Here is a 50,640-nt window from a genome sequence, read left to right as displayed (position 1 = left end):
CGATGTCGGCTCATCGCATCCTGGGGCTGAAGTAGGTCCCAAGGGTTGGGCTGTTCGCCCATTAAAGCGGTACGCGAGCTGGGTTCAGAACGTCGTGAGACAGTTCGGTCCCTATCTGTCGCGGGCGCAGGAAGTTTGAGGAGAGCTGTCCTTAGTACGAGAGGACCGGGATGGACGCACCTCTGGTGCACCAGTTGTCACGCCAGTGGCATAGCTGGGTAGCTATGTGCGGACGGGATAAGCGCTGAAAGCATCTAAGCGTGAAGCCCCCTCCAAGATGAGACTTCCCACAGCGTTAAGCTGGTAAGACCCCTCATAGACGATGAGGTTGATAGGTTCGGTGTGGAAGCGCGGCAACGCGTGGAGCTGACGAATACTAATCGGTCGAGGACTTATCCACACATTTCTTAGCAAACATGCGTATTCAGTTTTGAAGGAATAAGACCTTCAACGTTCCTCGGTAGCTCAGTTGGTAGAGCAATCGGCTGTTAACCGATCGGTCGGCGGTTCGAGTCCGTCCCGAGGAGCCATATGGATGGATGTCCGAGCGGCCGAAGGAGCACGATTGGAAATCGTGTAGGCGGGGTTGACCCGTCTCGTGGGTTCAAATCCCACTCCATCCGCCATCTTGGCCCGTTGGTGAAGCGGTTTAACACAGCAGCCTTTCACGCTGTCATACAGGGGTTCGAATCCCCTACGGGTCACCTAAAAAACGTCCACAAAGCAAAAAGAGTGCCACTCTGGTAGCACCCTATCCTTTGTGGGGCCCCAACAAGAGTTGGGGAACAGTGGAGGCTTAGCTCAGCTGGGAGAGCATCTGCCTTACAAGCAGAGGGTCGGCGGTTCGATCCCGTCAGCCTCCACCACTTATCATAATGGATGGTCAGCGAAAAGCACGTGGCAACGCTGATAATTGATCGTCCGAATCGTCGCGGGATGGAGCAGCTCGGTAGCTCGTCGGGCTCATAACCCGAAGGTCGCAGGTTCAAATCCTGCTCCCGCAACCAAATTTTCTTTCTTGCAAAGGGAGTACCTGTAGGTGCAACCAAACATGGAGCTGTGGTGAAGTTGGAGTTCACGCCGGTCTGTCACACCGGAGGTCGCGGGTTCGAGTCCCGTCAGCTCCGCCATTTTTCACAAACAACAAATGGCACGCTAAGCAAAAGATACATACGGCTCGGTAGCTCAGTCGGTAGAGCAGAGGACTGAAAATCCTCGTGTCGGCGGTTCGATTCCGTCCCGAGCCACCATGTGTAGGGGCATAGTTTAACGGTAGAACGAAGGTCTCCAAAACCTTTGGTGTGGGTTCGATTCCTACTGCCCCTGCCATTTTCCAAAAGGCATAGTTAGTTAATATGGCGGTCGTGGCGAAGGGGTTAACGCACCGGATTGTGGCTCCGGCACTCGTGGGTTCAAGTCCCATCGATCGCCCCATAATTTCAAAGTTGGGGATTACTTATTGGGGTATAGCCAAGCGGTAAGGCAACGGACTTTGACTCCGTCATTCCTAGGTTCGAATCCTAGTACCCCAGCCATTTATACGCGGACGTAGCTCAATTGGTAGAGCGTCGCCTTGCCAAGGCGAAGGTCGCGGGTTCGAGACCCGTCGTCCGCTCCATTCAAACCTTTTTTATACATGGAGGCATAGCCAAGGGGTAAGGCACGGGTCTGCAAAACCCTTATCCCCGGTTCAAATCCGGGTGCCTCCTCCAATTTAATTGCCGGTGTGGCGGAATGGCAGACGCGCGCGACTCAAAATCGTGAGGGAAACCGTGGGGGTTCAAGTCCCTTCACCGGCACCATTTCTGAAATCAAGCTCTAAGGATGTTCATCCTTAGGGTTATTTTATTTGTTACGATCAACATGAAAAGCAGTATGTATCGCTCCATCTCCTGAAACCGATCAGCAAGCAAGCGAACCGGATGCAACAGGTGACTGATTCGTTACACGCAAGAAATGAAGAAATCAGTCCTGCAAGCAGCCAGAAGAGCAAGCTGTAGAGTTCGACAGTTTGGCCAAGTTGATTGGTTGAAAATGAGAATCATTATCTATTATGATAAACGAGAACCGAAATTTTCACAAGAGGTAAATTGCAGATTTTGTGAGTAAAAATGTGTTCCAATGCCAGGTGCTACGCCGAGCGGAGTAACAGCGCGAGCCGCTGGCAACAACACCTGAACAGAAGAACCAGCGAGAGAAGAACCAAGCGAGGCTGGCGCTTGCCTGCCGATAGGAGAAGCGTGTGCGTGACCAAAGCTAGCCAAGCGTGAAGCATAGCCAAGCGTGAAGCATAGCCAAGCGTGAAGCATATCCATGCATGAAGCATATCCATGTGCTGGGTGGTTGCAGAGCTTTTCCTGGATGCGGTAGCGACCATGCCGCGCTTACATCCAACGGTTCTTTTGAGTAAAAAGCAAGGCGGGGTGCAAATGGAGAGAGCAAAGGTTGGTCTGTTGATCGACTATTACGCCAGGGGAGCCATTACACTCACCAGTGTATCCCTCGAAGAACGACAGCCGGGAATGAAATATTTTGGGGGACGAACCGGGCTGCATTCGGCATTTATTTTCCCTCTATCCGGGAGAGCCAAAATGTGGTTTGACGGCACGGGATACGATATGGAGCCGGGGATGGTCGTACACGCTGGCCCTGACATGGCGTTTGATCGCAAGGTGATCGGCGAGGAAAAGTGGGTCTACATTCTCGTGCTCTATCAGGTGAAGCACTGGGAGCTGGCTGATGCATGCGATTACGCCGGGCAGCATTACGGCTTGCACCTTGTCGAGCAGAGCGCCCGGCTGCAGGAGAAGCTGAGGCAGCTTGAGCGGTACTGGAACAGCCCCGGCGACTTGTACAAGCTGCGCGTAAAAGAGCTGTGGTACGGCATCTTGAACGAGCTGTTTTCGCTCGTGCTGTATCGCGCGCAAGACGAGGGGCGGCTATTGCTGGAGCGGCTGCTCGATTATATTCATAATCATTACATGGAAAACTTGAGCATGAATCGGCTTGCGGAAATGCACCAGATCAATGTCAACCGGCTCGCTTACCTGTTTCAGAAGCATTTGAAAATTAGTCCGGGTGAATATTTGAACAGATACAGACTTAACCAGGCGAAAAACTTGTTGAATATCGTGCACAGCCAATTGAGCATCAAGGAGGTGGCGCAAAGGACAGGCTTTTCCGATCCGTTGTATTTCAGCAAGCGCTTCAAAAAATACACCGGCCTGTCCCCGAGCGAGTTTCAACGGGATTCATGAATAATCCATATCGATTCATGAATGTGCCATTCTCTTTCACAAGGCACATTGCTATACTTATTGATGAAATTGATAATCATTATTGCAGTTGCGTTGACAAAAGCTTGCCGGGTAAGTACTGACAGGGAGCGAACCCAACGCCAAAAGGGGGCCATTGATTGATTCGACGCTTTTTCTCCTATTACCGCCCGTATAAATGGTTGTTTGTGCTTGATTTTGGCTGCGCAATCATTGCCGGTTTGCTGGAGCTGGCGTTTCCGGTAGCGGTAAATGCTTTTATCGACGATTTGCTGCCGGGCGGGAAGTGGGGCATGATTTTGTGGGCTTCGCTTGGACTGCTCGCTTTGTATGCCTTGAACACATTGCTTATGTACATCGTCAACTACTGGGGGCATATGCTGGGCATCAACATCGAGACGGATATGCGGCGCAAGCTGTTTTCGCATATTCAGAAGCTGTCGTTCCGATTTTTTGACAATACGAAGACCGGGCATTTGATTGGTCGCTTGACAAACGACATGAACATGATTGGCGAAATGGCGCATCACGGACCGGAGGATTTGTTTATCGCGATCATGACGCTTGTAGGCTCGTTTGCGCTCATGCTGTCCATCAACTGGCAGCTTGCGGTTATCACCTTCATCGTTGTGCCGGCCATCATCTGGGTCGTCGTGTACTTCAACAAAAAAATGACCCAGGCGATCCACCAACTGTTTCGCGATGTGGGCGACTTCAACGCTCGCATTGAAGACAGCGTGGGTGGCATCCGTGTCGTCAAGGCGTTTGCCAACGAGAAGCACGAGGAAGCACAATTTGCTGTCAACAACGGGCGCTTTCGCCTGACCAAGCTCAGCTCCTACAAGCTGATTGCCAAAAACGGTTCGATCAGCTACATGATGATGCGGTTTGTCACTTTGTTTGTCATGGTGTGCGGAACCTGGTTTGTCATTCGCGAGCAGCTTACGTACGGAGAGTTTGTCGGCTTTTTGCTGCTGACGAACGTGTTTTTCCGTCCGATTGAGAAGATCAACGCCATTGTGGAAAGTTATCCGCAAGGCTTCGCAGGCTTCAAGCGCTATACCGAATTGCTGGACACAGAGCCGGATGTGGCGGATGCTCCGGACGCGGTGGAAATGAAGCCGTTTCAGCGAGAGATTCGCTTCGACCAGGTCTCCTTCAGCTATGACGGAGAGAAAAAAGTGCTCGATCAGGTCGATCTGGTCATCCGCAAAGGAGAAACGATCGCGTTCGTCGGTCCGTCCGGTGCGGGCAAAACGACGCTCTGCAGCTTGCTGCCGCGGTTTTACGAGGTCGAGAGCGGTTCGATCAGCATTGACGGGGTGGACATCCGCCAGGTGACACAAGATTCGTTGCGCCGACAGATCGGGATTGTGCAGCAGGATGTGTTCCTGTTCGCGGGCACGATTCGCGAAAATATTTTGTATGGAAAACTGGAGGCGAGCGAGGAGGAAATCTGGGAAGCGGCACGGCGAGCGCGACTCGATGACTTTATTCGCGCGCAGGAGCTAGGCATGGAGACGGTGATCGGGGAGCGCGGCGTGAAGCTGTCCGGCGGTCAAAAGCAGCGGCTGGCGATTGCCCGCATGTTCCTGAAAAATCCGCCGATCCTGATTCTCGATGAAGCGACCTCGGCGCTGGATACGGAGACAGAGCTGGCGATTCAGCAATCGTTGGCAGAGCTGTCCAAAGGCCGGACGACGCTGGTGATCGCGCACAGGCTGGCGACGATCAAGGATGCAGACCGAATCGTCGTGGTGACGGGGGAGGGCATCGTCGAGCAGGGGCATCATCGCGAGCTGGTCGACGCAGGCGGTGTGTACAGCCGCTTGTATCAGGCGCAGTTTGGCGTCTCGCAAGGCTTGGAGGGTGTCAGCAAGCTGTAAACCAACGAAAGACCCTGCTGATTCAGCAAGGGTCTTTTGTTGGTTATGATGTAGTATTCGGCTTTAATGATCGCCTGACCATCAAGCCAATGTAAAAAGACAAACACGATAAAAGGGTGCCGTATAGTATGTAATCTATCCCAAAAATGTAATAAGGAAATTCTTCGCTTAGAAGTAAAAATGGGTCTGTTGGAGATAATATATTCGCAAAACAGACAGGTAAAAGTTTTTCCAAAAGGAAGGAAGTAACTACAGTGGCAATAGCAACAGTATGAATGTTTCGCTTATGAAAAAAATGTGCTCTCCAACTAATCAGCAAAAAAGGAACGCAATTGACAAGGGTACCTAGAAATAGTCCAGATCCGTTTTTATTTCGATCCGGCGGTAAATCAGTGGCGAATGTAAAACTGTATACGCCGATTAGAAATACAATAGCGTATAAAGAAACGTATACCATCCCTATTTCCACTATGGTTCTTAACCATCCAGATTTTGTTTTCGTCACGAAAGTTTCCCCTCTCTCAAAGGAAAAATAAAGGCCTACAATATGATTTTGCAGACCTTTATTTTTAAATGTAATCATTTGTTGAGAGTTTCCTTCTTCCAGTACAAACCAAATGCTGGTTGATCTTCAGTTTGCACTTCTACAGCAAAAACTTTATCATTTTTCACTATCTTTTTTTAGTCTTTTCCTTACTACTCTGTTTTGCCCGTACTATATCCGACAACCAGACGTCAGAAAAGTGAGGACAAAGAATTAAGAAGAGAAGAAAACAATAAGATTGATTCTCAATATCAATACAAGTATGATTAAGGTATGTGACTTTATCACAATTCGCCCCGACGGACTAGAGCAGATGAGCACATGAAGTAACGGCGCTTGATGGCAGGAGGTGTGTGAAATGAAGATGGACATCAACAAACTTGCCGAACATTTTGCGCGTACCTCTTTTCGAGTGGAGCAAGTCTGTCGCTATGTGCGCGATCCGGGCATGAGTTGCGATGACTATACGGAAGCATTCCCAGGCTTTGTTTTTCCCTTGAGAGGAAAGGCCGAGTTTGATTTCAGCGGAACGTCCTATGCGCTGTCGCCGGGACATGTCGTGCATGGCGGTGCCCGTATGCCATTGAATCGGCGGGTTACGGGCAACAGTAAGTGGGAGTATTTGCTTGTTTTATACCGGGTTTGCGCGCCCGAGCCGTCCGGATTTTCTCTGAGCAAAGCGCATTTTCAGCTCACTCCGGGACAAAGCCCGCGCCTGATGGAGCTGCTTGAGCTTCTCTGGCGCTCCTCAAGGGAACCAGGCGGGATTTCTGCCTTTCAGACAGAAACGTTGTTTCGCTGCGTTCTGGAGGAACTGTTCGTTTGTGTACGCAACCAGAGCAGCGATGGGGAGCAGGCACTGTTCGAGCAAGTATCCAGCTACATACATGAGCATTACATGGATGGGCTTAGTGTACGCGCGTTGGCGGAGCAAAACGACATCAACGAAAATCGCTTGTTCTACGTCTTCAAAAAATACGCGGGCATGGGCCCGGGCAAGTATTTGATGGCTTATCGGCTGAATCGGGCGAAGGAATGCCTGTTGGCGAACGACGCGCCGATCGGCGAGGTGGCGAAAAGCGTCGGCTATGCAGACGCCTTGTATTTCAGCCGCATTTTTAAAAAGCAGGTAGGGTTGTCTCCGGCCGAATTTCGCGGACGATTCAGGAAAAATCCATATGGAATTCAGGATGGCTCCATTCCTCTCTAAAATGCGTTTTGCTAAACTGACCGTAGCTTAGTTGGTCAAGCAAAACTCAAGTTACATCGGAGGAGTCAGAATGAAAACACTCATGAGACTATTCGTCACCCTTGCGCTTTTGGCGGGGATTTTAGCGGGTTGTGCCGGAACGCCGGAGACTAACCATAGTTCCGCAGCAAACAGTGCAGCGCCAGCCAAAGAGGAAAGCGCCGCTCCCGAAAAAGCCGATCAGGAAACGGGAAAATGGCCGAGAACGTATGTAGATGCTCTTGGACGCGAGATTGTACTGGAAAAGAAACCGGAGAAAGTAGCGCTCTTATTTTTCCGCAATTTTGAGCATTTGTTTTTGTTGGACGAAGCCCCGGTAGCGGCGACAGACCTGGATGTTTTGCAGGAGTGGGAATCGCTCGCTCCGTACAAGGACAAACAGATCGTCGACATCGGCTCCATGACGAGCCCGAACCTGGAAAAGCTGCTGGAAGTCGGCCCTGACCTCATCATCATGGTTTCGGGGCGGTATGGAAGCTACGGCGACAAGCTGGAGAAAATCGCTCCGGTCGTAACGGTGGACAGCAATGAAAACAACTGGCAAGGCGCGCTGCGCGAGTACGGAAAAATTTTCGGCAAAGAGCAAAAGGCCGAGGATGAAATCAAGCGGATCGAAACGCTGATTGCCGATTCCAAAGAACAGTTGAAAGCGTTCAGCGACAAAACGTTTGGCGTGATTATGCTGGGTGACAAGCAGTTCTGGGGCTTTACCACGCAGTTTATTTTCAGCAAGGAAAGCGGCCTTGGGTTGAACCCGCCGAGCATATACGTAGATATGTCGACCAAAGGGGAGCAGATTTCCCTGGAAGGACTGGCGGCGATGAACCCGGACTACATATTTGTCGCTGATATCGGCGGCTCGTTCAAAAAGCTGCAAGGCTACCTGAAAAACCTGGAGAGCGATTCTGCCTGGAACTCGCTTCAAGCGATCAAGAACGGGCATATGTACGCACTGGACAGCTCGATTGCCGCGGGCGGACCGTTGGGAATTGAGCTTGGGGTGAAAACGATCGTGAAAAATATTTTGGCCAAATAAAATGCGTCGCTGATCGAGCAGCCGCCTCTGTGCAAGCATTGTGCAGGGGCCCTGTTGCTGCGTGCGCCCATTATGGATGGGAGTAAAGGGGAGATACACGGATGACGAACGAAGAATTGTATGACGTCACGATTATAGGCGGAGGGCCTGCTGGGCTGTTCGCATCATTTTACAGCGGTTTGCGAGAAATGAAGACGAAGCTGATCGAATATCAGCCAAGGCTGGGCGGGAAAGTCCACGTCTATCCCGAAAAAATGATTTGGGACGTCGGCGGCCTGACGCCAACACTGGGCGAAAAGCTGATTGAGCAGCTCGTTCAGCAAGGATTGACCTTCGATCCAACCGTCGTTTTGGGCCAAAAAGTGGAGCGGATCGAGCGGGACGAAACAGGCGTGTTCGTTTTGCACACTTCGACAGGCGAGAAGCATTATAGCAAAACCGTCATTTTGGCCATTGGCGGAGGGATTTTGGAGCCGCAACGAATTGACTTGGAAGGCGCGGAAAAGTTCGAAGTATCCAATCTCAGTTATACCGTCAAGTCGCTGCGGCGCTTCAAGGACAAAACCGTCATCATCTCGGGCGGTGGAAACTCGGCGGTCGATTGGGCCAATGAGCTGGAGCCGATTGCCAAAAAAGTGTATTTGACGTATCGGAAAGAAGCGCTGTCCGGGCACGAAGCACAAGTAACGCAACTGTTGAAAAGCTCCGCCACATGCTTTTTCAACACGACGATCACGAAGCTGATTGCCGCTTCCAACCAGGAGAAGATTGAGCGGGTCGAGCTGACCAACCATGTGACGGGCGAGGTGCAGGAGCTGGCGATTGACGAAGTGATTATCAATCACGGCTACGAACGCGACAGATCGCTTCTGGAGAACAGCCAGGTGAAGCTGGAAATGGCGAACGAATACTTCCTGGCCGGCAAGACAAACGGCGCTACATCCGAGCCGGGGATTTTTGCGGCGGGAGATATTATCTCGTATGAAGGAAAAGTGCATCTGATTGCTGGAGCTTTTCACGACGCAGCAAATGCCGTCAACCAAGCCAAGCTGTACATTCAGCCGGAAGCGCATGCCAGCGGAATGGTTTCGTCCCACAATGAAATTTTCCAAAGCCGAAACCGCGAGCTGATTAAGCAAATGATAAAATAGTATTTGCAGGAAACGGAAGCCGCATGGGCGGCCAAAGCATAAGGGGTAAGAAATTTCTCGCAGAGAGTTTCTTGCCCCTTTGCATGTTTGCCGAAAAACCGGATGATGATATTCTTAACTGGAGACATTTAGTTGCATAGCTCATGATTGATTGGCGGCAAGAAAACGAGGTGGATTGTTTTGAAGTACGGATTGTATGACAGACCTCCAGTGGGCACGAGCATTCTCTCGGCCTTGCAATGGATGATCGTAGCTGTCTCCAGCAGTGTTGCCGTTCCGTTGATGATCGGGGACGTGTATGGGTTACAGGCAGACGAGATGAGCCATTTGATGCAGCAGACGATGTTTTTCATCGGGCTGGCTTCGCTTTTGCAAGTATGGATCGGACACCGTTATCCGATGCTGGAAGGACCGGCTGGATTGTGGTGGGGGATTTTTATCATTTTGGCGCAGCTCGGTGCGAGTGCAGGGCTGCAGCCGCGCGAGATCGGGCAATCGTTTCAGCTCGGGATGGCGTTGGCGGGCCTGCTGTTTATCGGCTTCGGGATGCTGGGCTGGATCGGCAAGCTGCAAAGATGGTTTACACCGCTTGTATCCGGCACGTATATGATTTTGCTGGCGATTTCTTTGTGCAGCAATATTTTGACCGGGATGCTGGGGATTGGCTTTCAGCATTCCAAAGAGGTGCAGCCGGGCGTAGCGCTCGTTTCCGTCGGCATCGTGGCGCTGGTCGTCTGGATCATGCGGACGAAGCGCTTTTCCAGCTTTGCGGTCCTGTTTGGCATGGTCGGCGGCTGGGTGCTTTACGCCGTATTGGGCTGGACGGAGCCTGTGCGGCCTGCGGATCAGTTGATCTCGTGGCCGAGCTTCTTTTTCTGGGGAACGCCGCGCTGGGACTGGGGCGTCGTCCTGACGAGCATGTTGACCGGATTTGTCCTGCTGACGAACCTGGTGACGAGCATGGTCGTGATGGGCAAGGCGACAAATACGGTGCCGACCGATTCCCAATACAACCGTGGCGGGGTGTTTACAGGGGTGTCTCACCTGCTTTCCGGCGTGAGCGGCGTCGTGGGGATGATCCCGCTTTCGCTGGCTGCCGCCGTGATCCAGACGACGCGCATGGCGTCGCGCCTGCCCTTCATGCTCGCGATGGTCGGGATGATGCTGATTGGCCTGCTCCCGACCGTCGCTCATTTTTTGGCGGCTTTGCCGACTCCGGTTGCCTATGCGGCGATGTTCATTTCGTACACGCAGCTTCTCGGGTTCGGTTTGAAAGATTACGTGACAGTCAAAATGGATGATCGGGCCATCACGGTCGGGGGCAGCTCGCTTCTGATCGGGATTGGCGTCATGTTTGTTCCGGCAGCCGCCTGGCAGAAGCTGCCTGCGCTGGTCAGCTTCCTGTTCGGCAACGGCTTGCTGCTCGGGGTAATCGTCTGTTTGCTCTTGGAGCACGTTGTTTTTCGCAAGCCAACTGACAGTCAGACACAAAAAGACGGCCACGCTGCATGACGGGCCGTCTTTTTATTAAGGCGAGGCGATGGCGCTGTGGGTCAGCTCGCCGCCGTTGATCTCGGTAAACATGCGGCCCACGGAGCCGATGATTTCGTCCTTTTTCTCAGCGGAAAGCTGCTCGTGGAAAAAGACGACTTGCAGCAGGTCCCGGCTTTGTTCGGTCACACAAGTTCGCTTGGAATCGACAATCGGACTGCCGAAGGCCCCCTGCTCGTCCGCGAGCAGCAGCTTTCCTTCCATGTGGACCTCGCGACCGTTCAATCCTTCGTACACGTCTGTTTCCCGGCCCAGACGGCAAGTGACGTCGCCTGTAAGCTGCTGCCGATCGTAAATCCCAAAGGGAAGCGCATGCAGGACGGAGAAGAAGTTGTTGACGTCTACGGCGCTGTTGATCCAGAAAAAAGGATTGCCCTGCAACAGACGGCGCAGCAGTGCCTCCGAGGAGGGGCGGTAGCGGGAAGGATCGATCCCCGCTTTTTTGAAGGCGGCTCGCCATTCGCGGATGCCTTCGATCTCGGCCAGGCGGGACAGCTCGTGCTCCAGGCGCAAGCTTTCTACAAAGTAGTTGATCCGGCCTTGCAGCATTTTTGGCGAGTCGCTGACAGATACGCCACTGTATTGCAAAATGCCGAGGGAAAAGGCGGGAAGGCGCTCGGTCACGGTAGAGTCGAGTTGTACGTTCATCATGATTCACTCCTTCTATAAGAAAATTCGCTTGCGAACGACTATTTTTGCCAAAGCTTGGAACAGGACAGATTTCTCAAGTAGTATAGCAAAATATTTTTGTGGAAGCGACTAAGCTTCGATACAATAGAAGCAACAGAGGAGGTTTCCAAAGACGATGACAATGCGTGAAGTAGAGATTTATACAGACGGCGCCTGCTCTGGCAATCCCGGGCCGGGCGGCTGGGGTGCTGTCCTGATGTACGGCCAGCACATCAAGGAGATGTCCGGTGCCGAACCACATACAACGAACAACCGCATGGAGCTGCTTGCGCCGATCAAGGCGCTGTCCACGTTGAAAGAGCCTTGCAAGGTGACCTTGTACAGCGACAGCGCGTATTTGGTCAACTGCTTCAAGCAGGGCTGGTACAAGGGCTGGCTGAAAAACGGCTGGAAAAACAGCAAAGGCCAGCAGGTAGAGAATCAGGACTTGTGGAAAGAGCTGCTTCGGCTGATGGATATTCATCAAGTAGAGTACGTCAAGGTAAAAGGACATGCCGACAACAAGTGGAACAACCGCTGCGACGAGTTGGCGACGGGAGCGATCAAACAACTGTGATTGACGAGCAAGACTTGCGCTACTGGGAGCAGACGAAGCAGTCCATCATTGATTACGCCAAGGAGATCGGCATCGACAAGATCGGCTTTGCCAGCGCCGACCCTTTTTTGACGCTCAAGGAACGACTGATCGAGCACCGGGAAAAGGGGTATGAGTCAGGCTTTGAGGAGCCGGATTTGGAAAAGCGGACGAATCCCAGCCTGCTGTTGGAGGGTGCGCGTTCCTTGATTTCGATTGCGCTCGCCTACCCGTCCAAGCTGGAGAATCCGCCCAAGTCCGAGCCTGGCGCGTACCGGGGCATTTTGTGCCGGGCGGCCTGGGGAGTCGATTACCATCACGTGCTGCGCGACAAGCTGGACAAGCTCGGCAAATTCATTCAGGAGCTGGAGCCGGGTGCCAAAATCGAATCGATGGTAGACACGGGCGCGCTGTCTGATCGTGCTGTCGCCGAGCGGGCTGGCGTCGGATTCGTCGGCAAAAACTGTGCGCTGATTACGCCGGAGTTCGGCTCGTGGGTCTACCTGGGCGAGCTTTTGACGAATTTGCCGTTGCCGATCGACCACCCGATCGAAGAAGGCTGCGGCGATTGCAACATATGTGTAGACGCCTGTCCGACCGGGGCGCTTGTGCAGGGAGGCCAGCTCAACGCTCAGCGCTGTGTAGCGTTTTTGACTCAGGTAAAAGATTTCATTCCAGACGAATTTAGAGGAAAAATCGGCAATCGGCTGTACGGCTGTGATACTTGCCAAACCGTCTGCCCGAAAAACCGCCGGATCAACTCCAACCATCATCCCGAGTTTCAGCCTGATCCCGAGATTGCCAAGCCGCTCTTGATCCCGCTTCTGGAGATGAGCAACAAGGAGTTTAAGGAAAAGTTCGGCCTGTCTTCTTCATCGTGGCGCGGCAAAAAACCGATTCAGCGCAACGCGATTCTGGCCCTGGCCCACTTCAAGGATCGCACCGCGGTTCCTCATCTCGCCCGCCTGCTTGCGAACGATCCACGTCCGGTCATTCGCGGCACAGCAGCCTGGGCGCTGGGGAAAATCGGGGGAGCCGATGCAGAAGCGGCACTCGTGAGGGCACAGGAGACGGAGCAGGTGGCAGAGGTGCAGGACGAGATTGCGAAGGGGATGAAGCTGCTGGCGGAGCAAAGTGCGCAGGGGGAGAAGCAGCGGCGACAGGAACAGCAGGAACAGCAGGAACAACTCCCCTAGTCGCAGGCTGGTACGCTGGTGAAAAGCGCGAAAGCCGCTGTGACAGACAGACGTATGACAGGCTGGCTAACCTCTGGAAAAAGTCGCCTGAAGCCGCTGGCGTTTCGGGAGCGGACGAGCGATAGCAAGGCAGCCTGCGCTAAAAAATATTTGGGAGAGAGGGAGGATGTACGATGGCACAGGAAGTAGGCTACACCACAATGGAATCGCCAATTGGCCCGCTGCTGCTCGCTTCGACGGAGGAAGGCTTGTGCTACATCGACTTTGCGAACGAGGAAGAAGGACTGCCGCGCCTTGTTCGCTGGTGCAAAAAGACGCTTCTCGGAGTCACTCCGGAGAAAAACGAAGCGATCAACGAGCAGGCCAAGCTGCAGCTTGAGCAATATTTTGCCGGCGAGCGAACAGAGTTTGACGTTCCTACCGTCCTGTACGGCACTCCTTTTCAAAAAACAGTGTGGACTGAGTTGACGAATATTCCATACGGCGAAACCCGCTCCTACAAGGACATTGCCATCGCTATCGGAGCGGCCAAAGCGGTCCGGGCGATTGGCGGGGCGAACAATCGCAATCCGATCCCGGTAATCATCCCTTGCCACCGGGTTGTCGGCTCAAACGGCGCGCTCGTCGGCTACGGAGGCGGGCTGTCCATCAAAGAATTTTTGCTGTCGCACGAGGAAGGGCCGCTTTTTGCCCATGCGACCTCCAACCAAGCTGTCCGCTAGCCGGATGGCTTTTCTTTCTTCTGAATGCACTGTCCTTGACATATTCTTTTCGTGAGATGCCAGGTGAGCTCGTGGATGGGGAGTGAGCGTGCCCCGCGAGGCGAGCTGGCGGAAGGAACGACATGTCCAGGCATAGAACGCTGGGAAGAGGGGGAGCGACGGATGGAATGGCGTGCGTTTGTGCAACGGTACTTCGATGCCGTGCACCAATCGATTCTGGATGGACAACATCAGCGGCTGCTGCCTTTTTATCTGGAGCAAAAGCCGCTGCTGCAACAAGAATGGGAACGCATCCATCGCGCCCATCGGCAAATGCGCAAGCGGGGGGCCGCGCTTCGCGGCGTGAGCGGCCAGGTCAAGCCCGTCTGTTGGCTGGAGACGGATGCTGCGATTGACATCACGGTAGTCTGGACGGGCAAGAGCCGGTATCTGTTGAAAAACAAAACGTATGAAGAGGCGAGCAGACGGATGCTTCAGCTTCGTTTGGACAAAGCGGCAGGTCAGTGGGGAATTGTCGGCACGCGGGAGCAGCGAGGCGACCAGAAAAGCGAAGGGATAGAGGAACAGGAGCTGCGGGGCACGGCGTCGGTAACAGCCGTTGAAGAGGCGGTGTCGCAGCCGTTGCTCGTCGTCCACGGCGCGGGCGGCTATCGGGCGGATAAAGCAGTCGCCTATGCAGAACGGTACTGGAATACGACGAATCCCGCTTACCCGCGCTTCAACGATGATTGCACCAATTTTATATCGCAATGCTTGTACGCCGGGGGGATTCCCATGCTGATGTCCAAGGAACGTGGCAAAGGCTGGTGGATTCGCACCGGAAAAAGCGCGGACTGGAGCTATAGCTGGACGGTAGCGCACAGCTTGTACCTGTTGCTGAAATCAGGCGGGCCGCCGATGCGCGCTGTCGCCAAAAAGTCTGCCGCCGAGCTGGTTCCGGGCGACATCATTTGCTACGACTTTAACGGCGACGGACGTTTTCAGCACAATACGATTGTGGTCACGATGGACGCGAATATGATGCCGCTTGTCAACGCCCACACGACAGACAGCAGCATGCGCTACTGGGCGTATGAGGACTCGACTGCCTATACGCCCAGCATCCGTTATGCGTTTTTTCATATTCGCGGAGTGTAGGCGGCTTTGGCTTTGCAGGTTACCGCCTGCGCTTGAGCACAGTTCGGCCAAACGAGAGGCTGCGAACGAACCAGACAACGACTGCGAAGACGAGCAGGTCGGAGAAGCTGTGCGGCTCTCCTTTGATCGATTGAATGTAGATCAGGCCGTGGAACAGGACGAGAAGAAACAGCCACGGATTGGCCAGATGCAGTCTTTTCCAGGCGGAGCCGCCCAACCATTTTTCCGCGCGTCCAGAGGAAGTGCACAAGAGCGCCAGCAAAAGGATGAAGGCGATCGCTCCCAAGTAGTTGGCGACACCCGTAAAGCTCCAGTTCGGAATCGGCCATACGCCGGACTCGGGAGGCGCATAAAGAAACAGGCGCAGCCACCCGCCCGTCTGGTCAGGCCGGGTGTCAGAGATCATGTACAGCTTCGGCTCTCCTTCAAACAGGATCAGCACGAGACAGACATGCAGGATGCCAGTCAGTCCGGCCCAGATGCCGACATCTCTGCGGATGGACAAGCAGGCAGCGGTCCAGCGTCCGGGCAGCCACGACTTGATCGGGCCAATCAAGAGGGTGAGACCGATCAGGAGAAACGAGAGGTAGCCTGCGATCATGCTGCACGCCTCCATAGCCGGGAAAGCGGAAAAGTCAGGCCACATCCATGCTGCGCTAATCAGGACGATCAAAAGAGACATTATGTGGGCGAGCAGGCGAAGCAGATGACGGCGGGGCGTATTCATGTCAGCGACACTCCTTTGCATCCGTTGTTTTCCCGTTAGATGCAACAGCCCCGCTGCATGTTACAGGCACTGGCTCGGTGGTCATGGCGCGGTTGGTTTATGTATAATAGAAGAGATTTGAAGGACCCAAGTTCGTCATATACAAGGAGTTTTGCTGATATGCCGCTACATATTGTTTTGCACGAGCCGCTCATTCCTGCCAACACGGGGAATATCGCCCGTTCCTGCGCAGCGACTGGCGCTCATTTGCATTTGATTCACCCGCTTGGCTTTTCGACAGAGGATCGCTATTTGAAGCGGGCTGGCCTCGATTACTGGCACGCGGTGAACATCCACCATCACGAGAGCTTTGAGCATTTTGCCGCGGCGCAGGGAGAGGGAGCAGGCACGTTTTACTTCGTGGAGACGTGGGGCGAGAAGCTGTACACCGATGTTTCCTTTCGCGATGGCGACTACATTATTTTGGGCAAGGAGACCACCGGCTTGCCGGAGGAACTGACGGAGAGGTACCGGGAGCAGACGATTCGCATTCCGATGAGCGGAGCCACCCGCTCCGTCAATCTGTCCAACTGTGCGGCGATCGTTTTGTTTGAAGGCTTGCGGCAGCTAGGTTTTCCGGGGCTGAATTAGGGCACGATGACAAACGCCTTCGCTTACAGCAGCAACAACAAGCAGGGCGTCGATGAAAAAGGGAGAGAACGCAAATGACTGTGAACACGATCCTGTTTGATCTGGACGGAACGCTCCTGGAAATGCAGACCGAGCCTTTTGTCAAAAGCTATTTGGTCGAGGTAGGCCGCCATGTTGGCGACAAGTACGATACGGAAAAGCTCCTGAAGCTGATTTGGGACGCAACCAAGGCGATGATTATGAGCCAGGAGCCGGAGAAGACGAATGAACAGGTGTTCATCGAATATTTTACCGCGCACAGCGAATGGGATCGCGAAGAGGTGTGGCCGCTGTTCGATTCCTTTTACCGCGATGTGTTCCCGACGCTGTCCCATCTGACCTATCCTTCGCCGTGGGGCAAAAAAATTGTGGATGCGGCCAAGGCGCAAGGCTATCGGGTCGCGGTCGCCACCAATCCGGTCTTTCCGCGCGATGCGATTTTCCATCGGCTCGCCTGGATCGGCATGAGCGCGGACGATTTCGAACTGGTGACCGTCTATGAGGAGTCGCATTATACGAAGCCGAATCCCGGCTATTTCGCGGAAATTTGCCAAAAGCTCGGCGTGGAGCCGACCGACTGCATCATGATCGGCAACCACATGCAGGAAGACATGGTCGCGTCGAAGCTGGGGATGAAGACGTACCTCGTCACGAACTGGCTGGAAGACCGCGGCGAGCCGCAGTATCCGGTCGATCAGCGAGGCTCGTTGGAGGAATTGTATCAGGTGATTACGGAGCGGACAGGCGTGTTTGCCAAAGCATAAATTGCGCTGGCTGTCGTCGCCGGCAACGAGCAAGCAGGCTGTTTGCCGCAAAAGCGGGGCAGCCTGCTTTTTCACATACTTTTCCCAAAGTCGTGCGGCAGGCTTGTTACGTAGCAATCACGCTTCGTACACAAGAAGGAGGAACCAACGTGAAAAAAATCGTTTCGACTATGGCCATGGCTGCTTTGCTGTTCAGCGGAATTTCTGTCGCGAGTGCAGAGGAAAAAGCGGCGGATACGACCGTTACCCAAGGCAAGGCAGAAAAAGCCGCGAAAGAAGCCGCGAAAGCCCAAAAGCAAGCGGACAAAAAACAGCAGGGACAAGAAGCGTAAACGAACGAAGCTTCAACGAAAAAAAGCAGGTTGCCGTGACAGGCAGCCTGCTTTTTTTCCTGGGAGCGCCGTGCTGATGCCAGCAAACTGCCCGTTAGCTTGTCCCTACAGATTCCAGGTTTTGTCCTCGTTGTAGCCTGCTGTCAGGATGAAGAACAGAAAAGCTGCGAAGACCAACGCTACGATAAACGTACCCATGTTGGACAGCTCCTTTCGTAAACAAACTACTCCCATTATAGCGTAGCCTGCCCACTTTGCAAACGGATTAAAGCTTGTGCGTTCCTTATGTTAAGGACAGTTTTCGGTGATCGTTCCAAAGCTTCAGGAAAGCGCCCAAGGTGATCGGAACACTAAGAATTTCACCTGTATCCAGCTCCATGCCGCGCACCCACTGGTAAACAAAGACAGCGAGGACGATCAATGCGGCGATTCCGGTCAAGTACAGACCTTTCTTGATTTGCATGCGATCTTTTTGCGTATTCATGATTCGGACCTCCCATGTTTGCAGATCAATCAACTGCGCATGAATGATGGCTGATGGATGAGTTAATTGTACGCGACGGATCGGCTTACAAACCATTGCTTTAGCTTACAAAGCAATCAACAAAACCTTACATTTCCGTAATATTCCCTGCCGCGAAAAGAAAATTTGCCACTCGTGCATGATTTTTGTGGCAAGATTGCTGAAACTTGTGCTCATGTCTCGCATACACATATGTAAAGGCTTGAAGAGCCTGTTGGCAACCGAAGAAAACGGGTTCCACGCGAATGCGTGACCGCAGGCAGACATATACATGAGAGTACATTGTCGTTAGGGAAGAGAGAGGGGCTTATGAGGGAGGAGTGTCGAACATGGACATTTTAAAACGAATCGCTGAGCACCGGGCCCGAGAAGAAAACCTGATGTGGAGAGGGACTTTCGCCGAGTACTTGCAGCTTGTTCGCAAAAATCCGCAAATTGCCCAGACGGCTCATTCACGCGTCTACAACATGATTAAAAGTGCTGGTGTCGAGGAAAGCGAGGATGGCACACGCTCGTATCAATTTTTCAGCCGGGAAATTTTCGGGCTGGATCGTTCCATTGAACGTCTGGTTGAGGAGTATTTTCACTCGGCAGCACGTCGTCTGGACGTCCGCAAACGCATTTTGCTCTTGATGGGTCCGGTCAGCGGCGGTAAATCCACACTCGTTACCATGCTCAAACGAGGACTGGAGGAGTATTCCCGCACGGACGAAGGCGCCGTCTACGCGCTCGAAGGCTGCCCGATGCAGGAAGAGCCGTTGCATCTGATCCCGCATGAGCTGCGTCCGGAAATTGAGGAAGAGCTGGGCATCAAAATCGAGGGAGAGCTTACTCCTTACAACCGCATGAGATTGGAGACGGAATACGGCGGACGCATCGAAGACTTCCCGGTTTGCCGCATTCTTTTCTCCGAAGCGAACCGTGTCGGGATTGGTACATTCAGCCCCTCTGATCCCAAGTCGCAGGACATTGCCGATTTGACTGGCAGCATCGACTTTTCTACGATTACCAAGTACGGTTCCGAGTCCGATCCCCGCGCCTATCGTTTTGACGGGGAACTGAACAAAGCAAACCGTGGCTTGATGGAGTTCCAGGAAATGCTGAAGTGCGACGAGAAATTCCTCTGGCACCTGCTGTCACTGACGCAGGAAGGAAACTTCAAGGCGGGCCGTTTTGCCCTGATCTCCGCGGATGAGCTGATTGTGGCTCACACGAACGAATCCGAGTACAAAGCCTTCATTGCCAACAGGAAAAACGAAGCGTTGCAGTCTAGGATTATCGTCATGCCGATGCCGTATAACTTGCGCGTCAGCGACGAGGAAAAAATTTATGCGAAATTAATCAAACAATCCGATCTCGGACATGTGCACATTGCCCCGCATGCCCTGCGGTCAGCCGCCATTTTCTCTATTCTTACTCGTCTGAAGGAATCGAAAAAGCAAGGAGCCGATTTGCTCAAGAAAATGCGTCTGTACGATGGCGAATCGGTGGAAGGGTTCAAGGGTGCCGATCTGGAAGAGCTGCGCAACGAGCATGCCGATGAGGGCATGGCCGGGATTGACCCGCGCTACGTCATCAACCGCATCTCCAGCGCGCTGATTCGCCGCGACACCGAGTGCATCAATGCGCTGGACATTCTCCGCGCGCTGAAGGAAGGCTTCGACCAGCATCCGTCGATTACGAAGGAGCAGCGGGAGCGCTACATGAACTTCATCTCCAGCGCCCGCAAGGAATACGACGAGCTGGCGAAAAAAGAAGTGCAAAAAGCGTTTGTCTACAGCTACGAAGAGTCTGCGAAAACGCTCATGGATAACTATCTCGACAACGTCGAAGCGTATTGCAACATGAATAAAATCCGCGACCCCGTCACCGGCGAGGAGATGGATCCAGATGAGCGCCTGATGCGTTCCATCGAGGAGCAGATCGGCATTTCGGAAAACGCCAAGCGGGCATTCCGCGAAGAAATCCTCATCCGCATCTCGGCCTACGCGCGCAAAGGGAAGCGTTTTGACTACAGCACGCACGACCGCCTGCGGGAAGCGATTGAGAAAAAGCTGTTCGCCGACCTCAAGGACGTCGTCAAGATCACGACTTCGAACAAAACGCCGGATGAGCATCAGTTGAAAAAAATCAACGAGGTGACAAAGCGCCTCATCGAAGAGCACAACTATTGCCCGGTTTGCGCCAACGAGCTGCTCCGTTACGTGGGAAGCTTGCTGAACAGGTAAAAAAGCGGTTCGCACAGCCCTGACAAAAACGCACCTACGCTTTATCCCGCACATCATATTCGGCGCAGATTGCGCCAGTTGCTAGGAGGAGACGCCATGGAAGATGCACCATCGTTCATTGTCTCCCGGGAAGACTGGTCGCTGCACCGCAAAGGGTACCAGGACCAAAATCGACACCAGGAAAAAGTGAAAGAAGCGATCAAAAAAAACCTGCCCGATCTCGTCAGCGAAGAAAATATCATCATGTCAAACGGTCGGGAAGTTATCAAGATCCCCATTCGCTCCCTGGATGAATACCGATTGCGTTTTAACTTCCAAAAGGGAAAGCACGGAGGTCAAGGCAAAGGAAACAGCAAGGTAGGAGATGTCATCGCCAAGGACGGCGATCAGGCGCAAGGGCCGGGCAAAGGCCAGGGCGCCGGAGATCAGCCGGGAGTGGATTACTACGAGGCGGAAATCAGCGTCGAGGAATTGCAGGAGATGCTGTTCGCCGAGCTGGAGCTGCCGAACTTGCAGCGCAAGGACGAGGACCAGATTGTCATTGAGGAGACGCGCTTCAACGATGTCCGCAAAAAAGGGCTGATGGGCAACATCGACAAAAAGCGGACCTTGATCGCCGCGATCCGCCGCAACGCCCTTGCCGGCTACAGCGACCTGGAGCTGGGCATCACTGAAGACGACCTGCGTTTCAAGACGTGGGAAGAGATCATCAAGCCGCATTCGAATGCAGTCATTATTGCGATGATGGATACCTCGGGGTCGATGGGCGTCTTCGAAAAGTACATCGCCCGCAGCTTTTTCTTCTGGATGGTTCGTTTCCTGCGCACGAAGTACGAAAAAGTAGAGATCGTCTTCATCGCGCACCATACAGATGCGAAGGAAGTGACGGAGGACACCTTTTTCTCGAAAGGCGAGAGCGGGGGGACGATTTGTTCCTCCGCCTACAGAAAAGCGCTGGAGATCATCGACAGCCGCTATCCGCCGTCCCAGTACAACATTTACCCGTTCCACTTTTCCGACGGCGACAACCTGACATCCGACAACGAGCGCTGCGTGAAGCTGGTCAAAGAGCTCATGGAGAGATGCAACATGTTCGGTTATGGAGAGGTCAACCAGTATAACAGGCACTCAACACTCATGTCAGCGTATCGCCACATCAAGGAGCCCAAGTTCCTGCATTGCGTGATTCGGGAAAAGGGCGAGGTTTACAAGGCGCTTCGGACGTTTTTTGGGAAAAAAGAAGCAGTAACGTGAGGGGCGCGTCAAAGCCAGCTTCATCCTGTAACGGGGATGGGGTTGGCTTTTTTTCTTTATTTATAAAGTGCCAGAGCTGCGCCAGAAAGCCGTCAGTGAGCGGGGATAGGGTGGCCCGGGAGAAGCAGCAGCCCCCGGATCGCGGGCAGCCGCTTAGGCGACTGATAAAGACCTCCTGAAATTCCAAACGGTTGACAATTAGTTTTTCCTATAGTAAATAACAGTACAATGAGAAGAACAAACTTTGGATGCATAGGAGAATGGCATGATTATAAAAAAAGATCCCGTTCAGGATATGATTGGCTCGATCAACAGCATCAAGGAATCATTGCCAAAACGCCAGCGGCAGTTATGCGACTTTATTATCAAGAATTATCAGACGATCGGAATGCTGACCGTAAAGGAACTGGCAGACCAGGCGGGGGTAGGGACGTCTACAGTCCTTCGGGTCATGCAGGCGCTGGGCTACTCCAATTTTTACGAGATGCGCAAAAATTTTCATGACGTATCGGTTAGCTCAGGAGAAAAGTTCGAATATGTGCGTGATTCGTTCGCCAATAAATCGGACGTGGCAGGAAATTCGGCGAGCCAGACGCTGACGGCGGTATGGGAGGAATCTGTGCATCTGCTTGGCGAGACACTCGATCTCCACTTTGTCGAGCAGTTTCAAAAGGCAATGGAATTGATTTTGCGAGCGAGCCGCATCAATCTGCTCGGCTTTCGCCCCTATCGAGCAACGGCCATTTACATGGAGCTTCTGATGGAGGAATTTTACTCCAAGACGCGTCAGCTCAGCTACGATAGCGATGCGCTGTACGACCGCATCTTGCAATTTCAACAGGATGAAGTGCTCATTGTATTTGCTTTTGAGCCGTACACGATCCGGACCCTCGAAGCGGCAGAGTTGACTCATGAACGAGGCGTTCCTGTCATTCTTATCACAGACCATTTGTCCTGTCCGATCGTTTCTTTTGCAGATGTGACACTCAAGGTCGAGACGAGCAAAAAGCATTTTTCGATTGTTCCGATCATCGCGCTGATCGAAGCACTGGTCATCGAGCTTGGGAAGCGAACCTCGGAGACGTCGATTCAAAAAGTAAAGCAGTTGGGCAGGGTGCTGAAAGAGAAAAAGGTGACGCGATCATAGGAACGGGCAGAACAAAAGAGAGAAGATGGCAGGGCTGGGAGCGTTCTCAGCTCTTTTTGTCATGCGGAAAAAAACGAAATGGAATAAATATTCCTTTTTTAAAATTTTGATTTACAATGCTCCAAACACATGTTAAGATGACGATAAATCAGTCAATTCTAAAAAATCAAACAAAAAGAAGGGGTACAGCATGATGAGTGAGCAAGCGGTGGCCCAGCAGGCTGTCGACAAGGCGGTCCGGTTTTTGTATCTGTCGCAGGAGGACTGCATCAAGGCTGGCGGGCTAGACATGCGAGGGACTTTGGAGATCATCGAGAAATCTTTTACCTTGCATGGCAGAAAAGACATCGTTCAGCCGATGAAACCGGTCATTCGCTGGGGAGGTCCGGAAACGGAGGAAACGCGCGGGCGAATTATGACGATGCCTTCCTATTTGGGTGGCGACCTGGACGTTGCAGGGGTGAAGTGGATACCGAGCATGCCGCAAAATCCGCAAAAATACGGACAGCCGCGGGCGTCTGCTGTCATCATTTTGGCCGATCCGAATAACGGTTTCCCGCTGGCGGTGATGGATGGCACAATCGTAAGCGCGATGCGGACCGGAGCGGCAACCGGCGTCGCAGCAAAGTACTTGGCACGTCCCGATTCGTCGGTAGTAGGCGTCATTGGAGCCGGAGTACAGAGCCGGACGCAAATCATGGCGATTAACGGCGTCTTCCAAAATCAACTGAAACAAGTCAAGGTGTACGACTTGAATGAGGAAAAAACGAAGAAGTTTGCAGATGAATTGAGCAGAGAGCTGAATCTCGATGTCGTTCCGGTTGAAAGCGCGGAAGCAGCGATCCGCGACTCGGACATTGTTGTAACCGCTACCATGTCGACTTTCCCGTATGTCAAAGGCGAGTGGCTAAAGGAAGGGGCGTTCCATTCGGAGATTTCGTTCTGGGATACAGCGCCAGAAGAGCTGGTAAACTACAACAAAATTGTGGTGGATGACTTCGAGCAAGTTTCCCACCATGGAGTAGACGTGAGCTACCGGGCTGTGCGGGACGGCTTTATTTCCGAGGGGGATATTCACGAGCTGGGCAAAATCATCATTGGTGAACAGGCAGGGCGTTCCCATGAACAGGAAAAGATTTTGTTTAATCCGATCGGCATGTCGATTCACGATGTTTCCGAGGCGTATCGCGTCTATCAAAACGCAGTAAAGCTCGGGATCGGCCAAAAGCTCTCCCTGTGGGAGCAAGCGTACTGGACATAAGCTTTTCCAGATTCGGGGGGCAAGGCCGTCTTGCTCCCCACCAAACCATAAAGAAGGTGAAGCGTGTGGAACATTCGTTAACGTGGGCATCTTGGTTTTGGCTGTTCGTCCCGATGAGTTCGATCATCGTCTTTTCCCTCCTGTCGTGTCTAAGGGGGAGTGCTTCGGAAAAACATGCGATACAAAAGCCAGTGGCCTTCAATCAAAAGAGCTTGGATGAATAGAGGGGGGGATGATGCATGGGACATGAGAGTTTGATTGTTTTTATTGCCTATTTTGCCATGCTGCTTTTCATCGGTTATTTGGCTTATCGGAAGACGAAAAATTTTGACGACTACATCCTGGGGGGCAGGTCGCTTGGCCCTTTCGTCGGCGGAATCAGCACAGGAGCTTCGGACATGAGCGGATGGCTGCTGCTCGGGATGCCGGGAGCGATCTACGCGGGCGGGCTGTCCGGGATATGGCTGGCTGTGGGGCTTGCGATAGGGGCGTATATCAACTGGCAGTTTGTAGGAAAACGGATCCGGATTTATACCGAGGTCGCGAACAATTCGATTACGTTCCCTGACTTCCTGGAAAATCGTTACCATGACAAGACGAAATCCGTTCGGATCATCTCTGCTTTGTTCATCCTGATTTTCTTCGCCTTCTATGTCTCGTCCGGCTTGGTGGGAGGGGCGATCCTGTTTGAGAAAACATTTGGTTTTTCGTATGAGTCGGCTTTGCTGGTTGGCTCCCTGATTATTGTGGCCTACACGTTCATTGGCGGATTTCTCGCCGTGGCATGGACAGATTTTTTGCAAGGCTCGCTGATGTTCCTCGCGCTCGTCACTGTGCCAGTCGTCGCCTTTACCCAGCTTGGGGGATGGGACGAAACGGTGCAAAAAGTAGGGGATGTATCTCCCGCGTTTCTCGACGTGTTCCAGGGGACGACCACGCTTGGCATCATTTCGCTCTTGGGATGGGGCGTCGGGTATTTTGGACAGCCGCATGTGATCGTGCGTTTTATGGCGTTCCGCACGTCGCGGGACATCCGGATTGGCCGCTTCGTCTACAACACGTGGAACGTCATCGCTCTCTTCGGAGCCATTTTTACCGGATTTACCGGGATTGCCTATTATATGAGCCAGCCGTTGAGCAATCCTGAAACCGTTTTTATCGCATTTGCCCAGACGATTTTTAATCCGTGGATCACGGGGCTGCTCCTGGTCGCCATTTTATCTGCCATTATGAGTACGATAAGTTCGCAGCTAATCGTGTCAGCAAGTGCGTTATCTGAAGATTTGTACAAAGGCTTTATCCGAAAACACGCATCGCAGAAAGAGCTGGTTTGGGTCAGCCGTTTGAGCGTGGTGGCGATTGCGCTGTTTGCGACTTTGCTCGCTTTTAATCCGAACAGCTCGGTGCTCAATCTGGTCGGTTATGCCTGGGCGGGATTTGGAGCTGTCTTCGGACCTGCTGTCCTCCTGTCGATTTTCTGGAAAAAGACAACGCGTAACGGCGTTTTGGCCGGCATGATCGTCGGCGGAGTGACGGTCATCCTGTGGAGCTTGTTGTCGACGCCGCCTGTCGGAGCGGATGGCACGCCATTGCCGCAGTCTGCTGCTGTGATTCCGTTCCAGCTTTACGAATTGGTGCCTGGCTTTGTATTATCGCTGCTCGCGATCGTTTTCTTTTCAAAAGTAGGTGCTCCTCCGAGCAAGGAAGTCCTCAAGGAATTTGAATACGTCAAGAGCATAAGCGCGTAGGAGGGAACGAGAGGATGGAAGTGCTGTTACGAAATACGTTTCAAAGTTTGGCGAAAAACAAGACGGCCAATCAGCTTGCCAAGAAATACGGATTGCGCTTTGGCGCCGGGCGTTTCGTCGCGGGAGATTCCATCGAGGGAGCGATTCAATCCGTCAAAAAGCTAAATGAAGAAAAAATGGTGGCAATGCTGAACTATTTGGGGGAATACGTAACGAGTGAAACGGCCGCCACGGAAGCTACCGAAAATTGTCTGCGCACACTCGATGCGATTCACCAATCAGGCATTCGCTCCAATTTGTCGGTCAAACTGACTTCGCTTGGCATGGATATCAGCACCGAGGTTTGCATGAGCAATGTCACCCGCATCTTGGAACGTGCCGAGCAATATGGAAACTTCGTTCGCTTGGAAATGGAGGACTACTCGCACTGCCAGCCGACGCTGGACTTGTACCGGGAAATGCGCAAGCGATTTGACAACGTCGGGACCGTCATCCAGGCGTACTTGTACCGCTCGGAAAAAGATATTGCAGACTTGAACCAATGGAAGGCGAACGTGCGGCTCGTCAAAGGAGCGTACAAGGAGCCAGCCGAGGTAGCCTACCCGGACAAGCAGGATGTAGATGCCAACTATCTCAAGATCATCAAAATGCATTTGCTCAACGGCAATTACGCCGGGATCGCCACCCATGACGACGCTGTCGTGGAGCAGATTCTTCCGTTCATCCGCGAGCACGGGATTACCAATACCCAGTTTGAATTTCAAATGCTTTATGGGATTCGGACTGACCTGCAAAAACGGCTCGCCAATGAAGGGTACACAGTGCGGGTGTACGTACCGTATGGCATCGACTGGTTTGGCTACTTCATGCGCCGCCTCGCAGAGCGTCCCGCCAATGTGTGGTTTGTGCTGAAAAATTTATTCAAATAAAGAGTGGGAGTGGAGAGAGATGACAGTGAAACGATTGGAAGACTTTGTGAATGAACCGATCCTAGATTTTACCAAGCCGGAACATGTACGGGAGATGAAGGACGCCCTCTCGAAAGTCGAGCAAGAGCTGGGACGAGAATTCCCGCTGCACATCGGTTCGGAAAAGATCATGACCGACAAAAAAATCACTTCCATCAATCCCGGTCAGGTGGACCAGGTAATTGGCTACATGAGCTCATCTAGTCAGGAGCTGGCTGAAAAAGCCATGAATACGGCACTGTCCACGTTTGAAACGTGGAAGCACGTGCCTGCCGCCGAGCGTGCCTCGTATTTATTCCGGGCAGCCGAACTGCTTCGCCAGCGTCGCTATGATTTTTCAGCGTGGCTGATTTTGGAGTCGGGCAAAAACTACGAGGAAGCAGATGGCGAAGTAGCCGAAGCAATCGACTTCATGGAGTATTACGGCCGCGCCATGCTCAAGCTGGATGAGGATGAACACGGGCTGACGAAGATTGCGGGCGAAAACAACCGTTTGACGTTTATCCCGCTCGGAGTGGGAGTCGTGATCCCGCCGTGGAATTTCCCGCTGGCGATCTGCGTCGGACTGACCGTGTCAGCAGTCGTGACGGGGAATACCGTCCTGCTCAAGCCAGCGTCCGTGACGCCGATCATCGCCTATCAATTTGTCAAAATCATGGAGGAAGCAGGATTGCCAAGCGGTGTCATCAACTTCATTCCAGGCAGCTCCAAAGAGATCGGCGACTATCTAACCGCTCATCCGCAGACGCGTTTTATCAGCTTTACCGGCTCCAAGGACGTAGGCTTGCACATCAACAAGATCGCGGGGCAAACCGCTCCCGGACAAAAGTGGATCAAGCGGGTCAATGCCGAAATGGGAGGAAAAGATGGCATCGTCGTGGACGAGACAGCTAACCTGGAGGCAGCAGCCACAGCGGTCGTCGAATCGGCATTCAGCTTCCAGGGTCAGAAATGCTCTGCTGGCTCCCGACTGATCGCAGTCGCATCGATTTACGATCAGCTCGTGGAAAAGGTCGTGGAAAAAACAAAGCAACTGGCGGTTGGCGCCGGGAGCGAAAACTACCCGGTCGGCCCTGTGATCGATCGGTCAGCCTATGAGCGCATTTTGGAATATATGGAAATCGGGAAAGCGGAAGGCAGGCTGCTGTGCGGCGGCGAAAAGGCGGAAGGGAATGGCTACTATCTCAAGCCGACAATCATTGCAGAAGTAGTGCGAAACTCCCGGATCATGCAGGAAGAGATTTTTGGCCCCGTCCTGGCTGTTGCCAAGGCGCAGGATTGGAAAGAAGCGATTGAGATCTACAATGATACCGAGTACGGGCTGACAGGTTCTTTCTTTTCGCAGGAGCAAGATCGCCTGGACTACGCAGTCGCGCATATGCACTGCGGCAACCTGTACTTGAACCGCAAATGCACGGGTGCGCTGGTCGGCGTCCATCCATTTGGCGGATTCAACATGTCGGGGACGGATTCAAAGTCCGGCAGTTATGACTATCTGAAGTTGTTCACACAGGGTAAACTGTACACGCAAAAACAGTAGGAGCTTTCTTGCAGAGCCTGCGGCTGGTGCCGTGGGCTTTTTGTGTGCTTGTGGGCAGTTCAGTTCATGGAGGAGGCAAGTAGTGCGGGACAGGATATGGGGTGTCAGAGGTTTTCTGCTCAGATTTTCGGGGGAAGTACTTGCGCAACAGTTGCGATGAGCTTTGAGAGATGGAACGACCATGCCGGATTACGAGAGCGGTGCTGCTTTTGCTGGGCTGATATTGACGTACACCATATTTTTCCATTATCGTAGAAAGGAGGCGATTGTTGCGAAATGAGATTTTCATGACGATGTCCGCCATGGAGGAATTGTGGGAGCGATGTGCTTCTAAGGTGATGGCTATTGGAGGTAGTGTGTGCTTGAAAAATAGTGTGGTTGCCTCCATACTGGAAGGCTTGAAGAAGAGGCTTGACGAGCATAATTCGATGACTGTCCAACTGGAAAAAGGGTTTGTCTATCGTGCGGTGTTCGTTTTCCATTCTCCAGCTTCGGAGCAGGAGATCGACCAGTTCGAAAAGGACATGGATGTGCGCTTACCTGCCGACTTTAGAGACTTTTTGTTGTTGCATAACGGCGCTCAACTTTTTACAGACGCATACGCAGGGGGCGGTTATAAACTGCTTAGCCTTGAACGAATCAGAGAACGCCATCAGAAATTCAAAGACATGCCGAAAAATTTACTGCCGATTTCCAGAAACAACGGAGACTACTTCTTCATAGATGCGGACCGAGTGAGGCAAGGGGCATGCAACTATTTGGTCCGCTTTGACCACGAAGACCCGCTCTGCCATGTTAAGCTTAATTTTGAAACTTGGCTTGATCGACTGATCGTTTCTCAAGGGGCTGCTTTTTGGGAGTGGAAGTTCGAAAGCTTAGTGGAAAGCTTCGTGGTTAGCACGCTAAAGTCCGTCTAAACTACTGAGATCTTAAATCGGCGCTCAAATAAAAAACCTCGCTAATGCGAGGTTTCAGCTTCTTACTTCTCAACGTCGATGGTTTCTGTTGATGCAAGGTGATCGGAATCTCGAACATCATTTGGATAAATATGGGTTGCTCTACTGCGATCGGTAAGACCCATGCCGGTAATATCGAGATTATAACCATAGTAAAATGCTTGCCAGATGAACTTAGAACAATAACTAAGCTCAATATTATCCAAGTCCATATTGAAGTAGTATTTCTTTACGTCATCAATATGGTTGATTGCCCATTTAGCAGCTTTAGAAGCTCCACTCCTGGGACGGAGAACTTCGATCTTATCGCCGTCCCTAAATCGCGATACATAGTAATCGATATCTTCAACGAACCAAGGTCCTTTTGGTGAACGTGAATGATATCGTAGTCCGGTCCTACAATTGCCACGTGTCCAACAAAAAAAGTCGAAAAGCTTTTTTTCGAGTACAATACGTCTCCTGGCTTCATATCGGTGTTAGTACCAGGATATTGTGGTTTATCAGATGCCATATAAAATTCCTCCTATAAAGTTGATTAACGATAGTAGGGCGCCCATTATCGCTTTCACTCTTAAGGGAAAAAAAGCATCATTTTACAACCAATTTTTTGGGGGATAACGAAAATGAACAAAAAAACAATGATTATAGTTTTCCTGGTCTTAATCATGATCTCTGCTCCAGTTATATATGTTCAAGGAACTTTGTTAAGCTTAGAAAATCAAGTACGCCAATATCTCATTACGGAGAAAAATCTCGATGAGAAAACAATAGTTAGTCTAGATGGCGTTTTTGGGAAGCTTCCGCTTTTTAGTGTAGAAGTTATTTTTGCTGATGAACCCGATGTAAGATACTTTTATACTGAAAAAAACGGAAACATAATACCTTTACATCCATCGCCTAAACCCAAAGGATACGAATACAAACATAAGTGAGTCCCGATAATCTACACGTCCGAATCCCCAGATTCGGGCGTTTTTCCCTGTTATGAGCGATTGGCGTTCGACCGATCGTCTCAAAAAGTCCACCCATTATGGACGTCCTACGCTGGTACCGCCTTTGGAGGCGAAAGGGGGATTGTCCCTCGCGGATGACTGCAATTACCTCCATTTTCATTTGTTGGATACTATCTTCTTGCGGTTGTTTGATATACCGCGATAGAAAAATCATATCTGGCTCAAACAAGGTAATAAGCGTTTCTCATGCTTGCTAGCGCGGTCAGTGGAGCGGTGAGCAACTGCTGCCAGCACCAGCGAAAAAATTTGACCTAGCGAAATACGAATCAGGCTAGCGCAGCCCTTGAAGCCGCGAGCAACTGCCGCCAGCATTCTACGAAAAACTGGCCCTAGCGAAAATCCACCAGCTACTGCTGTCCTTGAAGCCGCGAGCAGCTACTGCCAGCATCCAACAAAAAATCGCCCTAGCAAAATTCGCACACTAATCACGCGGCAGCACTTGCAAAGCAGAATCCTCATGGGAACCAACACAAACGATTGATATTGCGGGCAGTACATCAAAGGCGGCATTCTAGAAGAAAGAGTGAAAAATGGGGATTGCTACCTGACAATACCCGCTATCTGAGACGCGGTTTCCGTCTACGATCTTAAAGAGATGAAGCTGAAGGCAAAACTGCATTCGCCAACGCCTTCCTCGATCGCTTTGGACGATTCGAATTTGTTGGTTACGAACTTTGTGCAAGGGACGCTATCTGTTTTCGATGCCGAAAAATTAAGCCAAATACGGCAAGTGCCGGTCGGGGAGTGGCCTACCCAAGTGTTTGTTGTGCCAAAATCGAGTGCGAACGAATAAGGAAGCAAGCCCTGATTTTGGCGTGATTTTGCGAAAGGCAGGAGGCTGAGTGTGAAGGCAGGAGGGCAGGAACACATACAGGCGGGAAAGCATAAAGCCACGAACACACAAACTCATGCCCACCCAACCAACAATTAAGCACCTCCCCAACACCCCCCGAAAGAAAAAACGACTGCACCCCCAACAGATGCAGTCGCCCTTTTCTCGCACAAAACTTTATTCAACAACCTTTCTCATTCGCAATTACAACCTTGTTCCTCCCAGACTCTTTCGCCTGGTACAAAGCCTGGTCGGCCAGTTCGATGAGCTGTGTAGCGGAATCTCTGTGGAGCGGGCTGCTGACGATGCCGACCGATACGGTGATGGGCTGGCCCGTCGGATTTGTGCTGCTTTCCATCTGCGTTCGGATTTTTTCCGCGACGGACAAGGCTTCTGTGCTGGAAGCGCTGCGGAGCAGGGCGATGAATTCTTCGCCGCCGAAACGGCCGCAAATGTCGCTTTTTCGCACACAGCTTTTCATGATTTCCGCAAACTGCTTCAAGACTTCATCGCCGACCGGATGGCCGAAGGTGTCGTTGACGTGCTTGAAGTGATCGATGTCCAGCAGGAGGATGGAAAAGTTCTTTTTCTCTTTCGTCCACGTTTGCAAAATCTCTTCGACGGAACGGCGGTTCGCAAGCCCTGTGAGCACGTCGGTGGTTGCTTCGTGGGTCAAGCGGTCGGTTTTCTCTTTGATTTTTTTGGCCGCTGTCCGGAATGCTTTGGTCAATAAATCGGCCTCCCGGTTCCAATGGTGCTTGTCCGGGGGCAGCTCGACTCTTTCCGAGCCCATTTTGCTCATCAGATCGGCTAGGTGGACAAAAGGTCTGGCCAGCTTGTGGGCGAGCTGAATCACAACCAGAAGCAGGAACAGAGACGGAGGCAGCAAGTAGAGCAGCATCATTCGCACCTGGCTGTGCAGCTCGTTGTAAACGAGTTCCATCGGCGAAGTGACGATGACTCCCCAGCCGTTTGCCGGAACTTGCGCATACCCGGCCAGCAGGTGATCGCCGTTGATGCTCAACATCCGGTCGTAGCCGTTGTTGCCCGCGAGCAGCTTTCGTACGACGGGATTGGACTGGATGTTCTGGCCGATCTGCTGTTTGTCCGGATGGAACAGCAACTGTCCATTCGAGCCGACAATCGAATAAGACGAGCCGCTCGTATCTATCTCCGGGTTGCCGATAATCATGTTCAAAATGTTGTGATCCTGCAAATAGATCGTTCCCCCGACGAATCCGCGATACTGTCCGTCCTTGTCAAAGATCGGTTCGCTCATAAACAGCAGGAGGCGCTTGTACTTTTTGGAAATGTAGGGCGATGAGATGTAAGGCTTTTTCAATGCCAGTGCGTATTGCGCTTCCCTGGTCGTAAGCTTCTGTCCGACAGTGCCGAGCGATGGCGGGGACACACTGCGAACCGTTCCGGTTTCATCTACGACAGTAAGCGAGTTGAAGTAGTTGCCGCTTTTGCGAAGAATCTCCAGATGTTCGATGGCTTCTTGTTGCGTCCGTGAGGGATGGTCGATTAAAACGGTGGCGGAATAGCGCAGGCTGCTGCGCATGGATAGGAACAGGGAGTCGATCATTTGGCTCATTTTGCTTGCGCTCGAATAGTTTAGAGTGAGAGTCGTATCAATCAGCGACTTCTTTTTCGATTGATACGAGGCTACGAGAAGAATCGTCAGCGTCAACAGAATGGACAAGGAAACAAGACCCGTCAAAAGGGTAGTCAAACCAATCTTTTTCCCCTGGCTCGTTGGAAAACGATGAAAAACAGGCATATGGCTTAGGCCTCTCTTTGCGTTGGATCGATTCACGATGGAAGAGAACTGTAAAAATTCCATGTGTATTATAAGCGATACAGGCGGGACATGCTATGTAGAAAAATGAATTTTATAAAAAAATCTCGCCGATTCCACAATTATCCAGACATGCACGCAAAAAAACTGCCCTCTACAAAAGAGAGGGCAGTTGCATAAAAATCCAGCCAGCTTTGCTGCTTACGTATTCAAACCGCGAATTTGTTGCTCGATCTTTTCGAAGCCGCCGGATACTTTGACGATTTCCTCTTTTTGCTCGGAGACGAGCACGAGGACTTCTTCGAGGCTTTCCTTGTTTTTGTCGGTGATGTCTGCGTTGACCTCGACTTTGGCGTTGACTTCCTGAATCATGCTGTGGACGTGGACGATGAACTCTTGCAGATTTTTCGTTTTCTCGGCGAAGTTGTGCATGTAGTTGTCCACGTTCGTAAACATTTCCTGAACCTCCATGATCCCTTCGCTGTTTTTCTCAAACGACAGTTGGGACTCGGAGATCATGTCGGAGACGAGCTTCATTTTTTCGCGAATCGTCATCAACAAGGTAGAGATTGATTCGGAGGACAGCTTGGAAGATTCGGCCAGCTTGCGCACCTCGTCCGCTACGACGGCAAAGCCGCGACCATGCTCGCCTGCACGGGAAGCCTCGATGGTCGCATTGAGCGCCAGCAGGTTGGTCTGTGCCGAAATTTCCGAAATCGTTTGGATGATTTTTTCAATGGATTCCGTTTCTTTGTTCAGCTCTTGGATCAGCTTGTTCGTGCCTTGAATGTCCTTGATAAAGCGCTCGAAGTCGTTGCCGATGTTGCTGATGCGCTTGCCGCTTTCATTGGTCGCTTCTTTGGTCGATTCTACGTATTCGTGCATTTCGGTCACGGAGCGGGTCATGTCCTCTACCTGGAGGTTGGTCGTGCCCATCTCGCGGCGCAACTCGTTGGTGTTGTCGGTCTGGATCGAGAAGGAGCGCATGATCTCCTGAAGGGCAGCCACTGTCTCCACCGCGCGGACGTTGACGCCATCTGTAACCTTGTTCAAATTCTCCTGATATTCCTGGACGGAGTTGAGCGATTCGTTGATCTGGTCCAAAATGCGCTGCAGCGACTCTTTGGAGGCGATCGCTTGCTGCTTTTGCTCCTCGCTTTCCCGCTGCAGCTTGTTGTTGAAAACTGCGTGCATCATGCTTGTCGCCGATACGAAGCAGAAGGCCAGCAAGTAGTACATCAAATGAACAGGATCGGACGTGTAGAAAATCGCTTCGCCGTTCGTCAGGAAATAGTAGGTGACGATCCCCATGGCTGCGATGATGGTCAAGATGTTAATCAGTTTGTCCTGATAAATGCCCATGACCGCGACGAAGAACATGATCGTCATGATGTTGACCAGCCAAGGATCGAGTCCCACGATGACGAACATGAAAATGCCGATGACAGCGAAGTTGAAAAACTTCATGAAGGGAGCCATCTTGTCCCGCCAGGCTGGCCGGTTGGAAAGGTAGGCAAAAGGTGCGAGCACCCCGTACAAAATCCCCAGCACGGTTAAAACGAAGGAGAACGGAACCCCCATGATGAGGTTCACGATCTGGACGATGGTAATGATGCTCGCAAAAACAATGACCACCCAGTTATTTCTTCTTTGTAAGAGTTCCATGTCAGCTAACCTCAACTTTTATTTGTTTGCAAAGCTCTTGATACCAGGCAAATTCGGGCTTGTCCTTGTTCAAATAGGCTTCTTGCAGGTGGAAGACGGTCGGAATGGCATTCGCCCCTTTGTAGAAGACCATCTCTTTCACTTGCGTCGCTCTGACGTTGTATTTACGGTTAATCAACTGAAAAAAAGCCGGATCTGCCAAACCGACTGCATGCGTATATCCGTGTTTTTCTGCATAATCGATCATGAGGGCAACTCCCCATCGTCCCAGCTTTCCGCGGAACTTGGGCAAGACAGCGAAACTGTCCACTTCGACAACTTTCATATCGCTCGTCAAAACATCCTGAAACAAATTTTGCAGATAAGCAGAAGATTTTTCATGTGGTGTAAATTCAAAAGTCCCGCCTGGTTCGTCCTCATCCGACAACAAAAGATAGACGTCGGAACCATCTTTGGCGTATTCCATCTCGAAGCCCATTGAGGTCCAGACACTTTCCTTGATTTGATGGAAAAGAGCCAAAGATTGTGCTGAATCAACCAGTTTGTACATAATACTTCACTCCATTTTTCTCTCTCTTTGTTTTTTCATGTACAAGTCTAGTGTTGATCGATAAAATGGCGCCTCCTTTCTTCCATGTGAGCATAAAAAAGGCCATTCCCCATGCGGAAACAGCCCAAAGTCACCATCATCTTCCTGCTATGCTCATGATGTATGGCAACCCGGCTGTCATGGTCAAAGACTTTAGACCCGTGGTTTTGCGTCGCCACCTTTCGATGACTTTGCCTTTGTCATTCATTTGCGAAAAATGTATAGAAGTGTCGAATTATGCAAAATATAATCCAAGAGAAACAATCTTGTCAAGTTTTGGTAGGGTAAAGTAACCGATTGTTCATAAATAGTCGGCTCCAAATTGGTAGTTTGGACAGAGAAAGATGCGAGGAAAAACAGAGAAAAGATAGGAACATAGTCAGGTTGTGCCGGGACTTTTGCCAATGGCCGACTCAGCTACTTTCGCCTGATGCGTAACAAAAATTTACCATCCGTCCGATAACTAGAAAGAACAGGAGGGATGCGAAAATGAGTCAGGCCAAAACGATTGAGTTTCACTTTTCCGGTGGCGAGCTGGTTAAGATCGAGACAACCGAGCCGGAAGAAATCATCCAAATGGTCGCCAACCAAAAGGATGGGTGGCTGCAATACGATGACATCGTGATTAATGTAAGAAACGTTTCTTACATTAAAGTGCGCGATCTCGCTTAGGCTGCTTGCTTGCCAAAAAGGCCCTCGTTCACGGAGGGTTTTTTTTATTTTCGCTTGTGCCGGGAAAAGCACATTGACAAAGGAACGAACCTGAACCTATAGTGAGTATAAAACTAACTACTAAGAGGTCGGGATGGAAGACATATACAAGGAATTGCAAAAGCTCGGATTTTCCCAGTACGAGTGCAAGGCTTACATCAGTCTGCTCAAGCACTCTCCGATCACCGGATACGAAATCAGCAAACGCTCTGGCGTGCCGCGCTCCATGATTTACGAAGTCGTGGGCAAGCTCGTTGACAAAGGGGCTGTTTACACCGTGCCTTCCGAGCCTGTCACGTATGCGCCGCTGCCAGCAAGAGAGCTGGTCCGCAGGCTGCGCGGGCAGTTCGAAGCGTCCTTCGACTATTTGGAAAAAAACTTGTCGGCCTTAGAGTCCGAGCAAGAGATCGACGTCATTCGGCGAATTAGCGGTGACGAGCTGGTGCTCATGGAAATGAGGCAAATGATCGAGCAGGCTGGCGAGGAAGTGTGGCTGTCGATCTGGGAGCCTCAGGTGCCTTTTATCCAGGAGGCGGTGGACAGACGAACCGAAGAAGGGATTTCCGTCTTTACCGTTTTGTTTGGACAGCAAGAGACGCGCGTAGGGACGACGTATCACCATGACTATATGGCGCCTGATGTGGCCGAGGAACGGATGGGCGGGCATCTTACAATCGTCGCGCGTGATCTGGAGGAAGTGCTGATCGCCAACTTCACGCCAAATACGGCTGCCTGGGCGGTCAAGACGAAGGATCCGGCGCTCGTTCTGGTCGCTGTCGAGTACATTCGCCACGATATTATGTTTGCGGAAGTGACAAAGGTGCTCGGCCCGGATAAGGTCGAAGCGCTCTGGCGCAGCAAGCCGGACTTGTACCAGGTGGTCACCGGGAAGAGATTCAAGTAAGCGGAGCGAAGCAGGAGGCAAGCGCGCAAGCCGGAGTGAAATAAAGAGAGAGTGAGGGAGAAGCAGTGGGGCGAGAACAACTGCAAGTAGAAGCATTGTCGAACGCGGGTGAGCAGGGAAGCTTCATGCAGGGGGTCAAGGATTGCATTCCAACCTTGCTCGGGTATTTGAGCATCGGGTTTGCGGCAGGTGTGCTGGAAAAGACCGCTGGGCTGAGCATCATGGAAATTGCCTTGATGAGCATTTTGCTGTACGCAGGCTCGGCGCAGTTTATTGCTGCGGGCATGATTGCCGCAGGAAGCTCGGCGATGGGAATTATCATTACGATTTTGTTTGTGAATTTGCGGCATATTTTGCTAAGCGCGGCTCTGTCGCCCTACTTCCGCCATCTGACGGCGTTTCGGAACATGCTCGTCGGTTCGCTTCTGACAGACGAGACGTTCGGGGTTGCGATCAACGAGGCGGCGAAGCGCAAGCAGATCGACGAAAAATGGATGCACGGTTTGAATGTGACGGCTTACCTGAACTGGATTGCGGCCAATTTGGCGGGAGCCTATTTCGGACAGTGGATCGCCAATCCCGAGCAGTTGGGCCTTGATTTCGCTCTGCCGGCGATGTTTATCGGCTTGCTGGTGCTGGCGATGATGAGCCGCAAGCAAATCCGGCTCGATATCGTCGTCGCCATCAGCGCAGTCGTCATTGCTGTAGGCGTGTCTGTCTTGTATCCGGGCAACCTTGGCGTCATCGTAGCTACGCTGTGCGCATCGACAATCGGGATGGTGATCGAAAGATGGAAGTGAGATGGGATATCTTCCTCATTATTGTAGGCAGTGCGCTGGTCACGTTTTTGCCGCGGGTGCTGCCCTTGATGGTGCTGTCGCGCATGGAGCTTCCCGCGTGGGGCGTCCGCTGGCTGCATTACGTGCCGATCGCGGTCATGGCTGCACTGGTCGGGCAGGAGCTGTTTTTGCAGGAGGGAAAGTTGTCGCTACTAGCCAATGTCGAGCTATTGGCGGCGATTCCGACGTTTCTGGTTGCGATCGTGACCCGCAGCCTGCTGGGCACGGTTGTCGTCGGGATGGTTTCGATCATGATCTTGCGCTACCTTTTCCCGCTCTTGTAGCAGGGAGAAAGCAGCCGGAAAATGGGTAAACTAGGAAAAAAGGGAGGCGGACGCGAATGACCGTGGAAGAAGTCATGCAACAGTTGGAAGCGTTGGGCACGGAGCAGACGAAGAAGACGTTCATGCGCCATGGCGCCAGGGAGCCGTTTTTTGGCGTGCGAATCGGCGACATGAAAAAGCTGGTGAAGGCAGTCAAGCGCGATCAAAAGCTGGTGCAAGCGTTGTACGAGACGGGCAATCACGACGCGATGTATTTGGCGGGCCTGGCGATCGACCCGCAGACGGTGACGAAGGAACAACTGCAAAGCTGGGTCAGGCAGGCGTACTGGTACATGCTGGCCGAGTACACGGTTGCGGGTGTTGCCGCCGAAAGCTCGTTCGCCCTGGAGCTGGCACGGGAGTGGATCGAAGCGGAGGAGGAGATGATTGCAGCTTGCGGCTGGAGCACGTACGCCAACTACTTGTCGATCACGCCTGACGAGCAGCTCGACCTGGCGGAAATCAGCGCCTTGCTTGCGCGGGTGAAGCAGACGATCCATCAGGAAAGAAACCGGGTACGCTATGTCATGAACCAGTTTGTCATCGCGGTTGGCGCGTCTGTCACGGAACTGCATGCGGAAGCGGTGCAGACAGCGGAAGCGATCGGAAAAGTCCAGGTGGATGTAGGCCAGACGGCGTGCAAGGTCCCGTTGGCGACGGAGTCTATCAAAAAAATCGAAGAGCGCGGCAAGATCGGCCAAAAAAGAAAGACGTGCATCTGCTGATCGGCTGCAGGACGAAAGCGCCTGCAAGCCCGTCTCGCGCGCGAACAGGCAAAACGCTGGGGAATCCGGCGTTTTTTGTTTAGGAATGCTTTTCCTGTGCGCTTTTCTTTGCTAAAGTCTCGACTCTTTTTGGATGATGTGCTATCATGATACCTTGTTAACGTATTACCACTTTATCAGAGTAAAAACAAATAGAGACTAGCCGAACTAGGGGGAGAATCACGATGAAAAAATTTGCTTTGCTGTCACTGCTTTTCGGAGCTGTCTTTTCACTGGTAGTGGGCTGCTCCAGCGAGAAAACAGGCGCTGACGCCAATAAACTGATTATCGGAATCGACGACAAATTTGCGCCAATGGGCTTCCGCGATGAGAAAAACGAGCTGGTCGGCTTCGATATCGACTACGCTCGCGCCGCTGGCGAAAAGATGGGCAAGCAGGTCGAGTTTCAGCCTATCGACTGGGGTTCCAAAGAATCTGAATTGAACAGCGGCCGGATTGATCTGATCTGGAACGGATACACGATTACGGATGAGCGCAAACAAAAAGTGCTGTTCACGAAACCGTACTTGAAAAACGCGCAGGTCGTCGTGACGCTGGCCAATTCCGATATGACGAAGCTCGCGGATTTGTCTGGCAAAGTTGTCGGGCTGCAAAAGCTGTCCTCTGCCGCTGACGCTCTGAATGCAAGCGAGCTGAAAAACCAGGTGAAGACGATCACGGAGTTCCCGGACAACGTACTGGCTTTGAGCGACCTGAAAATCGGCCGCGTCGATGCCGTGGTCATCGACCAGGTCGTGGCGGATTACTACATGACCAAAGATCAGGGAACGTTCAAATTGTTGGACGAATCGTTGTCTCCTGAAGAGTACGGCGTAGGGGTGAAAAAAGGCAACGAAGCGCTGCTGAACGAGCTGCAAAAGGCGCTCGACGCGCTCAATCAGGATGGAACCGCCGCGAAAATCTCGGAAAAATGGTTTGGCGAGGATCGCGTATTGAAATAATGAAAGAAACGATGGCTTCGCCAGGAAGATGGGCGAAGCCACGCTTATGTCACGACGAAAAAACAAGGTCAGGCTCCTGCCAGGAAAGCCAAAGCCTGCCTAATCCACATAGGAGCATGAAATATGAGCGCAGACTACATCCTTTCGATTACAAAACCGATGCTGGAAGGAGCGCAGATGACGATCCTGCTGTTTTTGATCGCCATCGTGCTCTCGATCCCGTTGGGCTTTCTCATTACGTTAATGGCAAAAAGCAGCGTAAAGCCGCTGGCGTGGCTGGCACACACGTACGTGTACGTGATGCGCGGGACACCGCTGCTTTTGCAACTGCTGTTTATTTGCTTCGGGCTGCCGCTATTGCCCGGTATTGGCGAATATTTGGTGATGGATCGCTTTGTCGCTGCCTGCGTAGGCTTTGTGTTGAACTACGCGGCCTACTTTGCGGAAATTTTCCGGGGCGGGCTGTTGTCCATCGACAAAGGCCAGTACGAGGCGGCACAAGTGCTCGGCTTTAGCAAATGGCAGACGACGACCAAAATCATTTTGCCGCAAATGTTTCGCGTAGCGCTGCCCGCCGTGTCGAACGAATCGATCACGCTTGTGAAGGATACGGCGCTGCTCTATGCGGTCGCAGTGCCTGAGCTGTTGCATTACGCGCAAACGGCTGTGAACCGGGACTTTACGATCGTTCCCTTTTTTATCGCGGGCGTCATCTATTTGCTGATGACCCTCTTGTTGACTATGTTCTTTAAATGGCTGGAAAAAAGATTTAAATTCGAATAAAGGACTGGCGTGAAATGGCGATCATTCAAGTAAGCAATCTGAAAAAATCGTTTGGCGAGCTGGAAGTTTTGAAAGATGTCTCGTTTGAGATTCAAAAGAACGATGTGGTCGCAGTGATTGGCCCGTCCGGTTCGGGAAAAAGCACGATGCTGCGCAGCCTGGTCTATCTGGAGCAGGTAAATAGCGGGAGCATCCGTGTCGCGGATGACTTTCTGGTGAAAGACGGCGTTTACAGCTCCAGCCAGCAGATCAAGCGGATCACGGGGAAGATGGGGATGGTGTTCCAGCACTTCAACTTGTTTCCGCATCTGACCGTGCGCGAAAATCTGGAGATTGCGCCGCAGGTGGTCAAGGGCGAGCCGGAAAACGTCATTCGCGCGCGAAGCGGGGAGTTGCTGGAGAAGGTCGGGCTATCAGACAAGGCAAACGTCTATCCCGCCAAGCTGTCAGGCGGCCAAAAGCAGCGCGTGGCGATTGCCAGAGCGCTCATGATGAACCCGGACATTTTGCTGTTCGACGAACCGACGTCTGCGCTCGATCCCGAACTGACGGGCGAAGTGCTCCAGGTCATCAAACAGCTTGCCTCCGAGCATATGACGATGATGGTGGTCACGCATGAGATGGGCTTTGCAAGAGAAGTAGCGAGCCGGATTATGTTTATGGATAATGGAGAATTTGTCGAGTCGGGAACGCCGGAAGAGCTGTTTACGAATGCGCAGCACGAGCGGACGCGCGCCTTTTTGCAGCGGGCGTTGAAATAACAAAGCAGCCCTCTGGAGGCTCCCGGAGGGCTGTTGCGTGCCCGGCCCACGGCTTGAATTACATGACCTGGTAGTGCAAATAGCGTTGGCTAATAAACGAGTGAAAATGCTCACTGAACGAATCGGCATTCAGGAAGGCGTTGTAGGCATAAGGGGAGACTTTGCAGTAGACAAATTCGCGGCCGTCGTGAAACTGGATGTAAAGGTGTTGCGACTCCAAGTCGTAGCGGGTGGCTTTGATGAGGTCGGAATCCAGTTGCTTGTACTTGGGCTCTTCTTCGGTCTTGTTTTTACGAGAAAACCATTGGCGAAAAAAAGATTTCACTTCGCGCCATACTCCTTTTTGTCTATTTCTCCGAGGCTTTTATTTTACTCAAAAACTTGTATTCGGAATATAAAAATAACGCACCGATGACAAAATGAGCCAAGAGAACCGTATGTAGAGCATAGTGTGGAAGGGTAGCAAGCATGTGTATTCCTCCTGTTTGAGAGAATGAAGTCACAAAATGAAAGGCGACTCGCGTGTGCTGCTCGGGACATCTTCCTTCTGCCCGGTTCTTCGGACCTGTATTCTAGTTGTGGAGCAAGGAGGAATTTTCTGAACCATCCTGTCGATCTATGGAAATGCTTGTCGAAAATAGTCTATATTACCTATTTTATTTTTGTCAATAGTAATTTAGGGTCAAGAAATGTTGTCGTTTTTCTTTTTCAACTACCTTGTAACACGATGTATAATGTGCTACTCTCTACTCAGGCTTGGAAGGAGTTGTTACTGTGAACAAGGAGTTGCTGAAAGGGAGCATTGATCTTCTGCTGCTCTCGCTGATTGCGCAAAAGGATCAATACGGCTATGAGCTGGCGAAAAAGATCCGCGAGAAAAGCGAGGAAGTCTATGAAATCGGGGAAGGGACGCTGTACCCGGCTTTGAAGCGGCTGGAGAACCAGAAGGCCGTGGAATCGTACTGGGGCGAGTCGAAGGAAGGCGGTCGCCGCAAGTATTACCGCATCACCAGGGAGGGGCAAAAGCTTTTGGCAGACAAGATGAAAGACTGGCAGAGTCTGACGCGGCTGGTTGCGCTCTGCAACGAGGGAAGTGAGTAGGACCGTGAAACTGGAAGAATACGTCGATCAAGTCGTCAATGGTTTGCCCTGCTCCAGGCGGGAGAAGCAGGACGTGAAGGACGAGTTGCTCGATCATGTGACGAGCATGAAGCAAGAGTTGATGGAGGAGGGCTATGCGGAGCAGGAAGCGGCTGCGCTCGCTATCCAGCGCTTTGGCCCTGTGGCTGAGCTGAAAAGCCAGCTTGCTGCGTCCATGCCGCTCATCGACAAGTACGTGCGCAAATGGGTGCTGGCTTTGTTCGGCCTCTATGTAGCGGCTTGCAGCTATTTGCTGCTGCTCTCGCCGGACAGGTGGCACCGCAGACGGTTCACGCTCGAATGGAAGGAGCGGATGCTGCGGCACGGCGCCCCGGAGTACACGTATATTTTTCAAAATACGAAGCCGATGCGCACGCTATTCGACTACGTGTTCCACTACGAGCATTACAGCGCCTATACGATCGCGTACAACCTGCTTGGCAACATCGCGCTGTTCATGCCGCTCGGGCTGCTGCTGCCGTTGTTGTTTGCGTCGTTCCGAAATAGGCACCGCGTGTTTTTCACGGCGTTGTTCGCCAGTCTGGCGATTGAGTTTTTACAGTTTTGGCTTGCTTTGGGCAGCTTCGATGTCGACGACCTGCTGCTCAACGTGCTGGGCGGCCTGTGTGGATACGGACTGTTCCGGGCGGGCGCGGCATTTGTGTACAGGCAGCGGAGCAGAGAAGCGGACAAGCCGTTTTCCACGCTTTCATGAGCAGAAAAAGGGGATGGCGGTCGAGCCTTTGCTGCCTGCGAGCGCAAGAAGATCGCGGGAGAAGAGGTTGCTGCTTTCTCTACGCTTCTTGCGGTCATAAACATCGTAATACGATGTATATAGTCATTCGATTGTGGAGGGAAATTATGAAAAGAATCGTTCTCGCTTTGCTGCTGCTTGTCATGAGCGGCTGCGACAGTGCGGCGCAAAACCAGCCGCAAACCAATCAACCGCTAATCGAAACCGGGCAGCAGCTCGCGGCGCCAAAGCAAGCGCTGCCCTTCTCCTTCGAGGTGAAGCCGGAGACGTTCGAGCTGTTTGTGGAGAGCGGCGGCAGCCGGGAGCGTGCGTCAGAGCCGCTGCCGGCGCGACGCGTCGAGCAGTTGCAAAAAAGCGAACAGGAAGTGAGCTGGAGCTATCCGGACGACAAGCTGCAGGTGCGGATCAGGCAAGCGGCCGATCACTTGCAAATCACCCTGACCTCGACGGGGACAGAGAGCTTTTCCTGGCCGCTTGTGAAGGCTCCTGCTTACATGCTGCCGCTCGGCGAAGGCAAATGGATTCCGGCAGGCGACAAAGTCTGGCAGTCGTTTTTGCGGGAGGAGAGCCTGACCTTTAGCGAATCGTTTTCCATGCGTTTTTTTGCGCTGAACCATGAGAAGTACGCGATCTTTTACATGGTGGACAACATGTTCAACAACACGCTCGATTTTGCCGTGGACCCGGAGATTTCGCTGCGATTCACGCATGAGTTTCCGACGATCAACCATGACAAGTCGTACAGCTTCCGGCTGTATGTCACGCAAAACGATCCGGTCCAGATCGCCGGACTGTACAAACACATCATCCAGCAGCAGGGCGAGTTCGCTACTCTGGCGCAAAAGGCTGCGGCAAACCCGAACGTGGAAAAGCTGTACGGCGCACCGCACTTTTATTTGTGGAACAAAACGTTTTTGAGCGAGGACGATGTGCAGTGGGACGCGCTGAAAAAGCAGCTTGGCGACGGCTTTACGGACTGGCTCGTGCAGCTTTTGGCTGGCAACAAGGAGGACGGGCAGGAGGCCATCGCGCAACTGCGGGAAATCCAGCAGCAGGATTACATCGCGCCGTACCAGCGCAAGGCGATAGTGGACGGCCTCAACTACGCGCTGCGTTCCCGCGACTTTTACGATCCGCAGTTGTTCGCCCGTGTCGACGATCCAAAAGCGAAAGCGCTGATCCGAAAAGGCGTGAAGCAGCTTAACGAAGTCGAGTTGTACGAGTTGAACAAGCGGCTGCTGAAAAGCGTCTTGCAGGATGCCGTCCCCGCTGTCGAGCAATGGGGAGACAGTGATTCCACACGGTTGCTGGAAAAAATGAAGGCAGCGGGCATCGCTCGTGCCTGGATCGGCTTGCCGGACTGGACAGCCGCTTACATGAAGCCTGCGTTCATCCAGCAGGCAAACGATGCGGGCTATCTGATTGCGACGTACGATTCTTACCACTCGATCCACAAGGAAGAGAACCCGGACTGGAACACGGCTATTTTCGCGGACAAAAGCTTGTATGAAAACGCGACGATAGAAAAGAAAAACGGGGAGAAAAAAGGCGGCTTCCTGCAGCGGGGCAGGCTGTTGAACCCGACCTTGTCGCTGCCGAGCGTCAAACAGCGGATGAACGAGATCATGGGCAACGGCGTGGCCTTCAATTCCTGGTTCATTGACGTGGACGCGGCGGGGGAGTTCCACGACGACTACTCCCCGGAACATCCCACGACACAGGCAGAGGATATGCAGGCAAAGTTGGCGCGGATGGACTACATTCGCGACGAGTGGCACATGGTTATCGGCTCGGAGACGGGCAACGATTTCGCCAGCAGAAGCATCGCCTACGCGCACGGTATCGAAACGCCTGTCATCCGCTGGGCTGACCCGGACATGCGCGAGAACAAAGCAAGCCCGTACTACGTGGGCGGTTACTGGGCCCCGGCAGGAGACATTCCCGAGCGCTACGCCAAGCAGGTGCCGATCAAGGACGAGTATCGGCACGTCTACATCGACCCCGCGTACTCGCTGCCGTTGTTCAAGCTGGTGTACAACGATTCGGTCATCACCAGCCACCATTGGGAGTGGGACAGCCTGAAGATCAAAGGCGAGGTCGGCACACGCATGCTCTATGAGCTGCTCTACAACGTGCCGCCGCTCTACCATCTGAACAGTCGCGTCTGGGAGGCACACCACGAAAACATCAGGCAGCATCTGCAAGTCTGGGCGCCGTTCCATCAAAAAGCGGTGCAGCGCCCGATGACCGATTTTGCCGTGCTGACCGCAGACAGGCTGGTGCAAAAGGCAGCGTACGGGGATGACCTGCAAGTCGTCGTCAACTTTTCCGAGCATGATTTCCGCTACGAAAACAAGCTGGTAAAGGCAAAATCGGCGCTCATCCTCGACGGCTCCGCTCGCTGCATCCGATGGGACGCCTCGGCAAGCCGGAGGAAGTAGCCAAGGCGGTTCTGTTCCTCGCCAGCGACGATGCGTCGTTTGTGACAGGGACAAGCCTGCTGGTGGACGGCGGCTACACCGCGCAATAAAGCGCACGGAAAAGCAGAAGAGAAGTCTCCTGCGCGGCGTCTGCCATACGGGAGGCTTTTTTGTGGCACCGACCTATCAACCATCGTCTAATCAGGCGCGTTTTGCCGTACATACTGTATAAGTAGTCCACGGCGAACGCGGGAAGGAGGGAGCGGGTTGGCGACATTTGTAGGAAACGTGCAAATTACGAACAACTCGGGTACCATCAATTTCGGTGATACGGCCAACAACTCTCCGAAAAGCGTGAGCAAAACGTTTTCCGGCTCCGGCGGCGAAAACAGCGGCAATGTCGTGAATGTCATCAACGGGCACAGCGAGACGAACACATATGGCAGCGGGGGAGCCGTGAGCGGGCTTTGCTGCAGCAAACGGTCCAGGCGGGCGAAAAGGCGAAAGCGGAAGTAACGTTTTGGCAGATAGCTTACTGAAGCAGCGCGGACAAGCCCAGGCTGGCAGCGCGGAGAAGTGTCGCCTGATCGCCTGTTGGACAGGCTTGTGGGGTTGTTCGTTTTTGCTCTGGAATTGACAGAGGGCAAGCTGAACGTATATGATTTTTTGTATTAATTTTCGAATAATTGCGTGACTACAGGCGGAGCCGCCAAAAACAGTGATTCGCACAGGAGAACGGTCCTGGCAAAGCAGGACGGGCCTTGGGCACAGCGGGCAAGCCAAAATGCGCCTGACGGCTTGGAGCACAGATAGAAAGGGAGAGGAAAGATGACGAAAGCACAGGAAGAAACTTTGCTCTTTACGCGCGTGAGCAAAAGTACGCAGGCACTGCCCGTTTCGATTGAAGATTGGGAGAAACAGGCGAGAGAAATCCTTCCGGACGGTCCGTTTGACTATATTGCCGGAGGCTCGGGAGCCGAAGAGACGCTTGCCGAAAACAGGAGGGCTTTTTCCCGCTGGGCAATCGTGCCGCGGATGATGCGCGATGTCACGAATCGCACCTCCGCGATTACGATGTTCGGCCGAAAGCTGAGCGCGCCGATCTTTTTGGCTCCTGTCGGCATGCAGTCCATCGCGCATCGTGACGCAGAGCTGGCGACGGCCAGAGCGGCGGCTGCTGCGGGTGTGCCGTTTGTCGCCAGCACGGTTTCCTCTACGAGCCTGGAGCAAATCGCCGAAGCGATGGGAGCGGCGGAGCGCTGGTTCCAGCTTTACTGGTCCAACGATCGCGAAGTAAGCGCGAGCATGGTCAAGCGCGCGGAAGCGGCTGGGTACTCCGCAATTGTGCTCACGGTAGATACCGTCATGCTCGGCTGGAAGCGCCGCGATTTCCGCAACGGCTATTCGCCGCTGCGTGAAGGCAGAGGGCTTGCCAACTACATCACGGACCCTGTCTTTTGCTCGCGGCTGGCCGAGGTGACGCCGGAGAATGCGGTCGAGGAAGTGTTGAAAAACATTTATCATCCGGCGCTGAACTGGAGCGATATCGGCTTTTTGCGCGAGCATACCCGCTTGCCGATCCTCGTCAAAGGTCTCTTGCACCCGGATGATGCGAGACTCGCCCTGGAGCACGGCGTGGATGGCATTATCGTTTCCAATCACGGCGGACGGCAGATGGATGGAGCGATTTCTACCCTTGACGCGCTGCCTGCGATTGCGGAGGTAGTAGCGGGAAGCATTCCTGTCCTGCTCGACAGCGGCGTGCGCACCGGCGCGGATGTCGTCAAGGCAATCGCCTTGGGAGCCAATGCGGTGCTGATCGGACGCCCGTTTTTGTACGGACTGGCAGTAGCGGGAGAACAGGGCGTGTCCAGCGTCCTCGATACGCTGCTCCACGAATTTGACGTCGAGATGGCTCTGTCCGGCAGCCGCTCGGTCGAGGATCTGAACCGCAGCATCCTGGTGCGCTTGCCGTAGACGGTTTGCCAGCGGGAAACGCCCCTTTGGACTGGGCGCTGTCAGGAAGACCGAAGAGAAAAAGCACACAAGCAACCTGAGTTCGGTAATCATACTGGCTCAGGTTGTTTTAGGTTCGCTGTAAAAACGCGCGTGATGGATACGTGCTGCTTTCTTTTGCTGCACGTTTCGTTCGTTCGCGGCTGTTTTTTTGCACGCAGCGTCGGTTGCTCTGCGGATTTTCCGATAAAAAACCCCTCTCGGAAGACAGAAGCAGGTGCCGACTTTGGCTGTCTACCAGAAGGGGGATGCGATTATGGCGCGGGCGTTTTCTGTTTACCGTCCCTGTACGGCTACTTCGTGTGCGGCCAGCAGCTCGTGCAACACTTTCGGCCAGCGCTCCAACACTTCCTTGCCGAAGATGACTTCGTCCACGTGACCGACGTGCAGCATGTCGACGATCCGGCAAAGATAAGATTTTCCCATGTTCCACCACGTATTGAAATCATCAATGAAATAAATGTGCTGGATGTTCTTTTGCGTTTCTTTCGAGATGGTATTGATCTCAAAGCCGTCCAACTGTGTTTCATACACCCCGTCTGCGATTCTGCTGCCGAACGTGGTGGTGTAGTAGTATTCTTTGACTTCCCAGATCGCGAGCGGATTTTCCGTACCGGGGTAGGCTCCGTCAAAACGTCTGGACATGATCCCTTGCAGCCTGCCTGCTTCGTCTGTAATATAGGACAAGCTTAGCGGGTTATCGTCAAACTTGACGTCGCGTCCGTACTGCAATCCGTTCTGCTTACCATATGTACGAAGAGTGTGTTCAGTCAAAATGTTGACGATGCCTGTAAAATAGGCGTAGTCTTTCTTTTCGCCTTTTTGCTTGTTAAACGGCAGCGCACAAGTATAGCCGTTCTTTTCATAAAGTTCTGCCTGCAGCTTGTAAAACACAGCTCGGGCCGTATGGACATCCATGAACAAGCGCTTGATGATTCCGTTCAGCAAATCTGCGCGATAGTCGAGGTATGCTTTTACTTCGCCGAGCATTTGCGGGTCAATGATAATCCCCAACTCCTGCAGCTTGTAGACCATTTCTGTCTGTGAGTACTTTTTAATTTCGCCGTCCTTGGAGTAGTTGAGCTTTTCCGATATGAGCTTTGTGTACGCCCAAAAAGCAGAGCTGCGATTTAGAAACTGCGGATTCGGTCTCACGGTGGCTATTCCCCCTTTTCAATCAATAGAAATACGGAAGAAACATGGGTGCGTAAAGCGTTTGCCAGTTTTACGATGTTTTCCAATGACACATTTCTTTCTCCGCGTTCGACTTCGCTGATGTAGGTGCGATGCAGTCCGGTACGTCCCGCCAGCTCTTCTTGCGTCATTTTTTGTTCCATGCGCAGCTTTCTGATCGCTGCCCCAAATTGTTGCTTGATCTCTGTATGCTTCATCGGCTTCATCTGGTATCAACCACTTTGTATCGGTTTCTTTCTTTTTCCATTTGAAACAAAAGTACTATCATGTAGACTATTGGTCTACAGACTATAAGTGACATCATGGTTACTTTTTTCTCTCCATTCATGCTAAAATGGGGCATGGTTGTCAGTCGGAAAATCTAGAAGTTGTGTGAGGTTCTTCATGATGAGTCGATACGTACAAGACAAGCTGGAACGGCAAAAGCTGGCGGACGTCCCGCAATTGTTGAAATGGATCGGGAATAAACACCGTTTTGCGGAAGAGATCGTTTCCTACATGCCCGAAGAAATTCACACGTATGTAGAGCCGTTTTTGGGGAGCGGCGCCGTATTGGGAAAGCTGGCGGCAGAAAACCGGAACAGCTTGTTTCCCCGTTACAAGCAGGCCATCGGCGGCGATATTCTTCCTTTTCTGATCGGCATTTTTGAGTATGTGAAAAACGATCCGGACACATTGGTCCGCCATTACGAGGCTTGTATAAAAGATTACAACGACAACAGAGAACAAAAATATTTGGAAATCAGGGAAAGATTCAATCAAACGTTCAATGCGCTCGATTTTGCGGTTCTGACCAGAACGTGCTATTCCGGTGTCGTGCGCTTTCGAAAAAGCGATGGCTATATGAGCACACCGATTGGGCCGCACAAGCCGATTCCGCCCGAGGCGTTTGCCAAACGGGTAGAAATTTGGCATCAACTGGTGAAGGAAGTAACGTTTATGCATAAAGATTTCCGAGAAGTGATGGGACTGGCTGGCGAAGGCGACCTGGTTTACTGTGACCCGCCATACACGCACAGCCAAAGCATCCTGTACGGTTCGCAGACGTTCAGGATCGAAGACTTGTGGGATGCGATATACGCCTGCAAGAAAAGAGGCGCAAAAGTAATGCTCTCGATCAACGGCAAGAAAAAATCGAAAGCCGAAGACATCGGCGTGCAGCCGCCAGCCGGCTTGTTTGCGAGGAGCATATTGGTAAACTGCGGCATTTCCATGATAAACCGTCTGCAGAGAGCGGGCGAAGAAATGGTCAACGAAGATGTGCACGACAAACTGTTTCTCACCTGGTAAAAGAACCTGAAACGGGTTCTTTTTTTTGCGCCTTTGGTCCCTGTTTTCCCCGGAGTGTCAAGCCTCCCGCCAGCGAGCGCGAAGTTTGCAAAAATGTCGCTTCTAACACATGCGTGCTTATTGATCTTTAGCCGATACATGGTAAAATGAAGCAAACTTGTCGTCATCATATCGCGATCCTTGGCATGAGGGTCATTTTTTTTGAACGCTCTTTTCGCAAAGCTTGTCGTTTTGCGAAAAGTCCGTGAGTAGCGACGCTGCTGCGAAGCATATCAGGGCGAGCATTTACGCAACGCGTCTCCCTACCAAAGAACTACTTTTTCTTTCCAGCACTTTGGCAAAGGCTTTGCTGCAACGCGCTTTACGACAGACAAGTGCTTTTACGAAAATTATCGGCGCCGTGCCTGCCGCATGAGCGCAAACGGGTGATAGATGATGAGAAACAAATTGATGGAAGTTTTGACTCCAGAAGAGTGGGAAGAGTTGCTGCAGGAAAAGGACGGGGAGCTGAAAGTCGTCCTGCGGGAGCTGGCTGACGTAAAGTATGCGCTCGACCAGTCGACGATCCTCGCGATTACCGATCACCGCGGGATTATTCTGCGGGCGAACGAGCAATTTTGCCGCATATCCAAATACAGCCGCAGCGAGCTGCTCGGGCAAGACCATCGGCTGCTCAACTCCGGGCACCATCCCAAGTCGTTTTTCCAGCAGATGTGGAAATGCATCGGCTCGGGCAAAGTGTGGCGGGGCG

Annotated in this window: 46 protein-coding genes, 13 tRNA genes, 1 rRNA gene, 1 pseudogene and 1 riboswitch (1 of these 62 cut by a window edge); of the genes and pseudogenes, 52 read left to right on the top strand and 9 right to left on the bottom strand. The window is 52.4% G+C overall.

Annotated features, from left to right (window positions below):
* The 20 genes from AC27IT_RS09535 to AC27IT_RS09440 all read left to right on the top strand — a co-directional run.
* A 23S ribosomal RNA gene (locus AC27IT_RS09535) occupies positions 1 to 400 on the top strand; the annotation flags it as partial.
* A gap of 54 nt (positions 401 to 454) precedes the next feature.
* A tRNA-Asn gene (locus AC27IT_RS09530) sits at positions 455 to 530 on the top strand.
* Between the two features lie 3 nt (positions 531 to 533).
* Positions 534 to 626, top strand: a tRNA-Ser gene (locus AC27IT_RS09525).
* Positions 627 to 630: 4 nt separating this feature from the next.
* Positions 631 to 704: transfer RNA gene (locus AC27IT_RS09520), tRNA-Glu, on the top strand.
* A gap of 86 nt (positions 705 to 790) precedes the next feature.
* A tRNA-Val gene (locus AC27IT_RS09515) sits at positions 791 to 866 on the top strand.
* 64 nt (positions 867 to 930) lie between these two features.
* A tRNA-Met gene (locus tag AC27IT_RS09510) sits at positions 931 to 1,007 on the top strand.
* Positions 1,008 to 1,053: 46 nt separating this feature from the next.
* Positions 1,054 to 1,130 (top strand) — tRNA-Asp (locus AC27IT_RS09505).
* 44 nt (positions 1,131 to 1,174) lie between these two features.
* Positions 1,175 to 1,250: transfer RNA gene (locus AC27IT_RS09500), tRNA-Phe, on the top strand.
* 5 nt (positions 1,251 to 1,255) lie between these two features.
* Positions 1,256 to 1,329: transfer RNA gene (locus AC27IT_RS09495), tRNA-Trp, on the top strand.
* A gap of 29 nt (positions 1,330 to 1,358) precedes the next feature.
* Positions 1,359 to 1,434: transfer RNA gene (locus AC27IT_RS09490), tRNA-His, on the top strand.
* Positions 1,435 to 1,460: 26 nt separating this feature from the next.
* Positions 1,461 to 1,535 (top strand) — tRNA-Gln (locus tag AC27IT_RS09485).
* A 7-nt stretch (positions 1,536 to 1,542) separates the two neighbouring features.
* Positions 1,543 to 1,618: transfer RNA gene (locus AC27IT_RS09480), tRNA-Gly, on the top strand.
* Positions 1,619 to 1,638: 20 nt separating this feature from the next.
* Positions 1,639 to 1,712 (top strand) — tRNA-Cys (locus tag AC27IT_RS09475).
* An 8-nt stretch (positions 1,713 to 1,720) separates the two neighbouring features.
* Positions 1,721 to 1,802, top strand: a tRNA-Leu gene (locus AC27IT_RS09470).
* A gap of 627 nt (positions 1,803 to 2,429) precedes the next feature.
* Positions 2,430 to 3,257, top strand: coding sequence for a helix-turn-helix transcriptional regulator (locus tag AC27IT_RS09465; RefSeq protein WP_051353946.1), 828 nt, complete (start codon positions 2,430 to 2,432; stop codon positions 3,255 to 3,257).
* Between the two features lie 158 nt (positions 3,258 to 3,415).
* The gene (locus tag AC27IT_RS09460) at positions 3,416 to 5,161 is read left to right on the top strand and encodes an ABC transporter ATP-binding protein (protein ID WP_487091754.1); all 1,746 of its coding nucleotides are present in this window, start codon (positions 3,416 to 3,418) and stop codon (positions 5,159 to 5,161) included.
* A gap of 902 nt (positions 5,162 to 6,063) precedes the next feature.
* Entirely contained in the window at positions 6,064 to 6,915 is an 852-nt protein-coding gene (locus tag AC27IT_RS09455) for an AraC family transcriptional regulator (protein WP_283858777.1), read from the top strand.
* A 70-nt stretch (positions 6,916 to 6,985) separates the two neighbouring features.
* The gene (locus tag AC27IT_RS09450) at positions 6,986 to 7,990 is read left to right on the top strand and encodes an ABC transporter substrate-binding protein (RefSeq protein WP_487091753.1); all 1,005 of its coding nucleotides are present in this window, start codon (positions 6,986 to 6,988) and stop codon (positions 7,988 to 7,990) included.
* A gap of 101 nt (positions 7,991 to 8,091) precedes the next feature.
* Positions 8,092 to 9,141, top strand: a complete 1,050-nt coding sequence (locus tag AC27IT_RS09445; RefSeq protein ID WP_025847903.1) for an NAD(P)/FAD-dependent oxidoreductase — start codon at positions 8,092 to 8,094, stop codon at positions 9,139 to 9,141.
* A 180-nt stretch (positions 9,142 to 9,321) separates the two neighbouring features.
* Positions 9,322 to 10,653: a purine/pyrimidine permease gene (locus tag AC27IT_RS09440; protein ID WP_005835403.1), complete on the top strand. Its 1,332-nt coding sequence runs from the start codon at positions 9,322 to 9,324 to the stop codon at positions 10,651 to 10,653.
* A gap of 15 nt (positions 10,654 to 10,668) precedes the next feature.
* Here AC27IT_RS09440 and AC27IT_RS09435 read toward each other — a convergent pair whose 3' ends face one another.
* A complete protein-coding gene (locus AC27IT_RS09435; protein ID WP_005835401.1) occupies positions 10,669 to 11,340 on the bottom strand; it encodes a B3/B4 domain-containing protein in 672 nt (223 codons plus the stop codon).
* A 157-nt stretch (positions 11,341 to 11,497) separates the two neighbouring features.
* On the opposite strand from AC27IT_RS09435, the gene rnhA reads away from it, so the two are divergent.
* From rnhA to AC27IT_RS09415, 4 genes are all read left to right on the top strand, one after another.
* The gene (gene rnhA, locus AC27IT_RS09430) at positions 11,498 to 11,938 is read left to right on the top strand and encodes a ribonuclease HI (protein WP_007779986.1); all 441 of its coding nucleotides are present in this window, start codon (positions 11,498 to 11,500) and stop codon (positions 11,936 to 11,938) included.
* The gene (gene queG, locus AC27IT_RS09425; RefSeq protein WP_283858779.1) at positions 11,935 to 13,152 is read left to right on the top strand and encodes a tRNA epoxyqueuosine(34) reductase QueG; all 1,218 of its coding nucleotides are present in this window, start codon (positions 11,935 to 11,937) and stop codon (positions 13,150 to 13,152) included. Before rnhA ends, queG begins: the two co-directional genes overlap by 4 nt.
* Before the next feature lie 173 nt (positions 13,153 to 13,325).
* Positions 13,326 to 13,874, top strand: coding sequence for a methylated-DNA--[protein]-cysteine S-methyltransferase (locus AC27IT_RS09420; RefSeq protein ID WP_005835393.1), 549 nt, complete (start codon positions 13,326 to 13,328; stop codon positions 13,872 to 13,874).
* 162 nt (positions 13,875 to 14,036) lie between these two features.
* The gene (locus tag AC27IT_RS09415) at positions 14,037 to 15,011 is read left to right on the top strand and encodes an amidase domain-containing protein (RefSeq protein WP_026557982.1); all 975 of its coding nucleotides are present in this window, start codon (positions 14,037 to 14,039) and stop codon (positions 15,009 to 15,011) included.
* A gap of 19 nt (positions 15,012 to 15,030) precedes the next feature.
* On the opposite strand, the gene AC27IT_RS09410 is transcribed toward AC27IT_RS09415, so the two are convergent.
* The gene (locus AC27IT_RS09410; protein ID WP_283858780.1) at positions 15,031 to 15,738 is read right to left on the bottom strand and encodes a ferric reductase-like transmembrane domain-containing protein; all 708 of its coding nucleotides are present in this window, start codon (positions 15,736 to 15,738) and stop codon (positions 15,031 to 15,033) included.
* Positions 15,739 to 15,897: 159 nt separating this feature from the next.
* Between AC27IT_RS09410 and trmL the strand changes: the two genes are divergently transcribed.
* From trmL to AC27IT_RS09395, 3 genes are all read left to right on the top strand, one after another.
* The gene (gene trmL / locus AC27IT_RS09405; RefSeq protein ID WP_005835388.1) at positions 15,898 to 16,368 is read left to right on the top strand and encodes a tRNA (uridine(34)/cytosine(34)/5-carboxymethylaminomethyluridine(34)-2'-O)-methyltransferase TrmL; all 471 of its coding nucleotides are present in this window, start codon (positions 15,898 to 15,900) and stop codon (positions 16,366 to 16,368) included.
* Positions 16,369 to 16,442: 74 nt separating this feature from the next.
* Entirely contained in the window at positions 16,443 to 17,171 is a 729-nt protein-coding gene (locus AC27IT_RS09400; RefSeq protein WP_487091752.1) for an HAD family hydrolase, read from the top strand.
* A gap of 149 nt (positions 17,172 to 17,320) precedes the next feature.
* Entirely contained in the window at positions 17,321 to 17,503 is a 183-nt protein-coding gene (locus tag AC27IT_RS09395; RefSeq protein WP_260507656.1) for a hypothetical protein, read from the top strand.
* 283 nt (positions 17,504 to 17,786) lie between these two features.
* Here the strand turns inward: AC27IT_RS09395 and AC27IT_RS09390 are convergent, their stop codons facing one another.
* The gene (locus AC27IT_RS09390) at positions 17,787 to 17,987 is read right to left on the bottom strand and encodes a hypothetical protein (protein ID WP_007779969.1); all 201 of its coding nucleotides are present in this window, start codon (positions 17,985 to 17,987) and stop codon (positions 17,787 to 17,789) included.
* A gap of 368 nt (positions 17,988 to 18,355) precedes the next feature.
* Here AC27IT_RS09390 and AC27IT_RS09385 point away from each other — a divergent pair, with 368 nt between their 5' ends.
* The 9 genes from AC27IT_RS09385 to AC27IT_RS09345 all read left to right on the top strand — a co-directional run bounded on the left by AC27IT_RS09385 (position 18,356) and on the right by AC27IT_RS09345 (position 30,060).
* A complete protein-coding gene (locus tag AC27IT_RS09385; RefSeq protein WP_025847917.1) occupies positions 18,356 to 20,254 on the top strand; it encodes a PrkA family serine protein kinase in 1,899 nt (632 codons plus the stop codon).
* Between the two features lie 96 nt (positions 20,255 to 20,350).
* The gene (gene yhbH / locus AC27IT_RS09380; RefSeq protein WP_005835378.1) at positions 20,351 to 21,508 is read left to right on the top strand and encodes a sporulation protein YhbH; all 1,158 of its coding nucleotides are present in this window, start codon (positions 20,351 to 20,353) and stop codon (positions 21,506 to 21,508) included.
* A 265-nt stretch (positions 21,509 to 21,773) separates the two neighbouring features.
* A complete protein-coding gene (locus AC27IT_RS09375; protein ID WP_081774670.1) occupies positions 21,774 to 22,655 on the top strand; it encodes a MurR/RpiR family transcriptional regulator in 882 nt (293 codons plus the stop codon).
* Between the two features lie 193 nt (positions 22,656 to 22,848).
* A complete protein-coding gene (locus tag AC27IT_RS09370; protein WP_487091751.1) occupies positions 22,849 to 23,916 on the top strand; it encodes an ornithine cyclodeaminase family protein in 1,068 nt (355 codons plus the stop codon).
* Between the two features lie 239 nt (positions 23,917 to 24,155).
* Positions 24,156 to 25,664, top strand: a complete 1,509-nt coding sequence (putP, locus tag AC27IT_RS09365) for a sodium/proline symporter PutP (protein ID WP_025847921.1) — start codon at positions 24,156 to 24,158, stop codon at positions 25,662 to 25,664.
* A 14-nt stretch (positions 25,665 to 25,678) separates the two neighbouring features.
* The gene (locus AC27IT_RS09360; RefSeq protein ID WP_025847922.1) at positions 25,679 to 26,593 is read left to right on the top strand and encodes a proline dehydrogenase family protein; all 915 of its coding nucleotides are present in this window, start codon (positions 25,679 to 25,681) and stop codon (positions 26,591 to 26,593) included.
* Positions 26,594 to 26,612: 19 nt separating this feature from the next.
* Positions 26,613 to 28,172 (top strand): L-glutamate gamma-semialdehyde dehydrogenase, encoded by a 1,560-nt coding sequence (gene pruA, locus AC27IT_RS09355; protein WP_283858782.1) that lies wholly within the window; start codon positions 26,613 to 26,615, stop codon positions 28,170 to 28,172.
* 269 nt (positions 28,173 to 28,441) lie between these two features.
* The gene (locus AC27IT_RS09350; RefSeq protein ID WP_025847926.1) at positions 28,442 to 29,089 is read left to right on the top strand and encodes an SMI1/KNR4 family protein; all 648 of its coding nucleotides are present in this window, start codon (positions 28,442 to 28,444) and stop codon (positions 29,087 to 29,089) included.
* Between the two features lie 662 nt (positions 29,090 to 29,751).
* Positions 29,752 to 30,060 carry a DUF3139 domain-containing protein gene (locus AC27IT_RS09345; RefSeq protein WP_197187064.1) on the top strand — a complete coding sequence of 103 codons (309 nt, stop codon included), beginning with the start codon at positions 29,752 to 29,754 and terminating at the stop codon, positions 30,058 to 30,060.
* 1,094 nt (positions 30,061 to 31,154) lie between these two features.
* Here the strand turns inward: AC27IT_RS09345 and AC27IT_RS09340 are convergent.
* The 3 genes from AC27IT_RS09340 to AC27IT_RS09330 form a co-directional block, all read right to left on the bottom strand.
* A complete protein-coding gene (locus AC27IT_RS09340; protein ID WP_327944931.1) occupies positions 31,155 to 32,756 on the bottom strand; it encodes a sensor domain-containing diguanylate cyclase in 1,602 nt (533 codons plus the stop codon).
* Between the two features lie 219 nt (positions 32,757 to 32,975).
* Positions 32,976 to 34,439, bottom strand: a complete 1,464-nt coding sequence (locus AC27IT_RS09335) for a methyl-accepting chemotaxis protein (RefSeq protein WP_007780729.1) — start codon at positions 34,437 to 34,439, stop codon at positions 32,976 to 32,978.
* Between the two features lies 1 nt (position 34,440).
* Positions 34,441 to 34,989 carry a GNAT family N-acetyltransferase gene (locus tag AC27IT_RS09330; protein WP_005835270.1) on the bottom strand — a complete coding sequence of 183 codons (549 nt, stop codon included), beginning with the start codon at positions 34,987 to 34,989 and terminating at the stop codon, positions 34,441 to 34,443.
* A 161-nt stretch (positions 34,990 to 35,150) separates the two neighbouring features.
* Positions 35,151 to 35,234, bottom strand: a riboswitch (cyclic di-GMP riboswitch).
* Between the two features lie 283 nt (positions 35,235 to 35,517).
* Here AC27IT_RS09330 and AC27IT_RS09325 point away from each other — a divergent pair.
* The 8 genes from AC27IT_RS09325 (at position 35,518) to AC27IT_RS09290 (ending at position 41,075) form a co-directional block, all read left to right on the top strand.
* Positions 35,518 to 35,700, top strand: a complete 183-nt coding sequence (locus AC27IT_RS09325; protein ID WP_005835267.1) for a hypothetical protein — start codon at positions 35,518 to 35,520, stop codon at positions 35,698 to 35,700.
* Between the two features lie 133 nt (positions 35,701 to 35,833).
* Positions 35,834 to 36,643 carry a TrmB family transcriptional regulator gene (locus tag AC27IT_RS09320; protein ID WP_005835265.1) on the top strand — a complete coding sequence of 270 codons (810 nt, stop codon included), beginning with the start codon at positions 35,834 to 35,836 and terminating at the stop codon, positions 36,641 to 36,643.
* A 125-nt stretch (positions 36,644 to 36,768) separates the two neighbouring features.
* The gene (locus AC27IT_RS09315) at positions 36,769 to 37,443 is read left to right on the top strand and encodes an AzlC family ABC transporter permease (protein WP_005835263.1); all 675 of its coding nucleotides are present in this window, start codon (positions 36,769 to 36,771) and stop codon (positions 37,441 to 37,443) included.
* Positions 37,434 to 37,766 carry an AzlD domain-containing protein gene (locus tag AC27IT_RS09310; protein ID WP_007780718.1) on the top strand — a complete coding sequence of 111 codons (333 nt, stop codon included), beginning with the start codon at positions 37,434 to 37,436 and terminating at the stop codon, positions 37,764 to 37,766. Before AC27IT_RS09315 ends, AC27IT_RS09310 begins: the two co-directional genes overlap by 10 nt.
* 56 nt (positions 37,767 to 37,822) lie before the next feature.
* On the top strand, positions 37,823 to 38,530 hold the full coding sequence (locus tag AC27IT_RS09305; RefSeq protein ID WP_005835259.1) for a DNA alkylation repair protein: 708 nt from the start codon (positions 37,823 to 37,825) through the stop codon (positions 38,528 to 38,530).
* Positions 38,531 to 38,754: 224 nt separating this feature from the next.
* Positions 38,755 to 39,531, top strand: coding sequence for an amino acid ABC transporter substrate-binding protein (locus AC27IT_RS09300; RefSeq protein ID WP_005835257.1), 777 nt, complete (start codon positions 38,755 to 38,757; stop codon positions 39,529 to 39,531).
* Between the two features lie 123 nt (positions 39,532 to 39,654).
* Positions 39,655 to 40,314: an amino acid ABC transporter permease gene (locus AC27IT_RS09295; protein WP_283858785.1), complete on the top strand. Its 660-nt coding sequence runs from the start codon at positions 39,655 to 39,657 to the stop codon at positions 40,312 to 40,314.
* Between the two features lie 14 nt (positions 40,315 to 40,328).
* Positions 40,329 to 41,075 (top strand): amino acid ABC transporter ATP-binding protein, encoded by a 747-nt coding sequence (locus AC27IT_RS09290; RefSeq protein ID WP_260507571.1) that lies wholly within the window; start codon positions 40,329 to 40,331, stop codon positions 41,073 to 41,075.
* A 58-nt stretch (positions 41,076 to 41,133) separates the two neighbouring features.
* Here the strand turns inward: AC27IT_RS09290 and AC27IT_RS09285 are convergent, their stop codons facing one another.
* Positions 41,134 to 41,400 (bottom strand): KTSC domain-containing protein, encoded by a 267-nt coding sequence (locus AC27IT_RS09285; protein WP_007780706.1) that lies wholly within the window; start codon positions 41,398 to 41,400, stop codon positions 41,134 to 41,136.
* Positions 41,401 to 41,849: 449 nt separating this feature from the next.
* On the opposite strand from AC27IT_RS09285, the gene AC27IT_RS09280 reads away from it, so the two are divergent.
* The 6 genes and pseudogenes from AC27IT_RS09280 to AC27IT_RS09255 all read left to right on the top strand — a co-directional run bounded on the left by AC27IT_RS09280 (position 41,850) and on the right by AC27IT_RS09255 (position 47,366).
* Positions 41,850 to 42,176 (top strand): PadR family transcriptional regulator, encoded by a 327-nt coding sequence (locus AC27IT_RS09280; RefSeq protein ID WP_007780697.1) that lies wholly within the window; start codon positions 41,850 to 41,852, stop codon positions 42,174 to 42,176.
* 4 nt (positions 42,177 to 42,180) lie between these two features.
* Positions 42,181 to 42,930, top strand: a complete 750-nt coding sequence (locus tag AC27IT_RS09275) for a VanZ family protein (RefSeq protein WP_197186347.1) — start codon at positions 42,181 to 42,183, stop codon at positions 42,928 to 42,930.
* 146 nt (positions 42,931 to 43,076) lie between these two features.
* Positions 43,077 to 45,410: a glycoside hydrolase gene (locus tag AC27IT_RS09270; protein ID WP_025847939.1), complete on the top strand. Its 2,334-nt coding sequence runs from the start codon at positions 43,077 to 43,079 to the stop codon at positions 45,408 to 45,410.
* Positions 45,362 to 45,499 (top strand): annotated as a pseudogene (locus AC27IT_RS09265) (SDR family oxidoreductase); the annotation flags it as partial. The gene AC27IT_RS09270 and the pseudogene AC27IT_RS09265, both read left to right, overlap by 49 nt.
* A 157-nt stretch (positions 45,500 to 45,656) precedes the next feature.
* Complete coding sequence (locus AC27IT_RS09260) at positions 45,657 to 45,905, top strand: spore germination protein (protein ID WP_005835243.1); 249 nt, start codon at positions 45,657 to 45,659, stop codon at positions 45,903 to 45,905.
* A gap of 312 nt (positions 45,906 to 46,217) precedes the next feature.
* A complete protein-coding gene (locus tag AC27IT_RS09255) occupies positions 46,218 to 47,366 on the top strand; it encodes an alpha-hydroxy-acid oxidizing protein (protein ID WP_025847941.1) in 1,149 nt (382 codons plus the stop codon).
* A 315-nt stretch (positions 47,367 to 47,681) separates the two neighbouring features.
* Here the strand turns inward: AC27IT_RS09255 and AC27IT_RS09250 are convergent, their stop codons facing one another.
* Positions 47,682 to 48,560: a DUF7687 domain-containing protein gene (locus tag AC27IT_RS09250; protein WP_487091750.1), complete on the bottom strand. Its 879-nt coding sequence runs from the start codon at positions 48,558 to 48,560 to the stop codon at positions 47,682 to 47,684.
* Between the two features lie 5 nt (positions 48,561 to 48,565).
* Positions 48,566 to 48,805, bottom strand: a complete 240-nt coding sequence (locus tag AC27IT_RS09245; RefSeq protein ID WP_005835235.1) for a helix-turn-helix domain-containing protein — start codon at positions 48,803 to 48,805, stop codon at positions 48,566 to 48,568.
* A gap of 181 nt (positions 48,806 to 48,986) precedes the next feature.
* Between AC27IT_RS09245 and AC27IT_RS09240 the strand changes: the two genes are divergently transcribed.
* A complete protein-coding gene (locus tag AC27IT_RS09240; RefSeq protein ID WP_327944929.1) occupies positions 48,987 to 49,889 on the top strand; it encodes a DNA adenine methylase in 903 nt (300 codons plus the stop codon).
* 450 nt (positions 49,890 to 50,339) lie between these two features.
* Positions 50,340 to 50,640 carry the 5' portion of a putative bifunctional diguanylate cyclase/phosphodiesterase gene (locus tag AC27IT_RS09235; RefSeq protein WP_487091755.1) on the top strand. 1,814 nt of this gene lie beyond the right edge of the window, so 301 of the gene's 2,115 nt are visible here — the first part of the coding sequence; it begins with the start codon at positions 50,340 to 50,342; the stop codon falls past the right edge of the window.

Source organism: Brevibacillus sp. YAE8 (genome assembly GCF_057543335.1).
The sequence above is the reverse complement of the archived record's forward strand: the minus strand, read 5'-3'. Positions and strand labels throughout refer to the sequence as shown.

Excerpts from the sequence above, each read along its gene's own strand:
- pruA (WP_283858782.1), top strand. The coding sequence starts at position 26,613 with ATGACAGTGAAACGATTGGAAGACTTTGTGAATGAACCGATCCTAGAT.
- AC27IT_RS09390 (WP_007779969.1), bottom strand. The coding sequence starts at position 17,987 with ATGAATACGCAAAAAGATCGCATGCAAATCAAGAAAGGTCTGTACTTG.
- AC27IT_RS09345 (WP_197187064.1), top strand. The coding sequence starts at position 29,752 with ATGAACAAAAAAACAATGATTATAGTTTTCCTGGTCTTAATCATGATC.
- AC27IT_RS09385 (WP_025847917.1), top strand. The coding sequence starts at position 18,356 with ATGGACATTTTAAAACGAATCGCTGAGCACCGGGCCCGAGAAGAAAAC.
- AC27IT_RS09240 (WP_327944929.1), top strand. The coding sequence starts at position 48,987 with ATGAGTCGATACGTACAAGACAAGCTGGAACGGCAAAAGCTGGCGGAC.
- AC27IT_RS09295 (WP_283858785.1), top strand. The coding sequence starts at position 39,655 with ATGAGCGCAGACTACATCCTTTCGATTACAAAACCGATGCTGGAAGGA.
- AC27IT_RS09335 (WP_007780729.1), bottom strand. The coding sequence starts at position 34,439 with ATGGAACTCTTACAAAGAAGAAATAACTGGGTGGTCATTGTTTTTGCG.
- AC27IT_RS09415 (WP_026557982.1), top strand. The coding sequence starts at position 14,037 with ATGGAATGGCGTGCGTTTGTGCAACGGTACTTCGATGCCGTGCACCAA.
- AC27IT_RS09330 (WP_005835270.1), bottom strand. The coding sequence starts at position 34,989 with ATGTACAAACTGGTTGATTCAGCACAATCTTTGGCTCTTTTCCATCAA.
- AC27IT_RS09400 (WP_487091752.1), top strand. The coding sequence starts at position 16,443 with ATGACTGTGAACACGATCCTGTTTGATCTGGACGGAACGCTCCTGGAA.
- trmL (WP_005835388.1), top strand. The coding sequence starts at position 15,898 with ATGCCGCTACATATTGTTTTGCACGAGCCGCTCATTCCTGCCAACACG.
- AC27IT_RS09455 (WP_283858777.1), top strand. The coding sequence starts at position 6,064 with ATGAAGATGGACATCAACAAACTTGCCGAACATTTTGCGCGTACCTCT.
- AC27IT_RS09310 (WP_007780718.1), top strand. The coding sequence starts at position 37,434 with ATGGAAGTGAGATGGGATATCTTCCTCATTATTGTAGGCAGTGCGCTG.
- AC27IT_RS09255 (WP_025847941.1), top strand. The coding sequence starts at position 46,218 with ATGACGAAAGCACAGGAAGAAACTTTGCTCTTTACGCGCGTGAGCAAA.
- AC27IT_RS09305 (WP_005835259.1), top strand. The coding sequence starts at position 37,823 with ATGACCGTGGAAGAAGTCATGCAACAGTTGGAAGCGTTGGGCACGGAG.
- AC27IT_RS09270 (WP_025847939.1), top strand. The coding sequence starts at position 43,077 with ATGAAAAGAATCGTTCTCGCTTTGCTGCTGCTTGTCATGAGCGGCTGC.
- AC27IT_RS09320 (WP_005835265.1), top strand. The coding sequence starts at position 35,834 with ATGGAAGACATATACAAGGAATTGCAAAAGCTCGGATTTTCCCAGTAC.
- AC27IT_RS09450 (WP_487091753.1), top strand. The coding sequence starts at position 6,986 with ATGAAAACACTCATGAGACTATTCGTCACCCTTGCGCTTTTGGCGGGG.
- AC27IT_RS09315 (WP_005835263.1), top strand. The coding sequence starts at position 36,769 with ATGCAGGGGGTCAAGGATTGCATTCCAACCTTGCTCGGGTATTTGAGC.
- AC27IT_RS09340 (WP_327944931.1), bottom strand. The coding sequence starts at position 32,756 with ATGCCTGTTTTTCATCGTTTTCCAACGAGCCAGGGGAAAAAGATTGGT.
- AC27IT_RS09375 (WP_081774670.1), top strand. The coding sequence starts at position 21,774 with ATGATTATAAAAAAAGATCCCGTTCAGGATATGATTGGCTCGATCAAC.
- AC27IT_RS09290 (WP_260507571.1), top strand. The coding sequence starts at position 40,329 with ATGGCGATCATTCAAGTAAGCAATCTGAAAAAATCGTTTGGCGAGCTG.
- AC27IT_RS09435 (WP_005835401.1), bottom strand. The coding sequence starts at position 11,340 with ATGAACGTACAACTCGACTCTACCGTGACCGAGCGCCTTCCCGCCTTT.
- AC27IT_RS09245 (WP_005835235.1), bottom strand. The coding sequence starts at position 48,805 with ATGAAGCCGATGAAGCATACAGAGATCAAGCAACAATTTGGGGCAGCG.
- AC27IT_RS09325 (WP_005835267.1), top strand. The coding sequence starts at position 35,518 with ATGAGTCAGGCCAAAACGATTGAGTTTCACTTTTCCGGTGGCGAGCTG.
- AC27IT_RS09360 (WP_025847922.1), top strand. The coding sequence starts at position 25,679 with ATGGAAGTGCTGTTACGAAATACGTTTCAAAGTTTGGCGAAAAACAAG.
- AC27IT_RS09465 (WP_051353946.1), top strand. The coding sequence starts at position 2,430 with ATGGAGAGAGCAAAGGTTGGTCTGTTGATCGACTATTACGCCAGGGGA.
- putP (WP_025847921.1), top strand. The coding sequence starts at position 24,156 with ATGGGACATGAGAGTTTGATTGTTTTTATTGCCTATTTTGCCATGCTG.
- AC27IT_RS09410 (WP_283858780.1), bottom strand. The coding sequence starts at position 15,738 with ATGAATACGCCCCGCCGTCATCTGCTTCGCCTGCTCGCCCACATAATG.
- AC27IT_RS09420 (WP_005835393.1), top strand. The coding sequence starts at position 13,326 with ATGGCACAGGAAGTAGGCTACACCACAATGGAATCGCCAATTGGCCCG.
- AC27IT_RS09370 (WP_487091751.1), top strand. The coding sequence starts at position 22,849 with ATGAGTGAGCAAGCGGTGGCCCAGCAGGCTGTCGACAAGGCGGTCCGG.
- AC27IT_RS09300 (WP_005835257.1), top strand. The coding sequence starts at position 38,755 with ATGAAAAAATTTGCTTTGCTGTCACTGCTTTTCGGAGCTGTCTTTTCA.
- rnhA (WP_007779986.1), top strand. The coding sequence starts at position 11,498 with ATGACAATGCGTGAAGTAGAGATTTATACAGACGGCGCCTGCTCTGGC.
- AC27IT_RS09445 (WP_025847903.1), top strand. The coding sequence starts at position 8,092 with ATGACGAACGAAGAATTGTATGACGTCACGATTATAGGCGGAGGGCCT.
- yhbH (WP_005835378.1), top strand. The coding sequence starts at position 20,351 with ATGGAAGATGCACCATCGTTCATTGTCTCCCGGGAAGACTGGTCGCTG.